Source organism: Buttiauxella massiliensis, from assembly GCF_902500225.1.
Lineage (GTDB): Bacteria > Pseudomonadota > Gammaproteobacteria > Enterobacterales > Enterobacteriaceae > Buttiauxella > Buttiauxella massiliensis.
This window is the reverse complement of the sequence record NZ_LR722664.1, coordinates 1-57,671: the sequence shown is the minus strand read 5'-3', so window position 1 is coordinate 57,671 and position 57,671 is coordinate 1. Positions and strand designations below refer to the sequence as shown.

48 protein-coding genes and 1 pseudogene (1 of these 49 running past the window's edge) are annotated in these 57,671 nt (G+C 49.1%); 27 read left to right on the top strand and 22 right to left on the bottom strand.

Annotated elements, in window-relative coordinates; genetic code table 11:
* The 12 genes in view from gspE to GC128_RS19755 are tightly spaced (at most 24 nt apart) and all read left to right on the top strand, a layout consistent with a single transcriptional unit that may run on beyond the window.
* Positions 1 to 879: the 3' portion of a type II secretion system ATPase GspE gene (gene gspE, locus GC128_RS19810; protein WP_151995738.1), read on the top strand. 600 nt of this gene lie to the left of the window's left edge; the window shows 879 of its 1,479 coding nt (coding positions 601–1,479); its start codon lies off the left edge, out of view; the stop codon is at positions 877 to 879.
* A 2-nt stretch (positions 880 to 881) separates the two neighbouring features.
* The gene (gspF, locus tag GC128_RS19805; protein WP_151995737.1) at positions 882 to 2,102 is read left to right on the top strand and encodes a type II secretion system inner membrane protein GspF; all 1,221 of its coding nucleotides are present in this window, start codon (positions 882 to 884) and stop codon (positions 2,100 to 2,102) included.
* Between the two features lie 12 nt (positions 2,103 to 2,114).
* Positions 2,115 to 2,549, top strand: coding sequence for a type II secretion system major pseudopilin GspG (gspG, locus tag GC128_RS19800; protein WP_151995736.1), 435 nt, complete (start codon positions 2,115 to 2,117; stop codon positions 2,547 to 2,549).
* On the top strand, positions 2,549 to 3,064 hold the full coding sequence (gene gspH, locus GC128_RS19795) for a type II secretion system minor pseudopilin GspH (protein WP_151995735.1): 516 nt from the start codon (positions 2,549 to 2,551) through the stop codon (positions 3,062 to 3,064). The genes gspG and gspH overlap by 1 nt, the downstream gene beginning before the upstream one ends.
* Positions 3,061 to 3,423, top strand: a complete 363-nt coding sequence (gspI, locus tag GC128_RS19790; RefSeq protein ID WP_226812196.1) for a type II secretion system minor pseudopilin GspI — start codon at positions 3,061 to 3,063, stop codon at positions 3,421 to 3,423. Before gspH ends, gspI begins: the two co-directional genes overlap by 4 nt.
* Complete coding sequence (gene gspJ, locus GC128_RS19785; protein ID WP_151995734.1) at positions 3,420 to 4,007, top strand: type II secretion system minor pseudopilin GspJ; 588 nt, start codon at positions 3,420 to 3,422, stop codon at positions 4,005 to 4,007. Before gspI ends, gspJ begins: the two co-directional genes overlap by 4 nt.
* The gene (gene gspK / locus GC128_RS19780; RefSeq protein ID WP_151995733.1) at positions 4,004 to 4,981 is read left to right on the top strand and encodes a type II secretion system minor pseudopilin GspK; all 978 of its coding nucleotides are present in this window, start codon (positions 4,004 to 4,006) and stop codon (positions 4,979 to 4,981) included. Before gspJ ends, gspK begins: the two co-directional genes overlap by 4 nt.
* A complete protein-coding gene (gene gspL, locus GC128_RS19775; protein ID WP_193216287.1) occupies positions 4,978 to 6,426 on the top strand; it encodes a type II secretion system protein GspL in 1,449 nt (482 codons plus the stop codon). The genes gspK and gspL overlap by 4 nt, the downstream gene beginning before the upstream one ends.
* Entirely contained in the window at positions 6,423 to 7,163 is a 741-nt protein-coding gene (locus tag GC128_RS19770) for a type II secretion system protein N (protein WP_151995731.1), read from the top strand. Before gspL ends, GC128_RS19770 begins: the two co-directional genes overlap by 4 nt.
* 24 nt (positions 7,164 to 7,187) lie before the next feature.
* Positions 7,188 to 8,765, top strand: coding sequence for an ExeA family protein (locus tag GC128_RS19765; protein WP_151995730.1), 1,578 nt, complete (start codon positions 7,188 to 7,190; stop codon positions 8,763 to 8,765).
* A complete protein-coding gene (locus GC128_RS19760) occupies positions 8,762 to 9,337 on the top strand; it encodes a general secretion pathway protein GspB (RefSeq protein WP_151995729.1) in 576 nt (191 codons plus the stop codon). Before GC128_RS19765 ends, GC128_RS19760 begins: the two co-directional genes overlap by 4 nt.
* A gap of 5 nt (positions 9,338 to 9,342) precedes the next feature.
* A complete protein-coding gene (locus GC128_RS19755; RefSeq protein WP_151995728.1) occupies positions 9,343 to 10,173 on the top strand; it encodes a prepilin peptidase in 831 nt (276 codons plus the stop codon).
* A 24-nt stretch (positions 10,174 to 10,197) separates the two neighbouring features.
* Here GC128_RS19755 and GC128_RS19750 read toward each other — a convergent pair whose 3' ends face one another.
* The 5 genes from GC128_RS19750 to GC128_RS19730 form a co-directional block, all read right to left on the bottom strand.
* Positions 10,198 to 11,163 carry a transporter substrate-binding domain-containing protein gene (locus GC128_RS19750; protein ID WP_151995727.1) on the bottom strand — a complete coding sequence of 322 codons (966 nt, stop codon included), beginning with the start codon at positions 11,161 to 11,163 and terminating at the stop codon, positions 10,198 to 10,200.
* 202 nt (positions 11,164 to 11,365) lie between these two features.
* A complete protein-coding gene (locus GC128_RS19745; protein ID WP_151995726.1) occupies positions 11,366 to 12,568 on the bottom strand; it encodes a cytochrome c in 1,203 nt (400 codons plus the stop codon).
* A gap of 6 nt (positions 12,569 to 12,574) precedes the next feature.
* A complete protein-coding gene (locus GC128_RS19740; RefSeq protein WP_151995725.1) occupies positions 12,575 to 14,467 on the bottom strand; it encodes an NAD(P)/FAD-dependent oxidoreductase in 1,893 nt (630 codons plus the stop codon).
* Between the two features lie 12 nt (positions 14,468 to 14,479).
* Positions 14,480 to 14,956, bottom strand: a complete 477-nt coding sequence (locus GC128_RS19735) for an ester cyclase (protein WP_064511810.1) — start codon at positions 14,954 to 14,956, stop codon at positions 14,480 to 14,482.
* 15 nt (positions 14,957 to 14,971) lie between these two features.
* A complete protein-coding gene (locus GC128_RS19730) occupies positions 14,972 to 16,402 on the bottom strand; it encodes a gamma-aminobutyraldehyde dehydrogenase (RefSeq protein ID WP_151995724.1) in 1,431 nt (476 codons plus the stop codon).
* A gap of 279 nt (positions 16,403 to 16,681) precedes the next feature.
* On the opposite strand from GC128_RS19730, the gene GC128_RS19725 reads away from it, so the two are divergent.
* Both GC128_RS19725 and GC128_RS19720 read left to right on the top strand, forming a co-directional pair.
* Entirely contained in the window at positions 16,682 to 17,407 is a 726-nt protein-coding gene (locus GC128_RS19725) for a FadR/GntR family transcriptional regulator (protein ID WP_151995723.1), read from the top strand.
* A 24-nt stretch (positions 17,408 to 17,431) separates the two neighbouring features.
* Positions 17,432 to 18,127, top strand: a complete 696-nt coding sequence (locus GC128_RS19720; protein WP_151995722.1) for a cache domain-containing protein — start codon at positions 17,432 to 17,434, stop codon at positions 18,125 to 18,127.
* A gap of 52 nt (positions 18,128 to 18,179) precedes the next feature.
* Here GC128_RS19720 and GC128_RS19715 read toward each other — a convergent pair whose 3' ends face one another.
* The 3 genes from GC128_RS19715 to puuE form a co-directional block, all read right to left on the bottom strand.
* The gene (locus GC128_RS19715) at positions 18,180 to 19,658 is read right to left on the bottom strand and encodes an APC family permease (RefSeq protein ID WP_151995721.1); all 1,479 of its coding nucleotides are present in this window, start codon (positions 19,656 to 19,658) and stop codon (positions 18,180 to 18,182) included.
* A gap of 231 nt (positions 19,659 to 19,889) precedes the next feature.
* Entirely contained in the window at positions 19,890 to 21,338 is a 1,449-nt protein-coding gene (locus GC128_RS19710) for an NAD-dependent succinate-semialdehyde dehydrogenase (RefSeq protein ID WP_151995776.1), read from the bottom strand.
* A gap of 11 nt (positions 21,339 to 21,349) precedes the next feature.
* On the bottom strand, positions 21,350 to 22,615 hold the full coding sequence (puuE, locus tag GC128_RS19705) for a 4-aminobutyrate transaminase (protein ID WP_151995720.1): 1,266 nt from the start codon (positions 22,613 to 22,615) through the stop codon (positions 21,350 to 21,352).
* 110 nt (positions 22,616 to 22,725) lie between these two features.
* Between puuE and pdxR the strand changes: the two genes are divergently transcribed.
* The 3 genes from pdxR (at position 22,726) to GC128_RS19690 (ending at position 26,096) form a co-directional block, all read left to right on the top strand.
* Entirely contained in the window at positions 22,726 to 24,198 is a 1,473-nt protein-coding gene (pdxR, locus tag GC128_RS19700; protein WP_151995719.1) for a MocR-like pyridoxine biosynthesis transcription factor PdxR, read from the top strand.
* A 94-nt stretch (positions 24,199 to 24,292) separates the two neighbouring features.
* Positions 24,293 to 24,940, top strand: coding sequence for a metal-binding protein ZinT (zinT, locus tag GC128_RS19695; protein ID WP_151995718.1), 648 nt, complete (start codon positions 24,293 to 24,295; stop codon positions 24,938 to 24,940).
* A gap of 232 nt (positions 24,941 to 25,172) precedes the next feature.
* Positions 25,173 to 26,096, top strand: coding sequence for a dihydrodipicolinate synthase family protein (locus GC128_RS19690; RefSeq protein WP_151995717.1), 924 nt, complete (start codon positions 25,173 to 25,175; stop codon positions 26,094 to 26,096).
* A 53-nt stretch (positions 26,097 to 26,149) separates the two neighbouring features.
* Here GC128_RS19690 and GC128_RS19685 read toward each other — a convergent pair whose 3' ends face one another.
* The 7 genes from GC128_RS19685 to GC128_RS19655 form a co-directional block, all read right to left on the bottom strand.
* Positions 26,150 to 27,493 (bottom strand): APC family permease, encoded by a 1,344-nt coding sequence (locus GC128_RS19685; protein WP_151995716.1) that lies wholly within the window; start codon positions 27,491 to 27,493, stop codon positions 26,150 to 26,152.
* On the bottom strand, positions 27,490 to 28,395 hold the full coding sequence (locus tag GC128_RS19680) for an acetamidase/formamidase family protein (RefSeq protein ID WP_226812194.1): 906 nt from the start codon (positions 28,393 to 28,395) through the stop codon (positions 27,490 to 27,492). Before GC128_RS19680 ends, GC128_RS19685 begins: the two co-directional genes overlap by 4 nt.
* 648 nt (positions 28,396 to 29,043) lie before the next feature.
* A complete protein-coding gene (gene tnaB, locus GC128_RS19675) occupies positions 29,044 to 30,294 on the bottom strand; it encodes a low affinity tryptophan permease TnaB (RefSeq protein ID WP_151995715.1) in 1,251 nt (416 codons plus the stop codon).
* A 100-nt stretch (positions 30,295 to 30,394) separates the two neighbouring features.
* Positions 30,395 to 31,810, bottom strand: a complete 1,416-nt coding sequence (gene tnaA, locus GC128_RS19670) for a tryptophanase (RefSeq protein ID WP_151995714.1) — start codon at positions 31,808 to 31,810, stop codon at positions 30,395 to 30,397.
* Between the two features lie 272 nt (positions 31,811 to 32,082).
* Positions 32,083 to 32,160, bottom strand: a complete 78-nt coding sequence (locus GC128_RS23320; RefSeq protein WP_134183203.1) for a tryptophanase leader peptide — start codon at positions 32,158 to 32,160, stop codon at positions 32,083 to 32,085.
* A 172-nt stretch (positions 32,161 to 32,332) separates the two neighbouring features.
* The gene (locus GC128_RS19660) at positions 32,333 to 33,046 is read right to left on the bottom strand and encodes an exonuclease domain-containing protein (RefSeq protein ID WP_151995713.1); all 714 of its coding nucleotides are present in this window, start codon (positions 33,044 to 33,046) and stop codon (positions 32,333 to 32,335) included.
* A 2-nt stretch (positions 33,047 to 33,048) separates the two neighbouring features.
* Positions 33,049 to 34,914, bottom strand: a complete 1,866-nt coding sequence (locus GC128_RS19655; protein WP_226812192.1) for a putative nucleotidyltransferase substrate binding domain-containing protein — start codon at positions 34,912 to 34,914, stop codon at positions 33,049 to 33,051.
* Positions 34,915 to 35,208: 294 nt separating this feature from the next.
* Here GC128_RS19655 and GC128_RS19650 point away from each other — a divergent pair, with 294 nt between their 5' ends.
* The 5 genes from GC128_RS19650 to GC128_RS19630 all read left to right on the top strand — a co-directional run bounded on the left by GC128_RS19650 (position 35,209) and on the right by GC128_RS19630 (position 42,471).
* Positions 35,209 to 35,703, top strand: a complete 495-nt coding sequence (locus GC128_RS19650; RefSeq protein ID WP_151995711.1) for an SH3 domain-containing protein — start codon at positions 35,209 to 35,211, stop codon at positions 35,701 to 35,703.
* A 59-nt stretch (positions 35,704 to 35,762) separates the two neighbouring features.
* Positions 35,763 to 36,713 carry a hypothetical protein gene (locus GC128_RS19645; protein WP_151995710.1) on the top strand — a complete coding sequence of 317 codons (951 nt, stop codon included), beginning with the start codon at positions 35,763 to 35,765 and terminating at the stop codon, positions 36,711 to 36,713.
* A 40-nt stretch (positions 36,714 to 36,753) separates the two neighbouring features.
* The gene (locus GC128_RS19640; RefSeq protein ID WP_151995709.1) at positions 36,754 to 38,139 is read left to right on the top strand and encodes a serine/threonine protein kinase; all 1,386 of its coding nucleotides are present in this window, start codon (positions 36,754 to 36,756) and stop codon (positions 38,137 to 38,139) included.
* A 136-nt stretch (positions 38,140 to 38,275) separates the two neighbouring features.
* Positions 38,276 to 39,988 carry an alpha,alpha-trehalase gene (locus GC128_RS19635; RefSeq protein WP_151995708.1) on the top strand — a complete coding sequence of 571 codons (1,713 nt, stop codon included), beginning with the start codon at positions 38,276 to 38,278 and terminating at the stop codon, positions 39,986 to 39,988.
* A gap of 305 nt (positions 39,989 to 40,293) precedes the next feature.
* Positions 40,294 to 42,471, top strand: coding sequence for a TonB-dependent siderophore receptor (locus GC128_RS19630; RefSeq protein WP_151995707.1), 2,178 nt, complete (start codon positions 40,294 to 40,296; stop codon positions 42,469 to 42,471).
* An 82-nt stretch (positions 42,472 to 42,553) separates the two neighbouring features.
* On the opposite strand, the gene GC128_RS19625 is transcribed toward GC128_RS19630, so the two are convergent.
* The 4 genes from GC128_RS19625 to ebgR all read right to left on the bottom strand — a co-directional run bounded on the left by GC128_RS19625 (position 42,554) and on the right by ebgR (position 48,838).
* A complete protein-coding gene (locus tag GC128_RS19625) occupies positions 42,554 to 44,053 on the bottom strand; it encodes an amino acid permease (RefSeq protein WP_151995706.1) in 1,500 nt (499 codons plus the stop codon).
* 92 nt (positions 44,054 to 44,145) lie between these two features.
* Complete coding sequence (locus GC128_RS19620) at positions 44,146 to 44,598, bottom strand: beta-galactosidase subunit beta (protein ID WP_151995705.1); 453 nt, start codon at positions 44,596 to 44,598, stop codon at positions 44,146 to 44,148.
* A 13-nt stretch (positions 44,599 to 44,611) separates the two neighbouring features.
* Entirely contained in the window at positions 44,612 to 47,683 is a 3,072-nt protein-coding gene (gene ebgA, locus GC128_RS19615; protein ID WP_151995704.1) for a beta-galactosidase subunit alpha, read from the bottom strand.
* A gap of 171 nt (positions 47,684 to 47,854) precedes the next feature.
* Positions 47,855 to 48,838, bottom strand: a complete 984-nt coding sequence (gene ebgR / locus GC128_RS19610) for a transcriptional regulator EbgR (protein WP_151995703.1) — start codon at positions 48,836 to 48,838, stop codon at positions 47,855 to 47,857.
* Between the two features lie 212 nt (positions 48,839 to 49,050).
* Between ebgR and ygjJ the strand changes: the two genes are divergently transcribed.
* Together ygjJ and ygjK are read left to right on the top strand one after the other, a co-directional pair.
* The gene (gene ygjJ / locus GC128_RS19605; protein ID WP_407643539.1) at positions 49,051 to 50,091 is read left to right on the top strand and encodes a protein YgjJ; all 1,041 of its coding nucleotides are present in this window, start codon (positions 49,051 to 49,053) and stop codon (positions 50,089 to 50,091) included.
* Between the two features lie 9 nt (positions 50,092 to 50,100).
* The gene (gene ygjK, locus GC128_RS19600; RefSeq protein ID WP_151995702.1) at positions 50,101 to 52,470 is read left to right on the top strand and encodes an alpha-glucosidase; all 2,370 of its coding nucleotides are present in this window, start codon (positions 50,101 to 50,103) and stop codon (positions 52,468 to 52,470) included.
* A 176-nt stretch (positions 52,471 to 52,646) separates the two neighbouring features.
* Here ygjK and GC128_RS19595 read toward each other — a convergent pair whose 3' ends face one another.
* Entirely contained in the window at positions 52,647 to 52,898 is a 252-nt protein-coding gene (locus GC128_RS19595; protein WP_034455252.1) for a GlsB/YeaQ/YmgE family stress response membrane protein, read from the bottom strand.
* 233 nt (positions 52,899 to 53,131) lie between these two features.
* Between GC128_RS19595 and ycgR the strand changes: the two genes are divergently transcribed.
* Positions 53,132 to 53,863, top strand: coding sequence for a flagellar brake protein YcgR (gene ycgR, locus GC128_RS19590; protein ID WP_151995701.1), 732 nt, complete (start codon positions 53,132 to 53,134; stop codon positions 53,861 to 53,863).
* A 105-nt stretch (positions 53,864 to 53,968) separates the two neighbouring features.
* Here the strand turns inward: ycgR and emtA are convergent, their stop codons facing one another.
* A complete protein-coding gene (gene emtA / locus GC128_RS19585; RefSeq protein ID WP_151995700.1) occupies positions 53,969 to 54,577 on the bottom strand; it encodes a membrane-bound lytic murein transglycosylase EmtA in 609 nt (202 codons plus the stop codon).
* Positions 54,578 to 54,711: 134 nt separating this feature from the next.
* On the opposite strand from emtA, the gene ldcA reads away from it, so the two are divergent.
* Entirely contained in the window at positions 54,712 to 55,623 is a 912-nt protein-coding gene (gene ldcA, locus GC128_RS19580; protein ID WP_151995699.1) for a muramoyltetrapeptide carboxypeptidase, read from the top strand.
* 100 nt (positions 55,624 to 55,723) lie between these two features.
* On the top strand, positions 55,724 to 57,454 hold the full coding sequence (locus GC128_RS19575) for a potassium/proton antiporter (RefSeq protein ID WP_151995698.1): 1,731 nt from the start codon (positions 55,724 to 55,726) through the stop codon (positions 57,452 to 57,454).
* On the opposite strand, the pseudogene GC128_RS23400 reads toward GC128_RS19575, so the two are convergent.
* Positions 57,398 to 57,586: pseudogene (locus GC128_RS23400) on the bottom strand (hypothetical protein); the annotation flags it as partial. The gene GC128_RS19575 and the pseudogene GC128_RS23400 sit on opposite strands and share 57 nt — an antisense overlap.
* Between the last annotated feature and the right edge of the window lie 85 nt (positions 57,587 to 57,671).

The following is a 57,671-nucleotide window of genomic DNA, read 5'->3' as shown; positions in this document are numbered from 1 at the left end:
GTCTCAACGCTGCCTTCCAGCCACGGGGAAAGGGTCGTGTTGCGCCTGCTGGATAAAAACACCGTCCATCTGGCGCTCTCTCACTTGGGAATGTCAGCGGGTTTACAGCAGACCATGTCCACACTGGTACGTAAGCCGTATGGCATTATTCTGATCACTGGCCCAACGGGTTCGGGTAAGTCCACCACTCTTTATGCCGCGCTATCTGAAATTAATAACCACGAGCGCAATATTTTGACGGTGGAAGACCCCATCGAATACGACCTCGATGGCATCGGCCAGACACAGGTCAATAACAAAGTCGATATGACTTTTGCCAGGGGGTTGCGCGCAATTCTACGTCAGGACCCGGATGTGGTAATGATCGGCGAAATCCGCGATACCGAAACCGCGAAGATTGCCGTTCAGGCCTCTTTGACCGGGCATTTAGTCTTCTCGACGCTGCATACCAACAGTGCTATTGGTGCCATTGCCCGCCTGCGAGATATGGGCGTGGAGCCGTTTTTGCTCGCCTCTTCACTTACGGCGGTGCTTGCACAACGCCTGGTGCGCACACTCTGCCTGCACTGCAAAACCCCGCAATTGTTGGATGAACAGCAACGCCTGCGTTACGGCCTTGGCAGCGATGTTACCCACCTATGGCAACCGGTCGGCGGTGAATGCTGCAACCACACCGGCTATCGCGGACGCACCGCGCTGCACGAATTGGTCGTTATCGATGAAGCTGTCCGCAAAGCGCTTAACCACGATGCTACGGAGGATGAGCTAGAAGCGCTTATTCGCAACTGTACACCGGCCTTGCGCGATGACGGCCTGGAAAAGGTACGGCAAGGCGTGACGTCGCTCGAAGAAGTGCTCCGCGTGAGCAGGGAAGAATAATCATGGCTGATTTCCGCTGGCAGGCACTGGACAGTAAAGGCAAGTCAAAACAAGGTTCGCTCGAGGCGGATTCCATCCGTCACGCTCGTCAACAACTGCGCGAAAGGCAATTACTGCCTGTCTCAATTAGCGAAGTGGGCACATCAACAAGCGCCTCCCGTCATTTTTCATTCCGCCGCGCGCCGGGAATGCGCAAAAGTGAATTAACCCTGTTTACCCGGCAGCTTGCCACGCTTCTGGGATCGGCGATACCACTGGAGGAAGCCCTGAATGTGGTCTCGCACCAGACGGAAAAAGCCCGCATCCAGAGTGTGATTAACGGCGTGCGTAGTCGCGTCCTTGAAGGGCAAACGCTGGCAAAAAGCATGGCTGCGAGCCCTGCCGCCTTCGATGACCTTTACTGCGCCATGGTGGCGGCCGGTGAAAAGTCTTCCCACCTCGATGATGTATTAATGCGGCTGGCAAATTACACCGAGCAGCGCCAGCAGATGCAAAACAAGCTGCGCCAGGCGATGGTTTACCCCTGTGTTCTTACCGTGGTGGCTGTAGGAGTCATCGCCATCTTACTGGTGACGGTCGTCCCTAATGTGGTGGAGCAGTTTGTCCACATGAAACAGGAACTACCGCTCAGTACCCGCCTGCTGATGGGATGCAGCGAAATGCTGCAACGTTTTGGCGTGCTTTTTCTGGTTGCCATAACCGGTGCGGCACTTTACTGGCGTCGCTGGTTAAAAACCCCGGCAAATCGCCTGCGTTTCCACAATTTAGTGCTGCGTTTGCCAATAGCAGGCAGGCTTAGCCGGGCCACCAATACCGCCCGTTTTGCCAGCACACTCAGCATTCTCAATGCCAGCACCGTACCGCTCCTGGATGCCATGCAGATCAGTGGTGAAGTGCTGCAAAACGCTGAAGCCCGTCTACGTATCAATCTTGCCCAACAACGAGTACGCGAAGGCAGCACCTTGCGCGGAGCCTTAGAACAGACGCGCCTGTTCCCACCGATGATGCTGCATATGATTGCCTCCGGCGAACGAAGCGGCACCCTGGATAGCATGTTGTCTCGTGCAGCTGACAACCAGGATAACGCGTTACAGCAAGAGATGACCCTCGCACTGAGCCTGTTCGAGCCACTGCTGGTGGTCAGTATGGCAAGCGTGGTGCTGTTTATCGTGCTGGCAATTCTCGAACCCATTTTGCAACTAAATAACATGATCAGTCATTGAAAAGGAGTCGTTATGCATAAGTCTCAGCAGCAAGGTTTTACCTTGCTGGAAATTATGGTGGTGATCGTCATCCTCGGGATTCTTGCCAGCATTGTGGTGCCAAATCTGATGGGTAATAAAAATCAGGCCGACCGACAAAAAGCGGTCACCGATATTGTGGCACTCGAAAATGCGCTGGATATGTACACCCTTGATAATGGGCGCTACCCCACCACCGAACAGGGTTTAGATGCGCTACTCAACAAACCGGAAGCCGCACCCGTGCCGAAAAACTACAAACAGAATGGCTATATAAAACGCCTTCCGGAAGATCCATGGCAAAACGCTTATCAACTGGTCAGCCCCGGCGAGCATGGCTCGGTTGATATCATTTCCGCAGGCCCTGATGGGCAAGCGGGCAACGATGACGACATTGGCAACTGGGATATGAGCGGAGCCAAAAGCTAATGAGCAGCGCTACGAGCAACCGGGGATTTACGCTCATCGAAATGATGCTGGTCGTGGCAATCATCGCTACGGCATCAAGTCTGGTTGTGATGGCGCTACCGGCAAACTCCCCCCAAAAACAGGGGCGCGAAATGCTGGCCCGGCTTGCCGATGCCATTCCAGTGCAACGCATGGAAGCGATGGCGCAGGGTTCACTATTTGGCCTGAGCATCAAGGCGCACGGCTATCAATTTATGGTGCAGGATCTCAGCAGCTCTCACGGCTGGCGGGTGATATCAGCCATGGAGCAACTTGATGGCGAAACCATCACATTACAGCTGACGCAACAGGATCTGCTGCTTGACGAATCACCAACAGATGAACGGGAAGATAAGCCGCAGTTGCTGCTGTTTCCCGGTGGTGAAGTCACTCCATTTGAGCTGCGCGCCTTCGCGCAAAAAAAGGCCATTGCGATATTAATCGTCAGCGAAGCCGGTGAAGTGCAGCTGGTTGATGCTACGGACACCACACCATGAAGCAACGCGGAATGACATTACTGGAAGTGATGGTGGCAATGGTCATTTTTGCCGGCGCCAGCCTTGCATTAATGAACAGCCTTAGTATCCAAATGATGGCACTGCAATCTATGGAAGAAAGCTTGTTTGGCAGTTGGGTCGCGGAAAATCAGATGGTCGATCTGCGCCTGGCTGGCGGTTGGCCAGCGCTGGTAAAGGTTTCCGGAAAAGAGCAGTTCGCTGGGCGTAACTGGTACTGGCAACGCCTGGGAGAGACAACAAGAGATCCATTGTTACGCGCCGTTGAAATCCAGGTGCGAAGCACGCCGAACGACGATCCGCGCATTCAACTGCGTAGCTATTTTTTCCGTCAGCCATGAACAGCAATCAGCGGGGTTTTACGCTACTGGAAGTGCTGGTCGCATTGGTGATTTTCGCCCTGCTAACCCTCACGGCTCAGGCGGTATTCCAGGGTGTATTACGTAACAACGCCGTGACCCAGGCGAAAATCTCACGCCTGACCGAGCTCAGTTTTGCCATGCAGCAACTGGAAAATGACTTTATCCAGAGCTTCCCACGCACCGTGCGTGAGGCGGGCGCTCCGGGGAATACGGTGTTTAGCGCAGCCGATGGCGTGATATTTACCCGCAGCGGTTGGTTTAATCCCGATGCCCGCCTGCGCCGTAGCGAGCTGCAAAAGCTAGGCTGGCGTTTACGGGATTCACAGCTTGAACGAGTGACATGGCGTTACCCGGATAACCTACCGGGCACCGAGCCTAACCAAACTGTGGTGCTGAAGTCGGTGCGGCAATTCCGCCTGCGTTATTACCGCGACGGTCACTGGTTAACACAATGGACGGCGGCGCGCGAACTGCCACAAGCGGTGGAGGTCACGCTGGAGTTACCCGATTACGGTCTCATTACGCGGCGCTTTCTGCTGGCCGCAAGTGAGAATGCCCAATGAAATATCAAAGAGGTATGGCTTTGCTTGTCGTCTTACTTTTGCTTTCTGTTATGGCTCTTCTGGCTTCGCAAATGACGGCCCGTTACCGGCAGATGTGGCAGCGCAGCCATACGCTACTGAGCCAATTACAGATGCATGAGTATCTTCTGGGTGGTGAAGCGTTCGTCGCCCGAGTGCTGTATCAGGACATGATGGATAGCCCACAAAAAACCTCCCGCGCGCAGTATTGGGCCACACAGCAAGAGGTCTGGCCGATTAACGAGGTTGCACTGCGTGCTGAGATCCGTGATGAGCAAGCCTGCTTTAATCTCAACAGCCTGCAAAACCATGATGAGAATAACCTGGACAATCTGGCCCAGTATCGCGAACAGGTATTTGTCTCGCTCTTACAGGGGCTTGAGGTAGACAACCTGCGCGCCCGGAAGCTCGCGGCGACCGTCGAAGATTGGTTGGATGCGAATAGTGACCCACAACTATTAGGGGCAGAAGACCATGACTATATGGCGCTTAATCCACCCTATTTGCCCGCTAACCAACCGATGAGACACCTGAGCGAATTACGTGCCGTCAAAGGTATAAGTGGAGAGTTATATCGGACACTCAAGCCACTGGTTTGCGCTCTTCCCGAGCGGTCTCTTGCGGTGAATATCAACACGCTTGAGGAAGCACAGGCGCCGCTGTTGTCAGCACTGTTTTTGAACATCCTGTCCGTTCAGTCAACCCGTGAGCTGATTAAACGCCGCCCGTCGGAAGGCTGGAAAAGTGTCGATGAGTTTTTAGCCCTTATTCCTGGCGGCGATGAGCGGATTGCCGGGCCCGAAATTTCTCGATCTCTTACGGTGAACAGTGACTATTTTGTTTCGTCACTCACCATCGAAAACCAACAACAACACAGTCGAATGATCAGCCATTTTTATCGCGCCAGCGACCGCAAGGTTATTGTTCGCAGCCGTGAGACGGGAGTATGGCCATGAGTGAAACTTTATTAATCCGTCTCGCAAGCCATGCGCATCAACCTATGTTCTGGTGGCTATTCTCCGCAGACGATCAGCTGTTGTTTTCCGGCGAGGTGCCCGATGCAGCAACGCTCGCAAGCTTGCAGGAATACGCCAGTGGCAACCAGGTGATTGCGCTGGTGCCAGCCTGCGATTTGGTGCTGCGCTCCGTCAATTTGCCAGGGAGGCTGACGCATAAAACCCGCAACGCGCTACCTTTTCTACTCGAAGATGAAGTGGTTGAAGACCCGGCCCGATTGCATGTGGCGGTGCTTGCCCACGAATCACCATCAGTTCATCTGGCCGCGGTAGAACACACCTTAATGCAGGAGTGGCTGCGTTGGCTGGATGAGGCAGGTTTGCAAGCCAGCCGGATGCTGCCTGATGTTTTAGCGCTGCCGCAAACTGTAGGTGGGTATCGCTGGTCACTTGATAAACAGCATCTGATTCGAGAATCGCGCTGGCGAGGTATGGTGCTTGAAGATGAATTGATAGCCTGTTTACCCGCAACGCAAGTCTCCGGGTGGCAAACCACAACACAAACCTTGCCGCTGCGCGCGGTCCATCTTCCGCCCGTCACCTTGCTGCAAGGCATATATCGCCCACAGAGGAATATATCCGGCAGCTTTGGTGTGTGGCGCACGCCAGTGTATTTGCTGGTCGCAATCCTGGTTATGGTACTTGCTGCCCGTGAGTTGGAGAGTCTCAGCCTGAGCCACCAGCAATCTGCGCTTCAGGAGCAGATGACCGCTGTCTACCGCCACGCCTTCCCGGGTAGCAAACCGGTGAGTGACCCGTGGTTAGCATTTAAAAAGAAGATGGAGGAGCGAAACAGCCAATTCCTGCCTTTAGCCCGAACACTTGATAGCGTGCTTCCCTCTACTGTTCGCGTGCAAACATTGCAATTTGATGCTGCGCAAAAGGAGCTGCAAGCGCAACTCTCAGGCACATCGGCCATCGCATTACAGGCTATCGAACAGCGAATTCCCGCCGGATTCTCACTGCGCATCGCTGAAGAAAACACCAGATCGGGAACGGTTACGGTTTATCTCAACCGGAAACCAAAACGCCATAAAGAGAATCACCCGGCAATGTCGCGTCTTGAGCAAATGAAGGCACAACTGGCCCAGATGCAAAGTGAGATCGGGCAAAAAATGGCGATTTCGCTGCCAGTCACCAATATGGACGATGTAATGACCCGCACTAGCACCGTTGCACATCTGCCTGCCCCGCCAGTGACGCAGAAAGACAACCAACTGGAGATCAAATACGCCACGCCACTGCCTTTTACCTCGCTGGCAAACTGGCTACAAACTCTTGAACTTCAATATGGCATCGTCCCGCAGCAGGTTGAACTGACCGATAAAGGCCAGGGAAATGTGCAAGTGAACCGTTTAGTGCTATCCGGGCGTAGCCACTCATGAAAAGACGATATCTGCTACTGCCGTTGGTACTGGGTTACCTGCTGGGGCTGATGTTGATGATACCCGCCCGCCTGGTCATCGCGTGGTTGCCTTTGTCCTCGGGAGTCTCATTACAGGGTGCCAGCGGCACGCTCTGGCAAGGTCAGGTGCAGTCCTTAGTGCTGGGCAAGCAACAAGTTGGCCCACTTAGCTGGAACTGGCGTAGCGCGGCATTGTTCGAGGGAAAGATCGCGGCAGATATTGAACTGGCAGATCCTCGCATGATTAACGGGCGGGGGATTGTTGGCTGGAACGGCGAATGGAGCATTCAGGAGGCGACGCTGCGTTTCCCGGCGGCGGTTTTGGGCAATGCCATGGGACTTTCAGCCGAACTCAGTGGCGACATAAACGCTCATCTGACACAGCTTCGTTTTACTCCTCACAACTGTATTGAGGCGGTGGCCGATGTGCGCTGGAGTAATGGGAACCTGGTGGATATTGCCACGACTGTGAATACCGGTGATACCCGGATGCGCATCAAGTGCATGAACCAGCAATGGCTTGCCGACATCACGCAATCATCCGAACAACTCCACAGCAAAGGGCAGCTCTTGTTACAGGGAGCACAACAGTATCGTTTGCAAGGTGAGGTCACGCCCGGCCCTGCTTTCCCTCCTGCGTTATTGATGCTACTGGCGCAAAGTGCCGGTCATGAATCACAAGGCCGTTATACATTCGAAACATCAGGGCGTTGGTAAGCGCCTGTAAGAGGAACATGAACCATGTACCAGGATTTTTTCGCGCTGAATGCGGCACCCTTTACGCTCTCACCCGACCCTGATTATCTCTACCTTAGCCCAGCGCATCGAGAAGCCCTAAACCTGCTGCATCGCACCATTTCCTCAGGCGGTTTTATGACCCTGGTAGGTTCACCCGGCACCGGTAAAACCACCCTGACTCGCCATATTTGCCTGCATGCTGGAGTCGAAACCGAAACGGCATATTTGATTGCCCCGTTAAATTCCCCCACAGCCCTAATGACGCAAATTTGCCGAGCGTTTCATTTGCCCGATGAAACCGATCTGGAGACCTTTTTACGTCATAACCACAGGGGGCGGAAACAGGCGGTATTACTGATTGATGAAGCGCAGCATCTCACCGAGGCCCTGCTTGAAACACTTTGCGCCCTGACCAATATTGAAACTGACGACAGAAAATTGCTGTCGATTGTGCTTATCGGCCAACCAGAACTCGAAGATAAACTTAATGGCCCTCGGCTGGTTCAGGTAAAGCAACGGGTGACAGCACGCTATTTCCTCACACCGCTGTCGGTCGAAGATGTGGACGCGGCAGTGCGGTTTCGCCTGCAAAGAGCGGGCTGCTTACACCCTATCTTTTCGCGCGGTGCGATCAGTGTCATTACGCGCATCAGTAAAGGTATTCCACGCATTATCAATCGGCTTTGCGAGCAAATGTTAGTGGATGCATCGCTGGAAAGGCGTTGGCGCATAACCTCATCACATGCCGCGCAAGCTGCTCACAAGGTCACGGGGCGGGTCGATATTGGCGGAATGCCCGGAGCCATGACCCTCATTGCGGCCTGCATGCTTGTGTTTGTTGTCGGCGGGTTTAGCTGGAAACAGTGGGGATGGCTGCCACAACCGGAAGTACGCACCGTAAAAGTTCCGGTGAGTATTGCTCCCGACCCTAAAACTCAGGCATCGTTTGCGGCGGCTGTAAATAACGCCCGCAATCAGAGTGATGCCTTTTCGTTACTGAACGCAACATGGGGTTATGAGAGTGCGGATGACATATCGCCATGTGAGACAATATCCCCCGCTGGGCTGCGCTGCTTTCGCACTTTTGGCGATTTAAGTGAGTTAGTCTCCCTGAATTATCCCGCTGTCGTGCATCTCAAAGATAAGACTTTTGGCCACTGGTTTGCGGTGCTCAGCCACGTCAACGATGGCAAGGCATCGCTTCTTTTTGCCAACCAGGAATGGGAAGTTTCCCTCGACTGGCTTAATCAGCGCTTTCAAAACGATGCCACGTTAGTCTGGCAAATGCCTGCCAGCGGCGCGACTTATGTGACCAATCATAGTCCGACAGAAGATATTCAATGGGTGGCTCAACGACTCACGACAGCATTGAAAACGCCGGTGAGTGAAAAGAGTGCAAAAATTCAGGCGGGAATCCTCGCATATCAAAAATTGCAGCACCTGCCTGCTGATGGTATTGCAGGAGAGCAAACACTACTGCGCCTGAGCAATCAGCCCGGACAGGAGATTCCCACTCTTGATGGCACGATTCCTGCCCGCGACCAGGCAATCAACAACACGACAGAGCAGGAGAAACCATGAACCTGTCACTTACTCTCAAACCACACTCAAGATTGTCAGCCAAAGGGTTTCTGATTTTAACCTGGTGTTCAGGCTTAACCTTTGCGGCACTCTCCGGTGTTGCTGCCTGCTACGGCTGGTACAGCCTGCATAATCCGCCGACTGTCAAAAGAGTTGAAGTACCACACCAGGTAACTCAACCCTGGCGCATTATCAGCAACACGCTGACGTTTAACACACAGCCTTTGCCTGCTGAACCAGAAGTAGAATCGGAAGCCGTTCCAGAGGAAGAGTCACCAGAGGTCGAAGAACCAGGCAGCGTCGTGTCAGATGAAAAAATGGCGAATGGAGATGCCTATCCAGGTCTCGAGCAGTTATCAGAAGACGCACGGCGGCGAATGCCTTCCATCAAATACAACGCCCACGTCTATTCCAGTGAAACGGGCAAAAGCGTTATCAATCTTAATGGCAATGATTACCACGAGGGAGCCGCAGTCGGTGCGGGAGTAAAGCTTATGAAAATTGAACCTGATGACAGTATTTTCTCGTTTGAAGGGCAAACGTTCCGCGTAACGGCACTGTCGGACTGGTGATGGTGATGATGTTAGTTGAGTTGGCTTCTTTCTACCCCATCACCTGGGGCGCAATGCTGGGTGTTCTGGGGTTACTGATCGGTAGTTTTTTAAATGTTGTCGCCTGGCGTTTACCCAAAATGCTCGCCGACCAATGGCAGGATGAGGCTTTGCTTACGCTGAATATCCCAGTCCCTTCCCGGCCTACCTATAATTTGTGCTGGCCACTCTCAACCTGCTGCTCTTGCCAGCATCCGATATTACGCCGTGATTTGCTACCGGTCGTGAGTTGGTGCCTGTTACGTGGGAAAAGCCGCTGCTGCCAGCAGCGTATTTCCGTGCGCTACCCGCTGGTCGAATTAACCTGCGCTGCGTTATTTATCTGTGCAGGAGTGTTATGGCCACCTGGAATACAGCTCGCGGCGAGTTTGTTTTTTATATCCGTGTTATTAACGCTTGCTGTTATAGATGCGCGGACGATGTTATTACCCGATGCCCTTACCCTACCCTTAACCTGGTGCGGTTTGCTGGTGAATTTTAACGGTTGTTTTGTCACCCTACAGGATGCAGTGGCCGGTGCTATCTGCGGTTATCTGGCGTTTGCGTTGCTGTCAGTCATTTTCACAAAACTGACCGGGAGAGCCGCACTTGGCGGTGGCGATGCTAAATTATTGGCGGCTATAGGTGCTTGGTTAGGCTGGGAAGTTTTGCCACAATTAGTCATGATTGCGGCTATGGGTGGCTTATTGGCGGCGGTTATTATGCATTTATTTAAACGCCAAAAGCTAAACCAGCCAGTAGCCTTTGGCCCCTGGCTTATTCTTTCTGCTGGTTATTTTTTGTACCTTACAGCTTAAGATTTTGGGCAGGGAACCTTACTGCTACTCAGGCGACAATGTACGGTATGCCGCGCCTGGCGCACTTGCTTTCACATAGTGCTGTAATACTTTACTCATTGGCATATGCAAATTTTGCTGCAATGGCGGGACGGGCGACATAAACCATTTGTTATATAATTCGATATACCTTCCACTGTTGATTATTTCGCCTAATGAATTATTAACCAGATCGGTTAATTCAACGGAATCTTTTGCCATCATTAATCCATAAGCATCCGTAGCGCCGAAATCGACATAACTGATGGCATAACTTTCGAGGTCCCCGGCTTTAAATGCAGCGAGTAAAACCTCGTCGTTAGCTAACATTTTGACGGTTTCAGACTTAAGGAGTTCTAAAGCCGATGCAAAATCTGGCGTCGTTACCATCAGAAGCGAATAATCCAGTTTAAGGTTCAATTTGTTAACACGCTCAATGGCGGAACCACCGGAAACAGCCGCTATTGTTTTACCACGTAGTTGACTTGCTTGCTGTACAGATTCACTTTTCTTAGAAAGTAATACAGTCGTAGTAATAAAATAGGGATTAGAGAAATTATAAGTTTTAAGTCGTGCATCTGTACGGGTAATTGCCGAACATGTCATATCAACAGTATGCCCCTTTACTTTTTGTAAAGTTACGTTCTGTTTTTCCCCAACCCAATTAATCTCAATATGAGGGATGTTTAACTCTTTCTCTAACTGTTCAACAACATCCTGGCATATATCAATTGCCATGCCAACTGGCTTGGCATTAGCAACATATGAGAAAGGAAAATCATTATACGAATAGCTTAATGTTATTTTATGATTTTTCTTTATATTCACCAGGCTATCATTAGCATGAGTATAACATGCTGGAAATGCGCACATAATAAAGAACAGAGGTAAATACTTTTTCATTTGAAATGCCAATATAGAACCTATATACCCAATACCTTGAACTTTGCCATCATTGATGATGAGCCACACAACCTTATGCGCGCTGAAGATGACACACAAGCCAGCAAGATTAAAGAATTATCCATAAATAAAACTTTGGGTGATGTAGATGTCAATATCTTCCCTACCATTAGTTAGGGTGAGGAAGGTTATTCGTTAACAGTTGGTTGCCATGGTGATCTGTTTGCCAGAGTGGATAAGCAATGACACCATCCACTCTGGCAATAAATAATTATTTCTGCGCTTCTTTAACTTTCACAACATCATCCTTACTGATAGGCGCTGTACCACTTCCCCAACTCCCTCTCACATAATTAACCACATTAGCCATTTCATCAGCTGACATTGAATCTTTATATGCTGGCATTCTAAAGGAAATATTACCCTTGGTTTGCGGTGTTTGCGCACCTTGATAAATAACCGAGATCAATGACGCTGGATCTTTCGCCGTGACTATTGAGTTATTCACTAAAGAAGGCACGGTAAAATCTTTACCTTTACCGTCATCACCATGGCAGGTCGAACAATACATTGAATAGAGTGTTTTCCCATCCGTCGGTGAATAATTTATTGAACCATCTTTTGCAACAGGCGTTGGATTTTTATGGTTGAAATTCAGCAAATAAAAGGAAATAGCATCTAAATCACCATCGGTAAGATATTGCGTACTTTGCGTAACGACTTCACTCATTGGCCCCGAAATTGCTCCATGCTGGCTTCTTCCCACCCGCAGAAGATCTTTTAATTCCTCCGATGACATCGAGATATTTCGTAGTGATGGCGCATACCAGCCATCAATCGTTGCACCACTAAGATAAATATCGCTGGTCCCATTATAGGCTTTTTCCTGCATTGAGGCGCCTCTTGGGGTATGACAGGCACCGCAATGGCCTGGACCTTCAACCAAATATGCACCTCGGGCCAGTAATTCTTTATCCTGCTCCGTAGTTTTTGGCGCTGTATTATCAGGATGAGCATCCTCAACATATAACCAATTCCAGATATGCAGTGGCCATCTGGCGGAAAACAGCCATGGAATATCATTCTCTTTATTTTTCACGTCTGCAGCGGGAACTTCTTTCATGAAATAGTCGTAGAGATCGTGAATGTCTTTATCGGACATTCTGGCATACGACGGATAAGGCATTGCGGGATAGAGTGGATGACCATCTTTCGCAATCCCCTGCCTTACTGCCTTCTCAAAATCTTCATACGAATACTGACCAATGCCGGAGGTTTTGTCTGGCGTAATGTTGGTGGCGTAAATATTCCCAAGCGGCGTGGAAAATGCTTTCCCTCCCGCCATCGGTTGGCCACCTTCGGCGGTATGGCAAGCCACACAGTCCGAGACCTTTGCCATGTATTCACCCGCAGAGATAGCCGCTGCATGGCCGGTATATAAAATGCATCCGATAGCTAATAAAGTCTGTTTCATGTCAGCTCATCCCATCGCCTTGAGTTCATTGACCGCACGCCACGCCTGGTCAATCGCGGTATGCGCATAGGCGTCCCAGTCTGAATCAGAATTAGCAATCGCGATTCGCCCGATAGGCTTACGCGCCCGCTTAATAATTTCCGGTATCTTATCCATATCATCGAACAACGCGCTGGCGTAATAAGCGTAGCCATGAGCCCACCGGTTCACGGTTATAGCGGTGATATCCCGTTCATGGTCAAACCCGGTTTGCCCCAACATTTCCTGAAGCTGTTCGCGGATCATCTTTTCATGAGCATCAAAAGTGGTGCCAAGCAAATAAGCTCGCCCCTGGCGGAACTGTTCGCGGGCACTCATTTTGCTGCCCGGGTATGTGGGTACATAAACCATGTGCAGGCACATAGGTTCATCCGGATTTTGCGGGTGGTGATAACTTCCCATGCTCACCGGGTAGTCGAGCTTCACGCGGCTGTAAGGGGCCGCAGGAGAATAGAATTCGTGGATACCGAGTTTGGTAAAAGCATGCCAGTTCTTGACCACCACATTGGTGTATACCAGCGGCGCTTTGACGTTCAGGCGCAAGTCAGCCTTTTGCTCTTCCGGGGTTTCAGGCACCAGATACGGGATCATCATGTTGTAGCCCGCCATGATGGCCTTACGCCCTTTGACGCGATGCGCTTTGCCGTCATTAACGTAGGTCACGACTACGCCATCATCGGTATTGGCCGCATTAATCACAATGCTGCTCAGGCGAATGCGGGTGCTGTTCTCTTTGTTGTCGAGTTTTTGATAATTCAGCCTGGAGGTGATGGAGTCTTCCATCGTGTTGCCAGGTAGCGCTTCGGGCACCAGGTGCCTGACTATCAAACGAGCCAGGCCCGCATTACCATCCGGTAAATGATAGACATAAGGCTCTTCCAAATCGGCAAGGGATTCTTCATCGAGAGGAGGCAGGCCCATCTTGTCCATTCCCGGCAATGCGCAAGTGCGCGCATCACCACAACTCACGCCTTCAATGCCGATAGCAAAGAAGTCATTGGTGCGCTGTTGGAAATACAAGATGGCCATTTTGCTCAGACCCACTTTCTCCACCAGGAAATCGCGGTAGCTGTGGGTGTCCATCCATTCGGTTTTCTCGTCTACCGACATCCCTTTCAGGTAATCCTGCGGATTGACGTACAAATCCAGAATGGATTTGCGGTCGTTCTCACTTAATGGGAAATCATTGATAAATGCCTCAAGGCTGCGGCCATTGAGTCTGTCTGGCGGGATATCATCGGCGACTGCGCGCCCAGGATCGCCGCCAACAATTTTGGTTTCACCGAAGTTCTTTTTGTCGAAGAAAACCCCACGGCTCAGATTTAAGTCCGGGTAAAAATTGACCTCAAAGCTCTGCTTCATGCGCGCTACGCTAACGCCAACCTTAGACATCAGGCCATTTACCACCGGGCTAAAGTTACGCGTTGGCGACTGAAAGGCTTCGCTGCCGCCGTAGCCAATAATTTTTTTGCCACCGGCGTTAAACTCATTGCGCTTCGCGTGGCCGCCAAAATCATCATGGTTATCAAGCACCAGCACCTTGCTCTCTTCACCCATCAGGTCTTGCCAAAAACTGGCTGCCGCAAGACCACTTAACCCGCCGCCGACAATAACCAGATCGTACTCTTCTTCAATCGGAAGATGGTCTGTGCTGAATTTTTCATGGTCACGGCCAATTGCGTGCGCCATCTCGAATGAACCGGGATGGTTACCGCGCAACCCGGCAAGTTGGGGCGGATAGTAATCCTCCCCGATAACCGCGCGGGCATTACCGGCAGCTTTGGCAAGGTCCAGAGGTGTTAACCCTGCAGCAATAGTGATGGCAACTCCGTTGAGAAAATCACGTCTGGTTATCGACATAAAAGACCTTACTTATTTAGCCTGTGGTTTTAATTCTTCATCCAGTTTCCTGGAGTCGTAGTAATCGCCTTGCCATGTAATCTTGCCGTTATTGACGGTGATATAGCTGACGCCTTCAAATTTAATCGGGTTATTGGTAGCCGGGCTGCCAGCCCACTCACCGCTATTTTTACCGCTAAACTCCCAGCGGAAGGCGATGGTGTCGTGGTCATAGACTGGCTTGCTGGTCATTTTCCATGTCAGGTCCGGTACGGCTTTAATAAAAGCACCGATAACGTCTTTTTCCGCGTTTGCCTTCCCGTTAACCGGCGTGCCATTTGCTGCATCGTAATAAACCACGTCTGAGGCTAAATATTGTGCAGCTTTTGCTGAATCATGGGCGTTCCATGCGGACATATAATCTTTAACCACCGTCAACGGGGAAACATCCGCCAGCGCCAGATTTGAGAATAGAGCGAAAGAGAGTACGGCAACTTTTATTGCTTTCATTTCATCACCTTAATATTAAGAGTCAGAGGTATCGCACATGATGTGTTTTACACGGGTGTACTCATCCAGCGAGTAGGATGACAAGTCCTTCCCGTAACCGGATTTCTTGAAGCCGCCGTGGGGCATTTCAGCGCACAGTGGTATATGGTTGTTAATCCACACCGTGCCAAAATCGAGACGCATACTGAAGCGTTGGGCGCGGCCGTGATTACTGGTCCAGACACTGGATGCCAGGCCATATTCCACGTCATTCGCCTTATCCAGCGCCTCTTCTTCTGAGGAGAATTTCTGCACGGTCATCACCGGGCCAAAGACTTCGTGCTGAATCGCCTCGTCGTGTTGTTCAAGCCCGGAAATAATCGTCGGTTCAAAATAAAAACCAGGGCCCGCACCAGGCTTACCACCGGTTTCGATTTTGGCGTGCGCCGGTAGTCGGCTAATAAAGCCTTTAACCTGATCTAACTGATTGCGGCTGTTAAGTGCGCCGTACAACGCATCTTTATCTTCCGGCACGCCGAATTTGATTTCGCGGGTTTTGCTTACCAGCTTTTCGAGAAATGATTCATAAATGGAATCTTCAATCAGAATGCGCGTCGCCGAGGTGCAATCCTGGCCTGCGTTGAAGAAGCCCGCGGTGGTGATAATGTCTACCGCTTTATTAATGTCGGCATCGGCAAAAACGATAACCGGTGCTTTGCCGCCAAGTTCGAGGTGAGCTTTGGTGAGGTTTGCAGCAGCAGATGCCGCTACCTGTAAACCCGCACGCACCGAGCCGGTAATTGAAACCAACGACGCTTCTGTGCTCGATACCACCAGGGAGCCGGTTTCGGCCTTGCCAAGCAGCACGTTAAACGCGCCCTGTGGGAAAATTGGCGCGGCAAGTTCCGCCAGAATTAAGGTGCTGATGGGCGTGGTATCGCTAGGTTTAAGCACCACGGTGTTCCCCGCGGCCAATGCCGGGGCAATTTTCCACACCGCCATCATAAACGGGTAGTTCCACGGCGTGACCTGGCCGACAATCCCTAACGGCTCGCGGCGAATAGTTGAAGTTAAACCGGGGGTATATTCATATGAGGCTTTGCCTTCAAGACATCGCGCCGCACCGGCAAAGAAACGCAGTGCATCGCAGGATGCTGCGATCTCTTCCTTTTCGATAAAGTGACGTAACTGCCCTGTTTCCTGACTTTGCGCTTGCGCCAGTCGGTCCACATTGTGTTCAATCGCGTCGGCCAGTTTTAACAGTGCCAGCTGTCTTTGGGACGGGGTGGAATGTTTCCAGACGGCAAACGCGCTTTTCGCTGCGCTATAGGCCTGATCTACCTCGCTACGACCTGCACCTGGCGACAGCGCGTAGGTCTCTCCGTTGACCGGGCTTACCAGTTCAAAGAGATTATCCTCCGAACCTGCTACATATTGCCCATTGATAAAATGCTTCAGGATGTTCATTACGCTCTCCGCTCGTTAAAACATAAACTATATTATGTAATATGTTTTATACGGGAAGACTTCAATAACATTTTACTAACAATATGATATACATCCCATTTCGAAGTGATATTTTAATGTGCAATTGCGCAGCGTTCATCGAGCGCGATGGAAAGGTTCAAAACGAGCGACACATGTTGCATGTGGACCAGCATCAACACTTAAGCATTCCTTCATTAACAAGGGGTTGTATGCTATGTTCAGTGAACTATTTAAAGGATTATCTCACCAGGTAAAATTATGATTACTCATGCGGTGATATTCGCGCCAATAGGCCAGGCCAGCCGTTCCGATCAGATAGTTCAGCGTCTTTCAAATGCCATTATTACCGGGTTGCTTGAAGCAAATGAGCAATTACCGAATGAAGCCGACCTCGCAAAAATGATGGGGGTTTCGCACATCACCATCCGCGAAGCGTTAAATACGCTGCGTGCTAACAACTTAATTCACACTGTTCGTGGGCGTAATGGCGGCAGTTTTGTTTGCGAGCAAGTTTGGGAATTCAGTAATACCCTTAATCCATTTAAGACCCTAAGTACCGATTATTTGTCGGATTTAGGTGAAATGCATTGCGCTATTATTAGCCACAGTACACGTCTGGCATCGCGTCGTATGACGAACGCAGATATCACTCGCCTACGTGAATTTGTTGAAGTACTCAATTTAGCGACATCACCTGAAGCACGCACTCAGGCTGATATGCGTTGTTTGTTAGCCATAGCCGCCTGTTCTCAGTCAGCGCGTCTCGCTAACCAGGAGCTAATTTTGCAGTCCGAATGGTCGTCGCTGGTGGCTATTTTGTTCCGTTCAGAAAATATACACGGTGAGATTGTTGAGCTATACACCACGTTAATTAATACTCTGTCTTCACACAATGAGTCCGAGTCAGTTAACATCGCCAAAAAGCTAATCGATACGTTTACTTTCTATCTGATAGAAAATAAATTGAAATACAGTGCAACCTGACAAACTATAAGAATAGGCATAAATATGCTATTAACAACATCACTCCATGCCCTTACCGAAAAAATTGATAGCATCATTAACTCCACCATTGAATCCACCGGTTTGCTTGCCCGCAACATTGAAACGTCACTGGCAGAAATTGAGGATGTTAATCTGGAGCATTTGCTTGAGCCTTCCGTCAGAAAAACCATTCAGGATCATATTAAAGCCACTTTAAACAGTAATGTTTACTGCTCCGGTGCGGGCTTTGCCAGCCATATCGAAGGCTCAGGAAGTAATAAAGAATTTTGGCTGCTCGAGTGGTGGTATAAGAAAGCTGATGGTGTAAAACAGGTGAATCTTGATTTAGACCAGGCCACGCAACAGCGTCTGGATTTCAGAACCTTTGAGTGGTTTAAGCAAGCTCCAACTGTCGGTAACGCATTTATTCATGGCCCCTACGTCGACTATATCTGTAATACGTCTTACACCATCACTAGCGCTGTACCGGTTTATTTTAATCAGCAATTTTTAGGAGTGGCTGCAATAGATTTATTGGTCAGCCGCGTTGAGGATGAGTTATTACCTTACGCCGCCGATAATAAAGTCATTCTGACCAACAAAGATAGCAGGATTGTTTTTTCAACGCATCCTCGTTTCCGGGTGGGCGATTTGCTGGATATCAGTGTGGCGAAGATTGTCTTTGAGAATGATTACTTTAATTTGTATCAGGCTAAATAAATTTAGGGAGGATTAGCGTTTAGCGCTAATCCTCCCTTTAAATACACATGTATTAGTTCTGTTCAACACTCAGCTTTCGCGCATACTCAATCGCATCATTTTCTGGTGCGTTCGAACGGCCAAACGGCTTAGTGATGAACATGTAAAGCAGTCCTGAGATAATTACAATCGCAAGCCCTACCAATACCGTCCAACGGTCAATAAAGCTTTCACCTGCGGCCGGTTGCGCCAGTAACCAAATACCGCACAGGCCATAGGCTAACGCCAGAACGTTTACGATTAATCCCCATGAACCCACAGTCCACTCACCTGCTGGTTTCCAGCCTTTCAGCCGTTGACGCAGTGCAGCCAGTACGACCATCTGGAATGAAATATAGATTCCAATAACCGCAAAGGCCGTGATACGAGCCAGACTATCCGGCTGGAAGTAGACCCAGACGCAGATAATCACCGGCAATAAACAACTCACAATCATGGCGTTATCCGGCACGCTATGTTTAGAGATCTTAGACATCCACTCGCTACCCGGCAGCATCTTATCGCGAGAGAAGGAGAATATCAGACGGCTCAATGCAGCCTGCAGTGACAGAATACAAGAGAGCATGGCGATAATAGCGACCACAATAAAGATGGTTGCACCTGTTTCACCCAGCGCCTGGTTCAGAATTGTTGGAATTGGGTCGGCAATTTTACCGTTCACAATGTTAATCAAGTCCGGAGACGACAGCAGATAACCCAGAATCGAAATCACCGCGGAAATTGCGCCAAAGACAATACTCAGAATCATGGCGATTGGAATCTTCTTACCTGGGTTTTTAACCTCTTCAGCTACGTTACCGCATGCTTCAAAGCCAAAGAACATAAACAAACCCATCAGCGATGCGGACATAAACGCAGTGGTGTAATTACCATCGGATGCCAGAACACCCATCGAGTCAAATACCACAGAGAATGGCTGGGAACGGTGGAATATTAACAGATAGATACCTAACGCAATGACGCTGACTATTTCACACCAGAAACCTATTTTTGCGACACGGGCTAAATTTTTCGTTCCGGACATATTCACGCCCATCATTATCAGCAGCAGCACGACAGATGTGAGCATCATGTTGCCTGCACTGGTTGCGTAGTGAAATAACGACGCAACAAAGGTGGAGGTGTATTCCGCGATTGAGGTAATGGTGACGACTAAAGCCCACAGGTAAATCCAGGCTGCAATCCACGCATATTTTTTCCCCCATAACCTTCTTGCCCATGGGTACAAACCACCAGTAATTGGGTATTGGGATGCAACTTCACCGAATACCAGCGCCACCAGCAACTGGCCACAGGCAACGATAAGAATCCACCAGATCGCCGGTGGCCCGGCAAGCGTTACCGCCAGCGCAAACAGCGAGTACACCGCTGTCAGTGGTGATAGGTAGGTAAATCCCAGCGCGAAATTAGACATCAGCCCTATCGAGCGGTTGAATTGCTCGCCTTTAACTGGCTGATGTTGCAGATTTTCTTTGTCTGTCGTCTGTTCCATATCTTTTCTCTTTATGTGGCATAAGGGCAGGCAGTGTTCATATTTTATAAAACATAATATGTTATATGTATACGCCTAATGTCACATAATTGTTAAGATCGTGAGCGTGATTGCAACATTCGCAGATGGGCAGTGTTTTGGGGCAATCTGGGGTGAAAAGATCAGCGGAAAAGTCGGATGTCGCTTGCGCTAATCCGACCTATGGTGCTGCGGCGCGAAGTATTGAAGGGTTTAGAGTTTCACGCAGACATATTTCATTTCTAAGTACTCATCAATGCCAAAGCGGGACCCCTCACGGCCGAGACCTGATTGTTTAATCCCACCAAATGGCGCCACTTCATTGGAAATCAACCCGGTATTCACTCCCACCATGCCATATTCCAGTGCTTCCGGAATTTGCCATTGGCGTTTCGCATCACGGGTAAAGATATAAGCAGCCAGGCCAAACTCCGTGTCATTGGCGTAATTCACTGCTTCATCATCAGTTTCAAATTTAAATAGTGGCGCAACCGGGCCGAATGTCTCTTCTCTGGCAAAACGCATCTCTTGCGTGACATTGGCCACGACCGTTGGCGAGAAGAAATTCCCACCTGATGTATGTTTTTGCCCGCCCGTTAACAAGGTGGCCCCTTTATCCAGAGCATCGCTAAGATGAAGCTCAACCTTCTCAATCGCTTTAGCGTTGATCAGTGGCCCCTGAGTGACCCCGTCATCCATGCCGTTACCGACTTTCAGAGCCTCAACCGCTTTGACCAACTCAACGCTCAGCGCCTGATAAATTCCGCTCTGAACGTAGATGCGGTTAGCGCAAACACAGGTCTGGCCGCTATTGCGGAACTTGGACGCCATGATGCCCTTAACGGCAAGATCGATATCAGCATCATCGAAAATGATAACCGGCGCGTTCCCACCCAGTTCCAGCGACAATTTCTTAATCGTTGGTGCACATTGCGCCATCAATAAGCGCCCTGTCTCGGTTGAACCCGTGAAGCTAAGTTTACGAACCGTAGCGTTGCGACAAAGTTCGCCACCAATCTCTTTTGCATCACCCGTGATGACCTGCAGCAGCCCTGCCGGAAGCCCCGCTGTTTCTGCCAGTTTTGCCAGTGCCAGTGCGGTTAGCGGTGTTTGCTCGGCCGGTTTGACGATAATGGCACAACCCGCCGCGAGTGCCGGTGCTACTTTGCGGGTAATCATCGCCGCCGGGAAGTTCCATGGCGTAATGGCTGCACAAACGCCAATCGGCTGTTTGGAGACGATAAAACGCTGATCGGCACTGGTAGGTTGCAACAAGACGCCATCCACTCTTTTCGCTTCTTCAGCAAACCAGGTAATAAACGAAGCAGCATAGTTAATTTCACCCCGCGCTTCAGCAAGCGGTTTGCCACCTTCAAGGGTAATCAATCGGGCTAGATCTTCGCTATTTTCGTGAATCAGGCTTACCCAGCAGTGCAGGATTTTAGCCCGACTTGCCGCAGTCTGTTTTTTCCACTCTTTTTGCACGACTTCAGCCGCAGTAATTGCCTGCACAGTCTCGGCCTGCCCCATAAAAGGAACCTCTGCGATTTTCTCGCCTGTCGCAGCATTCAAAACTGGAGCTGTTTTACCAGACAGTGCATTACTCCACTCACCATCAACCGGACAGGTAGTTAGCAGCAAGTCTGCATTGTTTAATTCAATCATCTGTAGTCTCACAATTGCGTCGCGTTCTTAATAATATTTAATGCCTGGTCAAACTGAGCATCCGGAATAGTCAGCGGATAGAGGAAACGAATTACGTTGCCATTTTGGCCGCAGGTCAGGAGCAGTAGCCCCTGCTCTAATGCTCGTTTTTGAATCTGCTGGGCAATAGCGGCAGATGGCTCACCTGTTGATGGCTCATAAAACTCAGCGGCGATCATCGAACCCAACCCGCGAATTTCAGCTAATGCTGGGCAATTCTCTTTAATATCAAGCAGCGTTTTTGTCAGCCGCTCACCTAATGTATCAGCACGTTGGCACAGTTTTTCTTCCGCAATCACATCCAGCACCGCATGAGCTGAAGCAACCGCCAGCGGGTTACCTGCGTAAGTTCCCCCCAGGCCGCCAGGTGCTGGTGCGTCCATGATTTCCGCTCTACCCACCACACCTGATAGTGGCATCCCACCTGCCAGGCTTTTCGCCATGGTCATGAGATCGGCTTGATGCGCGTAATGGTCCATGGCAAACATTTTACCGGTACGGGCAAATCCGCTTTGCACTTCATCGGCAATCATCACGATGCCGTGGGTATTACAAATCTGGCGAATCGCAGCCACAAATTCAGGCGGTGCTACATTAAAACCACCTTCGCCCTGTACTGGCTCAAAGATAATCGCGGCAACCTGGGTGGCTTCGATATCGGACTTGAACAGTCGCTCAATGGCTTTCACCGCATCATCAGTCGAAGTACCGTTCAACTGCGACGGATACGGCACGTGATAAATGGAGCCAGGGAATGGCCCGAAGCCGATTTTATAGGGAGCCACTTTGCCGGTTAACGCCATAGTCATATAGGTACGACCGTGGAACCCACCGCTAAAGGCAATCACGCCAGGGCGGCCAGTATGGGCACGGGCGATCTTCACGGCGTTCTCAACAGCTTCAGCGCCAGTGGTGAAAAATGTCGTTTTCTTAGGCCCAAAAATCGGAGCCACTTTGTTAATTTTTTCCGCCAGTGACACATAACTTTCGTAAGGGACTATCTGATAAGCGGTATGTGTAAATGAATGGAGTTGCTGCTCAATGGCCTGTACCAGGCGTGGGTGACGATGGCCGGTGTTCAATACGGCGATGCCCGCTGCAAAATCGATATATTGCTTCCCTTCTACATCCGTGATGGTGCTATTTTCTGCCGTCTGGGCAAAGAAATTACACATCACACCTACCCCGCGCGGAGTAGCAGCCAGACGACGTTGATGGAGTTCGTTATTGCTCATTTTTTTATCCCTCGCACACAAAACAGATTTACAGGTTGAATTACGAGATCCATTTAGACAGTATCTGGTACCTGAATCGAGTGCCAAATCGTTTTATTATTAGGATCCAAATGCGTTCACTTGCCGTAGATGTGATTAAGCAGGCATTTAGCCAGACACCTGCCGAGAAACTTCATAAGAAACTTTATGTTGCGATATGTAATTGCATTCTCGAGGGGAGTTTACGCCCGGCCACACGGATGCCTCCTTCCCGCGATTTGGCCAGCGAATTGGTGCTGTCGCGTAATACGGTTTTGCGGGTCTACGAGCAGTTGCAGGCTGAAGGCTATATCTCGACGCGCACCAGCAGCGGCACGTTTGTCACCGAAAGTGTGCTTGATAACCTCAACACACAAGTTGCTAAAACACTCCAGACCTCCCAGCCTGAAGACCGCTCGAGCCTGTCGCTACGCGGCCTTGAACTGCTTGAGAACGCCAGTGCCAGCCCTGCACAATGGGGGGATTTTATTCCCGGCGTGCCTGATGTAAACAGCTTCCCGCATCGGACTTTTAAGAAGATTTATGATCGTATTTCCCGGCGCTTAAACCCCGAATATCTCACTTATGATGCGGTTGGTGGGCTGGAGGATTTAAAGGCTGCGCTATCAGATTATCTGCGTACCGCGCGCGGTGTGAAATGCTCAACCGATCAAATATTGATAACCGAAGGTATTCATCAGGCGCTGGATTTAGTCACTCGTACGTTGTGCAACCCTGGTGACCATGCCTGGATTGAAGAACCCGGATATTGGGGAATTAAAAATATCTTACGCATGAACGCCGTGAATATTTCAGCACTTGAAGTCGATGACCAGGGGCTGGTTCCGCAAGCATCGCCTGCTGAAAAGCCGAAATTGATTTTCGTCACCCCTTCGCATCAATATCCGCTGGGTTCAGTAATGAGTTTACCGCGCCGTCAGTTATTACTTTCTCAGGCTCGGGAGTTCCACAGCTGGATTGTAGAAGATGATTATGACAGCGAATTTCGTTTCTCAGGCCAGCCCATTCCTTCACTTCAGGGTCTTGAAGAAGATAGCCCAGTTATTTACATCGGCACCTTCAGTAAAACACTGTATCCCGCGCTACGACTGGGTTACGTGGTGCTTCCTAAACCCTTAGCCGCCCCGTTGAAAAAGGTGCATAACGAGCTATACCGTAGTGGCCATCAGGTCATTCAGGCCGCCCTTGCTGAATTTATCAAAGAAGGATATTACGCCGCGCACATTCGCAAAATGCGCCAGTTATATAGCAAACGCCGTAACCAACTGGTTGAGCTAATAAAGCAGCAGTTGGGTGAAGAGTATCTGGGCTATTTCAACAGCAATGCCGGGCTGCATCTGATTATTCAACTTCCACCTGACGCAGATGATATGCAGATTGCAAAACAGGCGAATGCAGAAGGCATTTTAGTCAGGCCGTTGTCGCGCTATTACTTTAATCAACAGAAATCCAAAGGGTTATTAGTTGGATTTGCCAGTATCAACGATAGCGATATGCTCCCGTCATTTGTACGTCTGGCAAATATCATTAAGCAAAAGTACTGACCTGCCACTCCGGTTTTATGTGCAAAGATATTGAATCTCGATATTGTTATGTTATAACATTAATTCATTATCTGAAACACCAACGGAGAGACTGATGACCGCACGGATTACCACCATGGTTCTTGGCATGGGCATGTTACTGAGTAGCGCGAACGCACTTGCACACAGCCATACACATGGCGCCCCCCTATCTGAAGCAGAGCGCAAAGCCAGCGAAGGCGTATTTGAAAATAAACAGGTGAAGGATCGCGCATTAAGCGATTGGGATGGGGTATGGCAGTCAGTCAATCCTTATCTGTTAAACGGCGACTTAGATGTGGTGATGGAGAAAAAAGCGCGCAACAATAGCAGCAAAACTGCGGCGCAATATAAAGAGTATTACAAGAAAGGCTATGCCACTGATATTGATATGATTGGCATCGAGAATAACGTCATCGAATTCCATCGCGGTGACACGGTAAATACCTGCCAGTACACGTACGCCGGTCATAAAATCCTGACTTACACTTCAGGGAAAAAAGGCGTGCGCTATCTGTTTGAATGCAAAGACAGTCAATCAAAAGCACCTAAATACGTGCAGTTTAGCGACCATATTATCTCCCCACGTAAATCCGAACATTTCCATATATTCGTGGGTAATGATTCACAGCAATCCTTACTCAATGAGATGGATAACTGGCCGACGTTTTACCAATACAATTTGTCCAAAGAACAAGTTGTCCATGAGATGCTTGAGCACTGATTGTTTATCAATTTCACACCACCACGTATATTGATTTACCTGCGGCCATCATCCCCAGATGGTCGCAAACCCTTTCCCCGAACGATTAATGTACGTAATTAAAACAACAGTTCAGTAATGCGACATAATCGGCTTTCACAATCTCACCTTCCGCTACAATTAATACCATTCACAGATTCAAGCAATGAGCTTTTCACGGACAATAAACTCAAAAAACCTGCAGGAGTAGCTAATGAAGCAACCTCGTTTTAGTGGTGTTATCCCCCCGGTTCCTACATTGTTTGATGCGCATGGTGAATTCGATGGTGTCGCACAGGCAATGTTAATTGAACACCTGGTCTCATCGCCTGTTAATGGCTTGTTCTTTCTCGGCAGCGCCGGAGAATTTGCCCATATGTCTGAAGCACAGCGGGCACAGGTTGCAGAGTTTTGTATAAAGAAGGTTGCAGGTAGAAAGCCCGTTTTGATAGGGATTGCCCACTGTGGCACGCAACAGACCATTGATGCCGGGCTTCATGCCCAAAAACTGGGTGCTAGTGGCGTGGTAGTGGTCAACCCGTGGTACAACCCGTTAAGTAATGCAAATCTGCTGAGTCATTACAAAGCCATCGCCAGCGCACTTGAGTTGCCGATTCTTCTGTATAACTTCCCCGCCCTGACAGGTCAGGCTATCCCGGTGCCAGTTATTCGTGAGCTGGCGCTAAGCTGCCCAAATATTGTCGGGTTGAAAGATACCGTTGATACCTTGTCCCATATTCGTGAAACCATCCACGCGGTGAAACCTGACAGACCCGATTTTGCGATCTTCGCCGGTTATGATGAATACCTGCTGGGAACATTGATCCTCGGTGGTGATGGCTGCATCCCCGCCAGCGCGAACTTCGCCCCGCAACTGACCTGTGGGATCCTTGATGCATGGCGCAAACAAGATCTTTCACGGGCCATTGAATTACAACAATCGCTGTCCTGGATACCGCCGCTTTATAGTATGGACTTGCCGTTTTACAACGCGGTGAAATATGCCCTGCGCCTGGTAGGCCTGAATATCCCGGTTTATTCATTGCCACCGGCCACGCCGTTAACGGAAGAGATGAAGGTTGAGATAGAAAATATTCTTAATCGTGCGGGAGTCATTAACACTCAGGAAAAGCGCTGAAGTCGCGCTAATAACTGCGGTCACCAGTGGGCTGACCGCAGTTACACAATATATCAGGTAAGAGCCACCGGCTTCGGTAAACGCTTATAGAATCGAGTTTTCACCATTCCAATCACGATACCAATCACAAGCCAGGTAAAGCCTATCTTCATGGTGGCTGAGTCGAAATTCACCCAGACATACATCAAAATGGCAGTCCCTATCAGCGGGAATAACAGGTTGGAGAGAATTTCACGCACACTATTGCGGCGTTTCTCTTTGATAAAGAACATCCAGATTACGCTGATATTTAAAATGATAAACGAACTCATCGCGCCGAAGTTAATCAACTTCGCCAGGAAGTCTATCGACAGCGATAACCCGAGAACCAAAGACAGCGCACCAATCGCAATGGTACTGATCCATGGCGTACGGTAGGTTGGATGGATTTTGGCAAACATAGAAGGCAGGAAGTGGTCACGCGCCATGCCAAAGACAATACGTGAAGCCGCAGCCTGTGCCGCTAATGTGTTGGCAATGCCCACCGCAAGGATGTTAACGACCAGCAGGAAAATCTTCAGCGGTGCGCCACCTGCAAGGAATGCTGCATCAAAGAAGGCACTATCCGCATCCATCTTCATAAAGTCAGGCTGGATAAGCGTTGCGATATAACACTGCAGAATGAACAACCCACCGACGATAAATAGCGCGGCAATAATCGCTTTACCAATATCTTTAGTCGGATTTTTAGCCTCTTCAGCAAGCGTACTAATTCCGTCAAAACCAAGGAAAGAGAGCGCTGCAATTGTGACGGCCGTACCAATGAATTGCGGGTTAATGACATTCGGTTGATAGAACGGTGTCAGGGTAAACTCGCCCACACCACCGCCATGCGCAATATAGTTGATGCCGACTACCAGGAACACAATTAGCGCCAGAGCAGAAATACTGAAAATGAAAATATCGGCCTTCGCCGTATTTTCAATACCGCGAATATTCACCCAGCAGTTTGTCAGCATAAAGAATGCAATCCACACCCAGCCAGGAATAAACGGCAGCAAGTCAGTACACCAGGTCGCAGTCATTGCGTATAGCAATGCCGGTGCAAAGAGGTAATCCATCATAATCAGCCAGCCTGCAAGGAAACCGATGTGCGGGTTAGTGGCTTTATTGACGTAGGCATAGACAGAACCCGCAATCGGGTAGCGGCGGGACATTTTGCGATAGCTCAACGCGGTAAAAATCATACACGCGACGCCCACTACATACACCAGCGGTGCCATGCCGTGACTTTCTTTACTGACAAAACCAAAAATGGACATTGGCGCAATGATGACCATAAAGACAAGGCCGTAGATAACCAAATCTTTATAACTCAGAGTGACTTTCAATGTTGGTTCAGCGGATGCGTTCTTCATGCTTCACTCCGGGAAATTAACGGCTTATCGATTCTTTTTGGTGTGCCAATACGCACAATCAAATCAACCAGACACGGTTTGCATGCCTGGCAAATTTCAGTGTCACTTTGCAAACTCATGTACAGATAAGCGTCGGTCAGATCCCAGCCGTACGCCTTGCAGATAAGCGACTGCATTTGCTCAGCGGCAAGTTTCAGCGCATCGGGATAGTGTGCAGCACTGGCGATGGTGTACCATTTTTCTGGCGTTTCCAGCACCGGCCATTGAATAGACTGCCCCCTTAGAACCGTTAGGCGTACGTCCACTTCCCCGCAGATTTCCAGCCCCGTACCGCATAACTCCCCATCACCCATCACCGCATGGAGATCGCCAAGAGCAAATAACGCACCTTCTACCTGAATCGGTAAATAGAGCACCGCACCTTTATTAATCTGTTTGCAGTCCATATTCCCGCCGTGATTTCCCGGGAATCCGCAACGGACTTCGCCATGCGCCGGGGCAACACCAATCACACCAACCATTGGGTCGATAGGAATTTGCAGGTCATTGAACAGCGCTTTACCGTCAATGATTTCAACAGGCTTAGTGCGAATTTCCTGGGTATCACTAAGCGGGCCACAGCCTGGTAAAGTGGTGACTACACCACGTGCCGCCACACGGATATCGAGAATTTCGACCACCAGAATATCGCCTGGCTGTGCGCTTTCGACGAACACCGGCCCGGTTGCAGGGTTTGCCGTATCGTAGTTAAAGGAGGTGGTTAAATCAGACTGGTCAACAATTCGTCCTGAAAAGCAGTCTTGTGTTTTGAAGGTTAACGTATCCCCGTCGACCGCCCGAGCAACGGGTTCATTCGTCGCTGCAAACTGATAAGAAAATTGAGTAATGATTGTCTTGCCCATAAAAGCCTTCATATTGTGTTGCGCGGTCTATTTCCGCTTATGTTTTGCATTTATCGCCTACCTGTTGCGGTAGAACTTGTTATTTGATGTTAATTATTAAAACAAATAAACCCGCCATTATGTCAGTAAACACAACCTTCTCGTTACACACTTCAAAATATCAGCAAGGTATGTTGTATGAATGATGAGTTAATTAACAATGGCTAATACTGTGTCGAAAGCGGTAGCTTTTAACGCCTGGGAACAATATTCGTCGATTGTTATAGCAGATATGCTTAACTGTTTCTGCCTAAAATCAACATGGCTCAGGAATAATAAAGAACATTAATTAGCGATATATAACTGAGACAAACCCATCTCAAGAATATTCTACTAGTCTGTGGCTGGATATATTGGGTGATATATCGGATTGAGGAGCAGATGCAGTGCTGATGTAATATTTATCATTTAAGTTTGTAGCAGGTAAAGAGCACTCTTGCCCCTCCTGCTGGCGGTGAACCGTGAGGTGCTAGCCGCAGGCTGTACAACTTAATCACCCCAGAGGCCCAAGTGCATGATAGGCAACAACAGGCAATGACATCAGTGTGGGTAGAGATGCCGGACGAGTCGAGTCTGGAAGACAATGATTTCTATCCGGCATAGTTTTTATTATCCAAGTTTGGGTAAGATATTTAACATATTTCCAAACCAACAAAAAATCACAACCACCCCAAAAACAATAACTACAGCGGGAATTATTCGGCCACCCCAAACTGTAAAAATCTGCTCAGGAAACTTTTTCCTTGATTTTAATGCAAGAATGGCAGGAATGATGACCGCCCAGATTGTTGCACAGAGTCCGGCACCGCCTATACCATAAATAAAACCATTAGGGAAAATCAGATATAACAGTACCGGGGGTAGAAAAGTGAGCAATGTTGTTTTAAGCCGACCGAGATGTGAGTTATTAAATTTAAATAAGTCCGCCAGAAAATCGAACAACCCTAACGTGACACCAAAAAAGGAGCTTGCTACAGCCAGGTTAGAAAAAAGAAGTAAACAAAACTCAATCATACTGCTTTGGTTTGTTCCGAGGAATGAACCTACCAAAGAGTCAACATTCCCACCCGAGGCAATAATCCCTTTGAAATTATCACGTGAGATGTTACCCATCGTACAGTACAACCAAAACAGATAGACAATCAGAGCAAGTAAAGAACCAAAGACAATACTTTTTATTAATTTATCTTTTTTCTTCCCATAACAGATGATGAGGCTAGGAATATTGCCGTGAAAACCGAAGGAGGCTAGACATACTGGTAGTGCCATAAAAACATAAGGGAAGTATGATTGCATAACCTCACCACCCTCACCTGCGCCACTTAATATCGAATAATCCACCTGAAAGAAAAGCGAACCAAAGACAATAACAAAAGCAATTATTTTTATGCCTAGAAATAGAGAGGTAATCCTGCTGGCCGCAAGCGAGCTAAACCATAAAACACAAGCAACAAAAACAGCCGTAGAAACCCCTACAACCCTCGGGTTCAGGTTTACCCCTGAATTCATTCTAATGGTTTCACTAATAATCGCGCCATTTGCCGAAATATAAGCATAAGTTAATATATACAAAACAAAGGCAACAGTGATTCCACTTACAATATTCCATTTATTACCAATTAGATCTTTTGTAATAGTGTTAAAGCTGGAGCCTACGGGATAGTTTAAGTTAGCCTCTAACAGCAACAGACCGGAATGCAGCATTGAAAACCAAGATATTATTAATATAAATGCGCCCCAAAAAAACCAAGCTCCGGCGAGATCAACCGGCAAAGCAAACATTCCTCCACCAATTACGGTCCCTGCAATAACCATAATTCCCCAAAAAGATGAATGCTTGGCACTGGAGTTATCTTCCATATGGCCTCCTATTTAATATTGTTTTTCTTTAGCTATATACCTTCGCGCAGAAAAGGAATGGCCACGGGGAACATGGCCACTCCAGGTAGATTATAATTAATTAAACTTCTTTGAGCTTAGCGGTAAAGTGGCGTAATACTTTGGGTTCGTATGTAAAAGTTAATCCCTTAATATTAACAGCATTTTCTTTTACATGACTGAAGGCTTCAATAATGAAGTCCATATGTGATTGGGTATAGGTTGCCCGCGGAATGGTTAAACGGAGCAGTTCTGCCGGACATGGTAATTGCTCGCCTGTTTTAGGATCTCTGCCCAGTAAGAATGAGCCAATTTCAACAGCACGAATTCCTGCAACCTTGTATAGCTCACAGGCAAGTGCCTGAGCCGGGAACTGTTCTGCAGGAATATGCGGCAGTAATTTACCCGCATCAACAAACGCTGCATGGCCACCTGCCTGCTGGCAGGTCACACCGATGGCTTCAAGGCCGTCTACCAAATATTGAATCTGCGCGATGCGATAAGCCAGCCAGTCTTGATTCATGCCATCATGGAGCCCTACTGCAAGCCGCTCCATTGCACCACCTTCTAAACCGCCATACGTTGGGAAGCCTTCCTGGACAACACAAAGCGTTCTGCACTCGGTATAAACATCAAAATAATTATCGTCTTTTATACAGAGTAATCCACCCATCGGAACCATGGCGTCTTTCTTCGCAGACATGGCTAACATATCGGCATATTTATATGTTTCCCGGGTAATTTCCTCTATGCTCCAGTCCTTATAACCAGCTTCCCTTTGTTGAATGAAATAGGCATTTTCAGCAAAACGTGCTGAGTCCATGACTACCGGAATGTCATATTTTTTAGCAAGTTGATACATCGCCTTCAGGTTTGCCATTGAGACAGGTTGCCCACCAGCAGAATTACAGGTGATTGTAGCAACAATATAAGGAACATTACTGGCCCCGACTTCATCAATCCCTTTTTCTAACCCTTCGAGATCAAAATCACCTTTAAAGTCATAGCGAGTAGAGGTATCAAATGCCTCTTTGATATAAACATTACGCACGGTACAACCGTTTATTTGACTGTGCCCTTGAGTGGTGTCGAAGAAATAGTTTGAGAACGCAACCATTTTGCTTCTGTCCAGGCCTTTTTCCTGCTCGCGCTTTTTGATTAATACAGGAATATAAATTTGCTCTGCACCACGCCCCTGGTGAGTAGGAATAGTGTGCTGGTAGCCAAAAATATTTTTAACCGCATCGGCTAAGGTATAATAACTTCGGCTTCCACTGTAGGCTTCATCACCACGCATCATTGCAGCTTGCATATTCTGGGTAATAGCACCCGTACCACTGTCTGTCAGTAAATCAATAAAAACATCTTCACTGTCGAGCAAAAATGGATTCATGCCTGATTTGATAATGGCATTTTCACGGTGTTCACGCGTAGTGCGTTTAACAGGCTCGATGACACGAATACGGAATGGCTCTGGCAAATGTTTGAAATTATTCATTGTGAAATCCTTAATCATATTTATATATAGCAGGACCCGCAGTCATTCATCTATTATGAATGACTGTCATAAGCTGTATGCATCCCTTAATGGTATTATGTCGAACAAGCATAGGCAGAATTACCGCCATAACCCTAAACTTTGCCAGATAAAGGCAAATAGGAAATCAGGCGTGAGTATTTCGCCAACAGGACATAATCATTTGGAGTATGCGAAACAAAAAGATGACACTGCATCTGCACTTGTTTATATCGCATTAATCAGGAAGGGTACTAGGGGCGATGGTTGACGATAATGGTGTCAATATTGAACCACTTAGAGATTGCATATGAATTAATTACGATAATCATAATAAATCAACTCTCGTTAAACATAATAATACATTATTCCAATGGATATATTTGTCTAATAGTAGTGAGCTTATCTGTGAGTTAAATCACCATAAATTAAACTTATTGAGGTTTAAATTATAACTGCACCGCAGTCTCAGCAATTAACTCAAACCTCAGCCAAGATTTTACTTCAATCGCATAGAAACGCATTCAACGGCAAATCATGGGCGTGCGAGCGCGCACGGATCTGTGCCAGTAGTACTTCTGCTGTCGCCACCGCGTCGCACAATGCATGATGCGCCGGGTAATCAGGAAGATGGTAATCACGTCGAATACTCGATAGCCGCAAGTCGTTCTGCATGCGTCTTGCCGCCTGTTGATGACGTCGCTCAAGCTCCAGCGTATCAATCCACAATAAGGGCAGCCCTTCCCGCCCGTAACGCGTAAACAGCCAGGCGTTAATAAACGCCCGTTCAACCATTCGACCATGAACCACTGCCACTCGCCCCGTCAGGCTCGCGAACAAAGCCTCCATGGCTTCATCCAGAGAAACGCCCTCACGCAGCATTTCCGGGGTGATGTGATTGATGATCGCGCTACGCGCATTCACCGGATTACCGGTGGAAATATAGTGGTGCTGCGCGCTCGCAAGCCCGATTTGCCCATTTCGGGCAACCACACTGCCAATCGACAAAATACAATCCGTAGTGGCATCAAGGCCGCTGGTTTCAAAATCAAACACCAACCAGGGAACATCAGTTACGGTCGCGTTGAAATCCGGCAATGGGGCTTCTAATAGCTGTTTTAATGCATGACTCAAGCCAGGCACACGCAGCCACTGCTCGCGCTCGGTCTGCAAACGGGTTTCTCGTGAAGGTGGAAAAATACGCGATAGAAAACTCATTATTACCCCTTCACAAACAGCATCCGGGCCAGCTCTTGTTGGCGGGCAATAATCCGGAAGGCATCTTTCAGATGCTTGCGCTCAAAGCTGCCAAACTCACGCGGGTCAATCTGGTTATCGGGGGTAATCCCTTTACGCAGCTGCGACAACTGGTGGTTAAAACGCAGTCGGGTTAAAAAATGAAAAGCATCAATGATGTCAGTACAACCACCAGGTGACATTAATCCTTTATCGCGTGCAGCATGGAAACGCGCTTCAGTGCTGGTTTCACTGCACCCTGCTGCCAGCGCGTAAATCCGTGACAAGTCGATAATAAGCGTTAGTGCAAAGCGTTTGATGTTAAGTGTCTTACTGTCGTTGCCACTTTTTTCCAGCACCAAATTGTTAAAGATACCAAGAGGTGGCGAAGTATTGGCCGAATCACGGGTAAGTGAACGTAAGAAGCCAGGATGAGCGGCTATATCGTTCAGCAAGGATTGCTGGAATGCATCATGCAGCCAGGTGTTGCCGTAAAATGCGCGCGTTTCCAGAAATACTGTGGCATTCAATAGCTGCGTATATTCCGGGTTAGTGACCCATTTGCGAATACAGGCTTGCCATACCGACAGCGGCTGGCACCAACGGCTCTCAGAAGCCATAAAATGGCCAGTGCATAATGGATAGCCACACTCATCAAGCCCCAGGCAAACAAATCGGGCAAAGCGTAAAAACCACATTTGCTCTTCAATGCCTGCACTGTCGGGCAAAATAATCGCGCTATCCTGGTCGGAATGAACATGAACTTCATTTCGGGCGTGCGAGCCTGCAACTATCCATGAGAATTCACAAGGTGGCTCGCCAAACTCGCTAAGGGCAAGTTCAATTAACCTGCGGGTGAAGGCATCCATCAGCATCGACATCACCATTTCAACCGCGCCACTGCGCAAATTCCCCTCCACTAACGCTTCGAATATTGCCTGTCGTTCAACTTTAAGAACGGCTAGTTCAGCGACAGATTGGCAGTGGTTAATACGCTCGATCAGGAAAATGGCCTGCACGCGATGATGCTGCACCAGATGCGAAGCCGTCAGTAGGCCAACTGGTTTTTGGCAATCAACTACCGGCAAGCTACTGACACCGTGGCGCATCATCAGCGCCACCGCATGCATCACCAGATCACCCGATGAAACAGTTATCGGTGCAGCAGTCATTACTTCCCTAACCGGGCGCGAGATATCAAAACCTTCCGCCACTACGCGTCGCGTCATATCCCGGTCACTGATAATGCCAATAATTTTGTCATCATCCATTATTACTGCCGTTGAGCAGCGATCGACCCAGCGCATTTGCCTGGCCGTTTCTTGTATGGACGTTGTTGATTCAACAACGGAAATCGTGCTGCTCGCCAGATCCGCAACCTTACGCACAAACATACCTTTGTCTTCATCGCTCCAGACAATGTCCATCGCGCCATTCAGGCGTTCATGAGCGTTAATCGAAAAGTGTGTCGCGTATTGAGGATATTTTTGCAGCATCGATTTCAGCACGCTGTGCGGGATTTGGTATAGCAGCGTATTTTCGATAGCAGTGACGTTGTAACAATCTTCAGGATTACCCGGAATCCCTTCAAGGAAGGTGAAACCAAACAAGTCTTCTGGTCCCAGACGGGCACGTAGCACCCCATCACTCCAGCGTTGCTCAAGCGAACCGGTACGTACGATGTAGAGATAGCGCTCAACAGCCGCAATATCGAAAGGCAGCGTCTCGCCAACCGCCAGATAGCTAATGCTGATGGAGCGCGCGATTTCATTTTGCGCCTCTACCGGGAGCGTGCTAAGTGGCGAAACATGTGCAATAAAATCGCAGATATTAGGCAATAACGGTTCCATCGTCATACTCCGTCCTAAAATTGAAATGATGTTTTATAATATATGCTACTGCTAACCTGTAAGGATATAACATTCAACCTGTGAATCATCACTCTTGCCCCTGTTCTTGACCCACTTAACACTTAATGATGTCAATCAGTTACATCGCCATTGAATTGTGAATCAAGCGATGTAAAATTAAAGTTACTATGTATAAGCAGTGTGAATAATCCTTCAGATTCCTGGATTTCTTCTTCGCCATTTTTACCTCCTCCCGGCGACCAGGTTTGAATCATATTTTCAGGGAAAGTTACGATGAAATTGCGAAGCCTGTTGATCATTGCTGTTGTTGCCACTGTAGTAGGTTGTAAAGCACCGCCGCCAAAAATGACGGACGATACTATCGTGACTAGTGAAATCAATGGCGTCACCCTCACACACCGTTACGCTGTAGCCGCACCACAAGAGTTCACCCCAGTTAACGCCAGTTATCGGGCACTCTATCCGGGCTCTATTTTGAGCAAGCCGGATTTTGGTGGGAAAGTGATAAGTACCCTTGAAAACGGACAAAGTTATACCGTGCTTGGCGAGGTCGAGAACAAATGGCTCGCGATTGCAGAGCAAGATAAACAAGAAATGTTGGGCTATGTTCCTGCGCGCGCTCTGGTCAAAAGTGAACTTTACGCCCAGACGCTAAAAAAAGATCGCCCACGTCCGCGTAAGGCTTCTAAGAAAACGACTTGTGTTGCCGTCGATGACGCCAGCAAAGCCTGTCAGAACGCTAATAGCGGCACCTGGATTATTGATTAATCAAAGGCGTTTTGTGTCATAGCCTTTTATTTAATATTGCTCGGCTAACAAGGATTTCTATGAAACTCTGGCTTTCGGGTCTGGCGCTGTTGCTGGCATCTACAACCGTATGGGCTGGGAACTACCGTATCGTTCAGTCTCCTTCGCAAAAGCTGGATGTCTGGATAGATGATGTGCAAAACAACACGCCACAGAGCTGGTGTGCTGCTGAACTCCCCTTACGAATCGTAGCCAATGGCGATAAAAATCCGTCTGTGCTCAACGTTTTTATGCCGCGTCTTGGCACCTTGCTGGAAAGCCAGTGTAGCTCTGTTCAACTGGTGAACTGGAAACTGGAAGATCCACAAGGCCAGACGCTTGCCGTTGGCACCGCGACCAAAAACAGTGATTGGGCAGTCATTGTTGCGCCGGTAGTTTCAGCTGAACCAAACACACTGCCGCTTTCCAATGAGAGCTCGCCGTTAGCTGACCGCACCCCATGGCAGGAGTTTACGTTGCAGGATGGCTGCCATCTGCGCACCTTCTGGCAAGGAGACGCCAACGCTTCGGCAATGTTTATCCCCAACGGGAAATGTGAAAACGGCGGTTGGCTAAATGGGCGTAGTGAAATCATTCAAAGCGGTATTCACGGTGAAAAACGCAATGAGATGACCTTCGTACATGGTTTCCCGGTCAGTGGGCTGAGCGCCGATGCGGGTTCTGACAGCCTGCTTATCACCAGCCTGAACAATGAACGCATGGTCGTCAGTAATGAACACGCGCCGCAGAGCTGGATGATTTTGCCCTATAACTCCGAGCTAAATGGCTGGCAAGCCACCGGAACCGTGGCTGTTGAAGTTCCACGTGAAATGACGGTTGATGAGGCTGGAATTCAGGCGCGTTTAAACCAAGTACGCAAAGTATGGTCGGCATGGCTTGCGCCAGATACACCTATTACCTTGCTGTTGATTGACTCCCTGCGTCCGCAATTGCGTGATCCGGCGGTGGGCGCATGGCGCGCCCAGAAATAACCTGTGAACATTCGTCGATTTCGTGCAGAGAAAGGCCATCATGACTGATAAAGATTACGAACAAGAACTTCCCGAAGCTCTGCCGCCAGGTTTCCGTTTCGACGAGTTTGAAATTCAGCAAGTGACTGAGTCCACCAATACCAACGTGGTTTATAAAGCGTGGGATCATCAACTCGAACGACAGGTAACTATCAATGAGTTTATGCCGCGTGCGCTGACCATTCGTAGCGATAATATGCAGCTGGTTTTGCGCAGTAAACAAGACAGCCAGGCGTTCAGCTTGGGCATGAATCGTTTTGTGCAGTCGGCTCGTCAGCTTGCGCAATTCAACCACCCTAACCTGCTTCAGGTTTTAAGCTTCTGGACGCAAAACGAAACCGCCTATGCGGCAACACGTTACTTCAGCGGCATGACGCTTGCCGAGCTGCATCAGCAACATCCCGAAATCATCAACGATGCCTGGTTACGCAGCATATTACCGATGCTGTGCGGGGCGCTGGCAACATTGCACGACGAAGGATTTATTCATCGTGATTTGTCCCTGCGTAGTATTCAGATTCAGGACAATGGAGCGCCGCTGCTACTTAATGCAGGTGCTCCACTGCGCGCCAATTCAGAAAACAGCGACGAGATTAAAACACCGCTTAATCCTGGTTTTGCCCCGTTGGAACAGTACGCTGACGATCTCGAAAACCAACTAGGGCCGTGGACTGATATCTACGCACTCGGCGCCATTCTTTATACTTTGATAACAGGCACTTGCCCCCCAGCCAGTGTTACCCGCACAATTCAGGACCCTTGCGTTAAGCTCGCGAAGAATCGCCCTGAAGGCTATTCCCACAGTTTGTTGCAGGCCGTCGATCACGCCCTGGCGCTAAAACCTGAAGACCGCCCGCAATCTATTGCTGAATTTGCGGCCCTTGCCGAGATTCCGATGAGCGGCATCAATGGCCTCACATCGCTAAAACAACCAGGCACCATGTTGGTTGCTCTTGAAGATGCCGAGATTACCCCGCTGTCTCCGTTGCGCAAACGCTACAAATTGCCACTACAGATAGCGGCCAGTTTGTTAGTCGGCGTGGCTGTAGGTGCGGTTATTTTTGGTGGTCATTTCTCGACAACACCGACTTCTGAGACTGCGAAACTTGAGACATCCGCGGTACAAAAAGTCCAGGCGGTGGCAACTCAAACTCCGCTACCCGCCACTGACGGTATGCTGGCGCGCGTTTATGTCCGCATGAATGACGGTGAAGAGTTGGAAGTGAATGGCAAAACAGAAAAAATCACGCCGGGGGCCAATGGTTATGGTTTCCTGCAACTGCCTGCCGGAAAATATCAGATTACCCTGCGTGATAATAACCAGACGCGAAACATGACGTTGTCTGTGGAAAAAGCAGGAACATGGTTGATTAATCCGCAAGGGTAAGAGCCCGTGCCAGCGGTAAATTATCTGCTTTCCTTTAATATGCGACATGGCACCTGGTACTGCCCGCAAATTCGTCTAAGGTTTTCATAGGGTTGATCGCTAAAACTTCACGCGATCATGAAAAGGAGAACAATAGATGATAAATCCTGCTTTGCGCCGTCCACGTAGTTTATTGCTTGCGATTCAAATAGCTATCGGTTGTGCGTTCGTCGCTTTTACCTTGCCCGCTTCGGCGGCTGGCGAACAACAACCGCAGCCCCAGCCACCAGATGTGCTCCTTGGCCCGTTATTTACCGATGTCCAGACTGCAAAATTATTCCCTGACCAAAAGACATTTGCAGATGCGGTTCCTAATAACGATCCGTTAATGATCCTTGCGGACTACCGCATGCAGCGCAATCAATCTGGCTTCGATTTACGTCATTTTGTGAATGTGAACTTCACCTTGCCGCGCGAGGGTGAAAAATATGTTCCACCTGAAGGACAGACATTGCGTGAACATATCGATAGCCTGTGGCCGGTGCTGACGCGCACCACAGACAGCGTTGATAAATGGGACTCGTTGCTGCCGTTACCTAAGCCGTATGTCGTACCCGGCGGGCGTTTTCGCGAAGTCTATTATTGGGACAGCTATTTCACCATGCTCGGGCTTGCAGAAAGCGGTCACTGGGACAAAGTGCAGGATATGGTGGACAACTTTGCCCATGAAATTGATGCCTGGGGGCATATTCCCAATGGCAACCGCAGTTATTATCTAAGCCGTTCGCAACCACCGTTCTTTGCCTTTATGGTCAAACTGTTGGCCAGCCATAACGGTGATGAAACCTACACCACTTACCTGCCGCAATTGAAAAAAGAGTACGCCTACTGGATGCAGGGCAGCGATACGCTGCAACCGGGCACTGAAAACCTGCGCGTGGTGAAACTTAAAGATGGTTCTGTCCTGAACCGCTATTGGGATGACCGAGATACGCCACGTACTGAATCTTATCTGGATGATGTGACAACCGCGAAGAACAACCCGAATCGCCCGGCAACTGAAATCTACCGTGATTTGCGTGCCGCTGCCGCCTCGGGCTGGGATTTCAGCTCTCGTTGGATGGATAACCCAGAACAACTAGGTTCGATTCGCACCACCTCAATCGTGCCGGTGGATTTAAACGCCCTGTTATTCCAGATGGAAAAAACGCTGGCGCACGCCAGCACTGTAGCGAAAGACACCAGTGCAGCAACGCAATACCAGCAACTGGCTGATGCTCGCCAGAAAGCTATGGAAGCGCATTTGTGGAATAGCAAACAGGGCTGGTATGCCGATTACGATCTCAAAACTAAAGCTGTTCGTTCTCAGTTGACCGCCGCCGCACTGTTCCCGCTTTATGTGCATGTGGCCTCGAAAGAGCGTGCGGACAAAATGGCAACCATCACCCGTGCACAACTGCTTAAAGCCGGTGGACTTGCGACAACCAATCTGAAAACGGGCCAGCAATGGGATGCACCAAATGGCTGGGCTCCGCTGCAATGGGTAGCCACCGAAGGGCTACAGAACTATGGGCATAAAGATTTAGCCATGGAAGTCACCTGGCGCTTCCTCACCAATGTGCAGCATACCTACAACCGCGAGCAGAAACTGGTTGAAAAGTATGATGTATCCAGCACGGGTACGGGCGGTGGTGGCGGAGAATATCCTCTCCAGGATGGTTTTGGCTGGACCAACGGCGTGACGCTGAAAATGCTCGATTTGTTATGCGGTAAAGAGAAGCCCTGCGATTCCACACCGGATAAATTGCCTTCAGCAACACCGGGACCTGTGACTGAAACTACAAAACCTACGGCGGCTTCAACCCAGTAAAGTCGTTCCAATGGCCTCATCCCCTCCTTCTCCTTCTCTCAAGGAGAAGGAGTAAAAATTCTCCCACCACCGACTCTCGTTAGACCTTCTCCCATGGAGAGGGTCGTACTCCTCTGTAAAAACACTAATATTTTCATGGGTTTTAATTCTCTACCTGCCAATATTTGCACTTGCTTACACAAACAATAACAATAATAATTCGCATTCCTATTCGTTATAAGATCGCCTGAATTTATACCAACCTCTCCGACACAGATCGGCCCTTCAGGTGATAACAAAAAAGACATTCTCGGGAAAATAATTAAATGAAACTGGCATTTACCGTAAAGCGTTCCGCTTTACTCTGCGCGCTTGCTCTTGCTGCTCCAACCTACGCGATGGCGGAAGATACCGTTATTGTGACCGATACACTGACAGAAACCTCCACCAGCCCAACTCAAGGTTACAGCGCGACGGTTAGCCGTGGTGCTACCAAAACTGATGAGCCGTTAATCACTACCGGTCAGTCGGTGTCTGTCGTGACTCGTCAACAAATTGATGATCAGGGCGCATTATCTGTAAACAGCGCGCTCAACTACACACCGGGTGCTTTCACTGGTTTTGCTGGTGGTGCAACCCGTTATGACACCGTCGCTCTGCGCGGTTTCCACGGCGGTGATGTGAATAACACGTTCCTTGACGGCTTGCGCCTGATGAGTGACGGCGGCAGCTACAACGTGGTGCAGGTTGATCCATGGTTCCTTGAGCGTATTGACGTTATCAAAGGGCCTTCTTCCGCACTTTACGGACAAACCATTCCTGGCGGACTGGTAATGGAGACCTCAAAGCGACCGCAGTTCATTGAGGAAGGCCACGTCCGAGCCATGTACGGTAACAACAATACCACTGGCACCGCATTCGACTATACCAATGCGATTAACGATGAATGGGCCTGGCGCCTCATCGGTATGACAAAAAATACTGATACCCAGTATGAGAAAACCCGTGAAGAACGCTACGCCATCTCCCCGTCTGTGTTGTGGCAGCCGAGCGAAAATACCTCATTGGTGATGCGTGCATACCTGGAAAAAGATCCTTCAGGTGGCTTCCACGGATCGGTTCCGGCTGATGGCAGCCTCTACTCTTCTACTGGCCGTAAACTCAGCACCGGTTTCTCTGATGTAGAACCGGGTAATGACGAATTCAAACGCCACCAGCAGATTTACAGTTACGAGTTCGCTCATAACTTTAATGACACTTGGGCGTTCCGCTCTAACGCCAGCTACACCCACTCAAACGTGGGCCTCAAGCAGGCATACCAGATTGGTTGGGCAGATGCCGCACACGACGAATTGATGCGTTATTACAGCGGTGAAACCTCGTCTCTCGATGCTTACGCCATCGATAACCAACTGGAAGCCGATTTCGCAACCGGCGAACTGGACCACAAAGTGGTGCTTGGCGGGGAATTCCATAAATACACCAATAACCTGTCTGACGATTCTGCTTATACCACCAACCTAAATCCATGGACGGGCGAGTCCGGTGGACCTGGCGGTTTCTACTATTACGATCCGCGTGACCCGACTTACGCCACTATCAACCAGGGTCTGTTGACCAAAGCAGGTAAACGCCAGTACGAACAAACTGGCGTCTATTTACAAGATGATATGAAGTGGAATCAGTGGCATATGACGCTGTCTGGTCGTTACGACCATATGGTGACCAAAAGCCATATCGTGGCTGAAGCCATTGACAGTGACGTGACTGATAACCGCACCGATGATCATTTCAGCGGACGTGCCTCCCTGCTGTATGCGTTCAACAACGGGGTTTCTCCTTACGTCAGTTACAGCCAGGCAATTACACCGCAAGTTCTGCCTGATGCTGAAGGCAAATTGCTGAAGCCGACCACTGCCGAGCAGTACGAAGCGGGTGTGAAATATCAGCCAGCTGGCACAGTAGATATGTATACCGTTGCGCTGTACGACCTGACACAAAAAGATGTCGGTAACCGTGTAGTTCAGGGCAGCTACTTTGAGCCAGCAGGTAAAGTTCACTCGCAGGGCGTTGAGCTGGAAGCGCGTTCGCAGTGGAATCAGCGTTTCTCAACCATCGCTGGATACACATACAACAAAGTACGCTTTAAGGATGCAATCGACGGTAACGACGGTAACACGCCGTATGTGACGCCTGACCAAATGGCAAGCTTGTGGGGAATGTTCAAAGCTGACTTAGGTATCAGTCTGGGTGCTGGCGTACGCTACATTGGCAAGCAATGGGCGGATAACGAAAATACCCTGCGTGTACCTTCTGTCACTCTGCTTGATGCGATGGTACGTGCCGATATGGGTGCGTGGACGCCATCTTTGAAAGGGGCTTTCGTGCAAGTTAATGCCACCAACCTGACAGGCCGTGATTATGTTGCGGGCTGTTACGGTACCGGCTATTGCTACTGGGGTGCAGAGCGTTCTGTTATTGCAACCGTGGGATATGATTTCTAAGTTTTGTTAACGCTAGTGTCGGATGTCGCTTCGCTAATCCGACCTGCGAAACATAGATACGGCCCCGTTTGGGGCCGTTTTTCTATGGCTGACGTGTTATCGCTACCTCACCTGCGAGCGGTGAAGCTGGCTTTCCCTGCTGTTGTTCCAGCGCAATTTGTGCAAGCGGTGTATCCGCTTCGTAACGCGCCCTGGCATCCAGCCCTTTCTCATATTTGTTGTATTTCCACCAGGCGTAGCCCAGGAAGATGACCAATCCACCGACGTTATAAAACACGATAGTCATAATGCTGGCACCGGTCGGGAATGTGGAGGCAATAAACCCGACGGTGAAAATGACGATCAACACGCTCACAATGGTGATCCCCTGCATCCGTGTGCCCATACGGAAATCGCGATTAACCTCATCGTATTTCATACGCAAGTTCAGATAGGCAAGCATGATAAACAGCGGCGGTAACATTGACGCGGCAGCGGTCATGTTAATAAGCGTGTTCATCAACTCCTGTACGCTACCCGAACCCACTGTTGGGATAAGCATCAATGGGATAACAATCAGGAACTGAATCCACGCCGCACGAGTCGGTACGCCATGCTGGTTAAGACGCACGGTTTTCTCACCAAAAATACCTTTTGGAATTTCGGTAAAGAAGATTTTCACAGGAGCTGCAGTCCACATCAGCAGTGAGCCAAACATCGCAGTAAATGAGACAATCCCGACAAAGCGGTTCATCAGCGACGTTGGCAAGCCAAAGTGATTCGCCAGCCCTTCAAATACCTGCACCGTACCGCCGGTGTAATGCAAATCAGCTTTATGAACAAAGACGTTAATCAGCAGTGAGGAGACGGTATAAAGGCCACCGATGAATAAACCAGACAAAATGATCACTTTAACAAAGGCTTTACTGCCGCCTTTTACGTCATTGACGTACACCGCAACCGACTCAGCACCACCCGCGGCCTGGAAAATCCACGCGATAATCCCGAGGAATGCCCAGCTAAACTGCGGTGTAATCGCCTGCACGTTGATTGGGTCAGCCGGTTCGACGCCACCCATCACGGCAGCCCCTGCAAGAATGATGTAGGAGAACGTAAGGAGAAGCATCAGCGTGGAGGTGACGGAGGTCATCGGCCCCAACAATTTTGCCCCGTGGTTTGAAATCCAGGTGGAGAAAGCAAACAGGCAAATGCTGATTATTGCCGTCGTTAACGGCGTGAAAATATAGTCATAGCCAAGAAACGCATATGAGGCGTAGGCAATAACTCGCGGTAGTAACGAGGTAAAGAAAAACAGGTTAACAAACCAGTAGGTATAGGCGGTGATAAATGCCCAGCGGCCACCTAACGCACTCTTCACCCAGGCATAAACTCCCGCTTCGGAATTACGGTTCAGTGAGACGAATTCCGCGATGATTAAACAGAACGGAATAAAATAAATGAGTGTCGCCACCAGGAAAACCGGTGCCGATGCGATACCTAACTGAATATTGTTATTAATGACGTTATTGAAGCTAAACACCGCCGCAAATGTCATCGCTAATAACCCGAACTTGCCAATAGTATTTCTGTTTGTTGAAGCCATACGAACTCCACACTGTAGGGTAAATTTTAATAATTTTTTTCGTAGGTCGGATGGCGATTTAGCCATCCGACACCAGTCAGGCGTTTAACACCCTATTTATTTAGAAAATACGTTTCTTCAATCGTGACTTTTAAAATCACTTTTTTGACGTCTTTCCCCTGCGAGAACCGGTGTGCTTCGTGGTTTTCGCAGATGATGACATTTCCTGCTTTAAGCTGATGTTTAACACCCTGCCCGCGCAAAAACTCACGGTCAGTTTCATCGCTGTAAGCAATTTCTGGGGTTAACTCGTTTTTCGCTGCAACCTCAACGGTTTCTTGTCCCGCAAGGTAATAATGAACATCGAAATAACGGCGATTCCCTTCAAATAAATCCATGTTATTTACTGGGTCTTCTGCAAGGCGATAAACCAAGGAATCACCAATTGAATAAAAAATATTAGGCTTAATATTTTCGAGGTTATTAATGGCTTCGATACAACGTTGCCATTTTTTCCCCGCACGATAAATCTGCTTAAAATCTTCTAAGGTATTTAAAATAATCATTACGTTTGCCTTATCAAGAAAGTGCGCGGTTGGTTTGCGGTTGGAAATCGTATTTCGCGAGATCAACCGTCTCCACCTGCGCTTTACTGAACGGCACCATAGTGAAACCGTAGTGGAATGGTTTGAGGTAAACGCGGAATGAATCCAGCACTTCGGAACCCCATGAGTTGGAGCCAAGTCCGAGGATTTGATCATCGAGGTTTAATGTCAGGTAATCGCCCTTTTCCAGCTCATTAATGTGCTGCGCCTGTTGCAACATTTCTGCGCTATATGGCCATAGGCTGAAGTTAATCGGCTTAGATGGCTGGATGAAAATACCGTTACCCTTTTCATCTTCAACACTCAACCAACGCACATCCTGGCGGTTGCCGTTATCCTGCGGGAACGGGTAGTTTTCAAAAAGGGTTTCAACTGGCTGGCGGTAATGGCCAATCAGATTGCTTTGGCAGCTATCAGCGTAGTTTTCACCTGGCCCACGTCCATAATATTCCACCTGTTTGAAGCGTATGCTGATGCCGAAATCGAGGCCGATTTTTGGAACAATGGCCTGATAATTTCCATATGGCGTTCCTGACAAATCGAGGCTGACATGGCCTGCCGGAGTTATGCGCCACTGATAAGTACAGCGCATACCGAAATCAAATACTGGTGGTGCAATCGTGCTGGTAATCTCAACAACAGTATCTTCACCTTGCGAGAAATGACGCATGGTGCGGAAATTATGCTGCATCAGGTGCACGTGATACGGCTGCCACAAACCTTCAAATTCCTGTTTGTGGTTATCGATAGTCGGTTTAAAGAAGGTCAGATGCGGCGCACGCCCAACAATTTCTTCACCATTGACCAACCATGAAACCAGCTCTCCACTCAGGCGACAGAAAGTCAGAGCAAATTCATTGCCGCTGATAACCAGGCTGTTTTGCTGCGTGTCACAGCGTAATGCGCTGTGCTGATTGAGTGGCAATAGCTCACGAGAAACCGCCTGCTGGCGCAAGATCTGGAACTGACCAAGCGAGTGCATCGCATCACTCCAGCTTGTCGTACTGCGCTTAACAATTTCAATATTGATAAACACTTCACCTGCTGGCAGCGCAGGCGCGGTCAGTTGCAGCTCTTCGGCTTCACCTGGCAGCAAGTGCGGCAGTGACAATGTTTGCTGTGCGATGGTTTTACCATCGACCTGATATGCAACTTTGAACTCGATGTCACCAAGTGTGCTGAACCAGTAACGGTTCTCCACCAGCAACACATCATCCTGTTGCGTCGGGCGAATATTGACCGGGCACAGTACCTGCTTGTATTCACGCAAGCCTGGGCCTGGACGTTGATCCGGATAGATAAGCCCATCCATGCAGAAGTTATAGTTGTTTGGGTAGTCGCCGTAATCACCGCCGTACTGATAGCGTTCACGCCCCTGCTCGTCATGCACCAGCAGGCCATGGTCGCACCACTCCCAGACGTAATGCCCTTGCAAACTTTTATGCTGATTAAATACGGCCTGGTATTGCGCTAACCCACCCGGCCCGTTGCCCATGGCATGGGCGTATTCGCAGATAATGCGTGGTTTCGGATGCGGGTATTCACCAAAGGCATTCATCATTGATACGCGGGAATACATAGTGCTAATCACGTCCACGACTTCGGCGTCACGATCTTCTTCGTAATGCACCAGACGAGTGGGATCAAGTTGCTTACAGCGTGCTGCCATCGCACGTATATTGCAGCCATAGCCTGACTCGTTACCCAGAGACCAGATGATGATAGAAGGATGGTTTTTCTGCGCCAGAACGTGGCGTTCTATACGCTCGACGTAGGCTTGTTCCCACGCTGGATCGTCGGTGATACGGCTAATATTGCCGACGTTTGCAAAACCGTGACTCTCGACATCAGTTTCCGCCATCACAAACAGGCCGTACTGGTCGCACAATGCATAGAAACGCGGGTCGTTCGGGTAATGGGCTGTGCGTACTGAGTTGATGTTGTGTTGCTTCATCAGGATGATGTCACGCTCAACTCGCGCCATATCGACTGCACGACCTTTCAGGCAATCGTGATCGTGGCGGTTCACACCATGCAATTTCAGGTAACGACCATTAACGTAAAATAGGCCGTCGCGCACTTTGATGTCGCGGAACCCGACTTGCTGCGGCACTACTTCGATGATTTCATCGTGGTTATTGCGCAGCGTCAGCAGCAGTAAATAAAGATTGGGGTGCTCAGCATTCCACTGCTTCGGTTGTTTTACCGGTATCAGGAACTGACAGGTGGCACTGTTCTGTACGCTAAGTGCATCAAGGCTTTGCTCAGCGATACATTTTTCACCATCAAACAATTGTGCATGCAGCTGTAAACCCGCGACAGGTGTGGCCGATATATTGTTTAAGTCGCACGATACCTGAAGCTCTGCATCACAGTAGTTTTCATCAAATTCCGTCACCACGGTTAAGTCATGTACGTGAACTTGCGGCTGACCAATAAGATAAACATCACGGAAAATACCGGCCATCCACCACATATCCTGATCTTCGATATAGGTGGAGTCAGCCCATTGCATCACGCGCACGCTCAGCAAGTTCTCTCCGGCCTTCACATACGGGCTGAGATCAAACTCGGCGCTCAGACGGCTGCCTTTGCTAAAGCCTACATAGTGGCCATTTACATAAACTTCAAAGTAGGTTTCTACGCCGTCGAATTTAATAATGACCTGGCGTTGTAACCAATCTGACGGTAGCGAAAACTGGCGCTGATAGGCACCGGTTGGATTGTTGGTGGGAACAAATGGCACATCGATAGGGAAAGGATAACCTTCATCGGTATATTGCAGTTTACCGTGGCCTTCCATTTGCCACATTCCCGGAACAGTGATTTCACCCCATTCAGCCATAGGCTGGTGGTAAAACTCGGCAGGGACTTTTTGTGGATGGTCGAAATAGTTAAATGCCCATTTCCCGCTTAGCAACGAAAAGCCCAGGCTTTGCTCGCGGTTTAGCTCTTTTGCCTTTTCAACACTGTCATAACCGTGGAACCAGGCGCGCGGTGGCAGTCGATTCTCAGATTGTTTTTCTATGTTTTCCCAATTGTTCACGCCAACATCCTCATTACGTGGGTATGGGCAAACAATAGTAAATATTTAGTAAAACTAAAAATTAAAGTTTACTAAATGCCGTGGCGATCACAATAAATCAGCACGCTGTATAAAACAAAAAGCCCTGCTGATGTAAGAAACCAGCAGGGCTTATAGGATGAGTTGTTGATTTTATTCAGATGTTGTCGAGTCACGCAATTGCAAAGAGCTGGGGACAAATACCGACAGCGGGATAGTGCGATCGTCACGCAGCCGTTCCATCAGCAGGTTAACGCCCTGCGCACCGATGGTTTCAGAGTGAATTCTTACCGTTGAAAGCGCCGGGTAAACAAAGCGCGCGGTAGGGATATCGTTGACGCTTATCAGAGCCAGTTGCTCTGGTACTTTAATACCGTGTTCGTGCAGAGCACGTAGAACACCAATCGCAATAGAGTCGGTCGCCACAAACAAGGCTGGTGGGTAATCGCTTGATGATGCAAGCATTTTCATCGCGCACTGGTATCCGGCCTGGCTACTAAAATCCCCATAGTAAACATCCTGCGGCTGAACGACTTTTTTACTACGCCCATAATCAACAAACGCCTGTTCGCGTTGATCGGCATATTCCGGGTCGTCCCGGCCACCGATAAAACCGATACGCAGGTAGCCACGTGAAATAAAGAAGTCGATCACTTTCTGGCTGATTTTCGCTAAATCAACGCTTACGCAGTCAAACCGTGGATCGTTAGTTACCCCATCGAGATACACCAACGGCAAATCCTGCTGCTCAAGCACCGCCTGTGTTGCAGGCTGGGGTTTACCAATTACCAGTAAACCGTCGGCTGCCACCAATGGGCGATCGCCTTTGAAGTCGTAACAAGAAACTAGCGTAATACCTAGTTTTTCACATTGAGTTTCAATGCCATAACGCATAGCCAGGTAATAGGGATCGTTGATTTCCAGCTCTTGCCCATGAGTATAAAGAGCCGCAAAGGTAAGACGCTGACCGACCTGACGTTTGGCGCTGGGGACTTTGTATTCCAGCCGCTCTGCCGCTTCGAGGATTTTCTGACGTGTCTGACTCTTCACGCTCAGTGTGGGATCGTCATTCAGGACCCGTGAAACCGTAGCCACAGATACCTGAGCCGCATGAGCGATTTCCTTCAATGTAGCCATAAGATCCCAATAATCAAGAGGTGAAAACAATAGCTTAATGGCATTGCGACTACGTGTATAGCCCTACTCGCATTGTGATCCACTTATCGCTTTACCGATTTAAGTATATATTTTAGTAAATATTTAACTAGTATGAACGGCATTCCACGGATCGATAACCGCAATAACAACAAGGAATGGATTACATGGTTAAGATTTTCTCTATGGTAACGCTGCTATTACTGTTCACGCCTGCAGGGGCATTGCTGGCAGCGGAAAGCGTTGTTCCGGCAGAACGCCAGACTCCGCAACCACCTTCGCTTACAGCAGATACAAGTAAAACCGCCTTTCGTTTTTATGGCGAGATGGGCCTGGGTGGCAGCGTTTACCTTAATGGCGACGACAAGCATAAATACAGCGACGGGACTTATATCGAAGGCGGCCTTGAGGTCAAACACGGTAACTGGTTTGGTCTGCTATATGGGGAAGGCTGGACGGTTCAGGCAGACAATAACGGTAATGCCTGGGTGCCGGATCACAGTTGGGGCGGTTTCGAAGGTGGAATTAACCGTTTTTATGGTGGCTATCGTACCGATAAAGGCACCGAGTTTATTTTAAGTGCCCGTAACGATTCATCGCTGGATGATTTGCAATGGTGGGGAGATTTCACACCTGAGTATGGTTATGTCATCCCCAATACCCGAGATTTAACCTACGCCGCTAAGATACAAAACCTGACTGGAAAGCTGCGTTACAGTGTCACAGCAGCTTCAGAGAGCCGTGTCGACGAGAGCAAAGCGTGGTTGCACTTCGGTAAATATGACCGCTATTCAGATAAATATACCTATCAGGCGATGATAAACGGCTACCTCCAGTACGACATTCTTGATGATTTAACCATGCTGAGTGGGTTGGAAGTAACCGACGGCAACGGGCAGATGTATCTGCTGGGTTTACAGGGTAAACATCTCGCCGGACGAGTCTGGCACCATACCGGCAAAGGCGATGGTTATAACCCTGGTAGTGAGAGCGGGATGATGGTCAGCGGCATGATTGAGCCTGCCAAAGGTTTTTATCTTTCTACCGCATACAGTTACGCAAAACATGAACTGGATAATGAGGAGAATCAAACAACCTCTTATGCACAGTTTGGTATCTGGTATGAGTATTTTGGCGGGAAGTTCGCCACCGCGTTGGACAGCCGTTTTTATCTTGATAACGACACCACCGAGGCCAGCAATTCGGTCTTCGTGATGCAATATTTCTACTGGTAAGGATACTTCATGAAAACAATTTTCCGTCTTGCCCCGATTGCGATGCTGCTTGTGCTCGCGGGTTGCCATTCAACAAAGCACGACACCACCACATTAAAGGCCAATGATTTCCAGAACGTTATCGACCGCACCGGCGCACCGCACGCGATGCTTGATTACGATTTCGACGAACATCAACGATTTAATCCGCTTTTTGATGATGGTGCCTGGCATGGGCATTTGCTGCCAGCAAGTAGCGAAGGGATGGGTGGTTTCCCAGGCCCAGCTTTGCTGACCGAAGAGTACATCAACTTTATGGCGAATAATTTCGACCGTCTGAGCGTGTACCAGAACGGTAAGAAAATCGCATTTACAATGAAGGCATACAGCATTCCTGGGGCATTGATACAGACACTCACCTCCCCTGGTGTCACAGTGAAAATGACGCTGCGCTTTGTAACATCACGCACTTCCTTGCTGGAAACAGAAATCACTACCGATGCGCCGCTGGAGCTGGTTTGGGATGGCGAGTTACTGGAGAAGTATCATCTTCAGGAGCAAAAACCTCAGTCTGATGAAACCATTGAGCAGGCGTTTCCGGGCTACACCCGCACGCTGCATGCCACACCAGATGGGCTGAATGTCACTTTTGGCAAAGTGCGTGCCGACTCAAACCTGATGACATCAGGCCAATCACAGTACCAAATCCATAAAACGCTGCCGATGCGCACCCAAATTGACGGTCACCGCTTTATTGCAAAAGCCAACATTGAAGGCTCGACCACCCTCTACACCACTTATTCTCATTTGTTGACGGCTGCTGAAGTACAAAAAGAACAAAGTAAAATCGCCGATATTCTCAAGCATCCCCAACCCTACCAGACAGCATCCGAGCAGCGCTGGGAAGGTTATTTGAAATCAGGGCTAAAAAACCCTGCCGCGACGGCGGCACAAACCCGTGTGGCAGTAAAAGCGATCGAAACGCTGAATGGAAACTGGCGTGGCGTGGCAGGTGCGATGAAATTTGACTCCGTTACACCCTCTGTAACTGGACGCTGGTTTTCCGGTAACCAGACCTGGCCGTGGGATACCTGGAAGCAGGCTTACGCTATGGCACATTTCAATCCTGACGTGGCAAAAGATAACATTCGCGCAGTCTTCGCCTGGCAGATTCCAACCGATGACCCGTTACGCCCATGGGATGCAGGCTTTGTTCCAGATTTGATTGCCTATAACACAAGCCCTGAGCGTGGCGGTGATGGTAGCAACTGGAATGAACGCAATACCAAGCCAAGCCTTGCCGCATGGTCTGTGATGGAAGTCTACAAAGCCACGGGGGATAAAACCTGGCTTGAGGAAATGTATCCGCATCTGGTGGCTTATCATGACTGGTGGTTACGTAACCGTGACCACAACAGAAATGGTGTACCTGAGTATGGTGCCACTCGTGACAAAGCCCATAACACCGCAAAGGGTGAAATGATCTTTACCGTCAAACGCGGCAGCAAAGAGCAAAAAATGGTAGGGCTTGAGAACTACAACCAGGTCTTGCGTAGCGGAAAATATGACAGCATTGATATTCCGGCTCAGGTTGCTGCTTCGTGGGAGTCCGGGCGTGATGATGCTGCCGTATTTGGCTTTATCGACCCTGACCAGCTGCAACGTTATCTGGATAAAGGCGGAAAACGCGAAGACTGGCAGGTGCTGTTTGCTGAAAACCGCGACTCAAATGGGCGCCTTGTCGGTTTTTCACTTTTGCAGGAGTCAGTTGATCAGGCCAGTTACATGTACAGCGACAGCAGCTACCTGGCTGAGATGGCGAAAATTCTCGGCAAACCGCAAGATGAACAACGGTTTAGCCAGCACGCTAAGAAACTGGCCAACTATATCAACACCTGTATGTTTGACGATGCCACCGGCTTCTATTACGACATTCGGATTGAAGATAAACCTTTGGCCAATGGCTGTGCAGGCAAACCTATAGTTGCGCGTGGCAAGGGACCGGAAGGATGGTCACCGTTATTTAATGGTGCCGCCACTCAATCCCATGCTGATGCCGTCGTGAAGGTCATGAAAGATCCGAAAGAGTTTAATACTTACGTGCCATTAGGGACTGCAGCACTGACGAATCCAGCATTTGGCGCTGATATTTATTGGCGTGGGCGCGTGTGGGTGGATCAGTTTTACTTCGGTCTGAAAGGAATGGAACGTTATGGCTATCGCGCCGATGCCGTGGAGATGGCGAACCGGTTCTTTGCTCACGCCAATGGCCTGACCAGCGACGGTCCGATTCGTGAGAACTATAATCCGCTCAATGGCGCGCAACAGGGGGCACCGAATTTCTCCTGGAGCGCCGCGCATCTCTACATGTTGTACAACGATTTCTTCACGCAAAAGTAGCAAACGTAAAACGGCCCCAAATTGGGCCGTTACAAAATAGGTAAAGACCTATGCTCTAAATAATTGGAGTTGCATCAAGGCGGCAAACTCAGTCACCCCAGGAGCTTACTCAAGTAAGCGATTGGGGTGACTGAGTGCAGCCAACGCCGAGGCGACTTCAAGTATGACGAGGATAGTTACCGGCGAACCATGCGATAAATAACCAAAACAATAATCGCACCTGCTACTGCGACAAGGAAACTTGGCAAGTTAAAGCCCGTGACGCTGCCGCCGATATGAAGAAATGTTGCAATCCATCCACCAACGACAGCACCAATAATCCCTAAAATACAGGTCACGATAAAACCGCCGCCGTCTTTACCAGGCATAATTAGTTTTGCGATAACACCAGCTATCAAACCGAAAATAATCCAGGCCAGAATACCCATGTTGAACATCCTCTTCATTATTGTGTGTGGTAACAAGCCAGAATCCACATCAGTTTCGCAGTGGGTTCTGTCTGTCGGTACGCTAAGTATAATCAAATGTTAGGAAAATGTGACTGACATCACTAAGTTATTGAATTTATCCGCATAGCGCCTTGAGATTTATCTTAAGTTTTTTACATTAATGCCGATAAGTTTGCTTACCGCTTTCAAAACACCACAACATGGACCTGGCCTTGAGTAACTATAACGAGCAGTTTCTGAAACAAAGTCCTCTGGCAGTATTAGGCGTGTTACGTGATCTCCATAAAAACCAAGTACCGGTTCGTCTGAGCTGGCCATCGGGGCAATTTATCAGCAAAATCCTTGAGGTTACGGCGACTGGTTTGATAGTGGATTTTGGAAGCCAGGGGCACGAAAATCAGGCGGCGCAAAAAGCGACCAACATACAGTTCATCGCTGAGACGGAAGGTGCAAAGGTAGAATTTATGATGCCTAAGATGCAGGTTATAAATTACCTGAACTTACCGGCATTCCACACCCCGCTACCTCCCGCTTTGTGGTTCGTACAACGCCGGGAATACTTTCGTATCAGTGCCCCACTTCAACCCTATTACCTCTGCAATACCACACTCTCTAATGGCTCACCTTTCCAGTTCAGGCTATGTGATTTGTCATTAGGGGGAATGGGCGCACTGCTTGACGGGCCTCTGCCAGAAGGGTTGAGCGCAGGAATGCGTTTCTCACAGGTGGAAATAGATTTAGTGCAGTGGGGTAAATTTCACTTTGATATGCAGTTGATAACGCTTTCGGAACGAAAAGTCATCGACGGTAAAAATCAGACTATCAGCACCCCTCGCCTGAGTTTCCGCTTCCTGAATGTAAACCCGGCCGTTGAGCGCGAACTACAGCGCATTATCTTCTCGCTGGAACGATCGGCGCGTGAAAAAACAGAACGAGTGAAGTAAACAGTTTAGACAGACACTAAAAAATTCGAGTTGCATAAAGGCGACAACGCCGCAAACCCCAGACGCATAGAAAACGATGCGACTGGGACGTGCGGCTGGGCTCTGTTACATAGCGTTTAAAGCACGCGACACCTTATACAGATAGCGCGGTGCCTGAGGTGCTGGGTGATTCTTCGCGATGTAATCGTAAAACTCGTCAGGGCTCAGGTCATTAATCTCGTTAATGGCCTTTTTGCGATCCGATGAGAAGGTTCTGAGCAGAGCCCCTGCACCGTTGGCATAAGAGGCCAGCAACGCATATTGCATAGTTTGCGGATCTTTAATACCAGCCAGAGTGCCATGTTCCAGGATATTTAAATAAGCCGTGCCAATCGAAATATTACGCGCCGGATCTTTGAGCTCGCTGGTTGACGGCTCGCCGCCCCATCCCAGATGGCGATACACATCACGTCCAGCTGTTGAGGCTTTAATCTGCATCAAACCAACCGCGTTAGACTTACTGACAAGCGTAGGATTACCGCCTGATTCCACAGCAATAATCGCCGTAATCACACGCGGGCTAACGCCCCACTCTTTTGCAGCCTGATCGGTTATTGGCATCCAGGTTAATGCGCGTTGCACCGGTTTTGTAGGGTCCCACTCGGGCTGTTTGGTGGTATGGCTTGAACAACCTGCTAAAAACAAAACCAATACAATGAGCCATCTGATATTCACGCATCTATCCTTATAAAATTACCCGGAATATTGAAATTTGTGGGGTAAACAACATTGATTCATCGCCGCCTGGCGGATGACAACCACCTTTGATAACGGCATGATAACCAATTCACTTTCAGCAAGGAAATACCATGTCCACGATTCGTTTGATTGCCCCTTCAGGTTTCTGTGTTAATCAGGCTGCTGCTGCGCGCGGTATAGAACGCCTGAAAGCCGCGGGCCATCGAGTGGAAAACCAATCCGTCGTGACCCGGCGCTTTCAGCGTTTCGCCGGAACTGACAACCAACGACTTGCTGACATTCAGGATTTATCCGCACTCCCGAAGGAATGCGATATCGTTCTGGCGGTGCGCGGTGGTTATGGTGCATCCCGTTTGCTTGAAAATATTGACTATTCAAGCTTGGGGCACGCGTTCCACGAACGTACACCGATTATTTGCGGGCATAGCGATTTTACCGCAATCCAGTTAGCCCTCTTATCCCAGACAGGTGCCATTACCTTTAGCGGGCCGATGCTTGCAGGTAATTTTGGTGCCGATGAGTTAAACAGCTTCACCTGGCAGCATTTCTGGCAGGCGATTACTGAGCCGCAATTTACCCTCACCTGGCAAAGCCCAACGCCTGCATGTTCGGTAAGTGGGACGCTTTGGGGTGGCAACCTCGCGATGCTGGTTTCAATGCTGGGGTCGCCGTGGCTCAACGTGATTGATGGTGGCATTTTAGTGGTCGAAGATATTAACGAGCATCCTTTCCGCGTGGAGCGCCTGTTATTGCAACTCCACCACGCCGGAATTTTAGCGCGCCAGAAAGCTCTGATTCTCGGTAGCTTCAACGGGGCAACGTTAAGTGACTACGACGGCGGTTATGATTTCGATGAAATGTGTCGCATGTTAGAGCAGCGGTTATCCATTCCCGTGCTGCGCGGTTTACCGTTTGGTCATGAACCAGAAACCGTCACTCTGCCATTGGGAGCTTTTGGTGAACTACAGCATGACGGGCAAACCGCCAGCCTCACCGTCAGTGGCCATCCGGTAATCAGGTAAAAAAAGTCGTTTCAGCCTCTCAGATAGCACGATGAATCAATAGTTTCCGTGTTAATATTTTCCACACGAATAGATACAGGCGCAAAGGAGAAAGATAATTTTGGACGCAGGGGCAATAGTCAGTCTGTTTATTTTAGGTTCCGTACTGGTAACTTGTAGCATCTTATTGAGTTCCTTTTCCTCGCGTCTTGGTATCCCCATTCTGGTTATATTCCTCGCTATTGGTATGTTGGCGGGGATCGATGGTATTGGCGGCATTCCGTTTGATAATTATCCTTTCGCTTATTTAATCAGTAACCTGGCGCTGGCGGTGATTCTGCTTGATGGCGGCATGCGCACCCAGGCAAGCTCCTTTCGCGTAGCCCTTGGCCCCGCACTATCACTTGCCACAGTTGGTGTTCTCATCACCTCAGGCTTGACTGGCATGGCTGCAGCCTGGCTGTTTAATCTCAATTTAATTGAAGGCTTGCTGATTGGTGCCATCGTCGGCTCAACCGATGCGGCAGCCGTGTTCTCATTGCTCGGCGGCAAAGGGCTGAACGAACGTGTCGGCGCAACGCTCGAAATTGAGTCCGGCAGTAACGACCCAATGGCGGTGTTTTTAACCATCACGCTTATCGAGATGATTCAGCATGGGCAAACCGGCCTGAGCTGGATGTTCCTGGTGGATATTATTCAGCAGTTTGGTCTGGGCATTGTGCTTGGCCTTGGCGGCGGTTATTTGCTGTTACAAATGATCAACCGTATTACCCTGCCGCAGGGTTTGTATCCACTGCTCGCATTAAGCGGTGGGATTATGGTGTTTGGCATCACCACCGCATTAAACGGTAGCGGTATTCTGGCGGTCTATTTGTGTGGTTTCGTGCTCGGTAACCGCCCTATTCGCAGTCGTTTTGGTATCTTGCAAAACTTTGATGGACTGGCGTGGTTTGCGCAAATTGGCATGTTCCTGGTGCTGGGCTTGCTGGTCAATCCAACCGATCTGCTGCCGATTGCCATTCCGGCACTACTGCTGTCTGTCTGGATGATTTTCTTTGCTCGTCCATTGTCTGTGTTCCTCGGCTTGTTGCCGTTCCGTGGATTTAACCTGCGCGAGCGTGTGTTTATCAGTTGGGTCGGCCTGCGTGGCGCGGTGCCAATCATCCTTGCTGTATTCCCGATGATGGCAGGCCTTGAAAATGCGCGCCTGTTCTTTAATGTCGCCTTCTTCGTGGTCCTCGTGTCGCTGTTATTACAAGGCACGTCGCTTGGTTGGGCGGCGAAAAAAGCCAAAGTTGTGGTTCCGCCTGTCGGCTGGCCTGTATCCCGTGTTGGCCTGGATATTCATCCGGAAAACCCTTGGGAGCAGTTCGTTTATCAGCTTAGCGAAGACAAATGGTGCATCGGTGCCTCTTTGCGGGATCTGAAAATGCCGAAAGACACACGAATTGCCGCCCTGTTCCGTGACAATGTTCTGATGCAACCAGGCGACCGCACACGTTTGCAAGTGGGTGACGTTCTCTGTGTTATTGGACGTGAGCGCGACTTACCGGCTCTGGGTAAGATGTTTAGCCAGTCGCCACCAGTGGCACTCGACCAACGCTTCTTCGGTGATTTTATTCTCGAAGCCAGCGCCCAGTTTGGCGATGTCGCGACCATTTACGGACTGGAGCTTGATGACAACGTCAATACTCAACAAACATTGGGTGAGTTTGTGGTGGGCATGTTAGGCGGTGCGCCGGTGGTGGGTGACCAGGTAGAGTTCGCGGGCATGATTTGGACAGTGGCCGAGAAAGAAGATAACCAGGTGCGCAAAATCGGTGTGCGCGTGGAAAGCGAAGAAGCTGAGTAATAAAACAATATGGCGGGGAATGGAAATTACCCCCCCCACCAAAAACCATGTGCTAAAAAGCGGTAATGTCAAAAAAATCAAGATGTTGTAACTACTGGGACGCGCGGCGCTAGAGCTGTCTCTTTTAAACATCTCCCAGCCCACCCGACCGCACTAGAAGTCGGATTCCGGCTTCTTCTTGGAAAAAAAAAAAAAAAAAAAGCAAACACACTATTAT

Coding starts and splice junctions, on each gene's coding strand:
- gspF (WP_151995737.1), top strand. CDS start 882: ATGGCTGATTTCCGCTGGCAGGCACTGGACAGTAAAGGCAAGTCAAAA.
- gspG (WP_151995736.1), top strand. CDS start 2,115: ATGCATAAGTCTCAGCAGCAAGGTTTTACCTTGCTGGAAATTATGGTG.
- gspH (WP_151995735.1), top strand. CDS start 2,549: ATGAGCAGCGCTACGAGCAACCGGGGATTTACGCTCATCGAAATGATG.
- gspI (WP_226812196.1), top strand. CDS start 3,061: ATGAAGCAACGCGGAATGACATTACTGGAAGTGATGGTGGCAATGGTC.
- gspJ (WP_151995734.1), top strand. CDS start 3,420: ATGAACAGCAATCAGCGGGGTTTTACGCTACTGGAAGTGCTGGTCGCA.
- gspK (WP_151995733.1), top strand. CDS start 4,004: ATGAAATATCAAAGAGGTATGGCTTTGCTTGTCGTCTTACTTTTGCTT.
- gspL (WP_193216287.1), top strand. CDS start 4,978: ATGAGTGAAACTTTATTAATCCGTCTCGCAAGCCATGCGCATCAACCT.
- GC128_RS19770 (WP_151995731.1), top strand. CDS start 6,423: ATGAAAAGACGATATCTGCTACTGCCGTTGGTACTGGGTTACCTGCTG.
- GC128_RS19765 (WP_151995730.1), top strand. CDS start 7,188: ATGTACCAGGATTTTTTCGCGCTGAATGCGGCACCCTTTACGCTCTCA.
- GC128_RS19760 (WP_151995729.1), top strand. CDS start 8,762: ATGAACCTGTCACTTACTCTCAAACCACACTCAAGATTGTCAGCCAAA.
- GC128_RS19755 (WP_151995728.1), top strand. CDS start 9,343: ATGATGTTAGTTGAGTTGGCTTCTTTCTACCCCATCACCTGGGGCGCA.
- GC128_RS19745 (WP_151995726.1), bottom strand. CDS start 12,568: ATGAAACAGACTTTATTAGCTATCGGATGCATTTTATATACCGGCCAT.
- GC128_RS19740 (WP_151995725.1), bottom strand. CDS start 14,467: ATGTCGATAACCAGACGTGATTTTCTCAACGGAGTTGCCATCACTATT.
- GC128_RS19735 (WP_064511810.1), bottom strand. CDS start 14,956: ATGAAAGCAATAAAAGTTGCCGTACTCTCTTTCGCTCTATTCTCAAAT.
- GC128_RS19730 (WP_151995724.1), bottom strand. CDS start 16,402: ATGAACATCCTGAAGCATTTTATCAATGGGCAATATGTAGCAGGTTCG.
- GC128_RS19725 (WP_151995723.1), top strand. CDS start 16,682: ATGATTACTCATGCGGTGATATTCGCGCCAATAGGCCAGGCCAGCCGT.
- GC128_RS19720 (WP_151995722.1), top strand. CDS start 17,432: ATGCTATTAACAACATCACTCCATGCCCTTACCGAAAAAATTGATAGC.
- GC128_RS19715 (WP_151995721.1), bottom strand. CDS start 19,658: ATGGAACAGACGACAGACAAAGAAAATCTGCAACATCAGCCAGTTAAA.
- puuE (WP_151995720.1), bottom strand. CDS start 22,615: ATGAGCAATAACGAACTCCATCAACGTCGTCTGGCTGCTACTCCGCGC.
- pdxR (WP_151995719.1), top strand. CDS start 22,726: ATGCGTTCACTTGCCGTAGATGTGATTAAGCAGGCATTTAGCCAGACA.
- zinT (WP_151995718.1), top strand. CDS start 24,293: ATGACCGCACGGATTACCACCATGGTTCTTGGCATGGGCATGTTACTG.
- GC128_RS19690 (WP_151995717.1), top strand. CDS start 25,173: ATGAAGCAACCTCGTTTTAGTGGTGTTATCCCCCCGGTTCCTACATTG.
- GC128_RS19685 (WP_151995716.1), bottom strand. CDS start 27,493: ATGAAGAACGCATCCGCTGAACCAACATTGAAAGTCACTCTGAGTTAT.
- GC128_RS19680 (WP_226812194.1), bottom strand. CDS start 28,395: ATGGGCAAGACAATCATTACTCAATTTTCTTATCAGTTTGCAGCGACG.
- tnaB (WP_151995715.1), bottom strand. CDS start 30,294: ATGGAAGATAACTCCAGTGCCAAGCATTCATCTTTTTGGGGAATTATG.
- tnaA (WP_151995714.1), bottom strand. CDS start 31,810: ATGAATAATTTCAAACATTTGCCAGAGCCATTCCGTATTCGTGTCATC.
- GC128_RS23320 (WP_134183203.1), bottom strand. CDS start 32,160: ATGATTATCGTAATTAATTCATATGCAATCTCTAAGTGGTTCAATATT.
- GC128_RS19660 (WP_151995713.1), bottom strand. CDS start 33,046: ATGAGTTTTCTATCGCGTATTTTTCCACCTTCACGAGAAACCCGTTTG.
- GC128_RS19655 (WP_226812192.1), bottom strand. CDS start 34,914: ATGGAACCGTTATTGCCTAATATCTGCGATTTTATTGCACATGTTTCG.
- GC128_RS19650 (WP_151995711.1), top strand. CDS start 35,209: ATGAAATTGCGAAGCCTGTTGATCATTGCTGTTGTTGCCACTGTAGTA.
- GC128_RS19645 (WP_151995710.1), top strand. CDS start 35,763: ATGAAACTCTGGCTTTCGGGTCTGGCGCTGTTGCTGGCATCTACAACC.
- GC128_RS19640 (WP_151995709.1), top strand. CDS start 36,754: ATGACTGATAAAGATTACGAACAAGAACTTCCCGAAGCTCTGCCGCCA.
- GC128_RS19635 (WP_151995708.1), top strand. CDS start 38,276: ATGATAAATCCTGCTTTGCGCCGTCCACGTAGTTTATTGCTTGCGATT.
- GC128_RS19630 (WP_151995707.1), top strand. CDS start 40,294: ATGAAACTGGCATTTACCGTAAAGCGTTCCGCTTTACTCTGCGCGCTT.
- GC128_RS19625 (WP_151995706.1), bottom strand. CDS start 44,053: ATGGCTTCAACAAACAGAAATACTATTGGCAAGTTCGGGTTATTAGCG.
- GC128_RS19620 (WP_151995705.1), bottom strand. CDS start 44,598: ATGATTATTTTAAATACCTTAGAAGATTTTAAGCAGATTTATCGTGCG.
- ebgR (WP_151995703.1), bottom strand. CDS start 48,838: ATGGCTACATTGAAGGAAATCGCTCATGCGGCTCAGGTATCTGTGGCT.
- ygjK (WP_151995702.1), top strand. CDS start 50,101: ATGAAAACAATTTTCCGTCTTGCCCCGATTGCGATGCTGCTTGTGCTC.
- GC128_RS19595 (WP_034455252.1), bottom strand. CDS start 52,898: ATGGGTATTCTGGCCTGGATTATTTTCGGTTTGATAGCTGGTGTTATC.
- ldcA (WP_151995699.1), top strand. CDS start 54,712: ATGTCCACGATTCGTTTGATTGCCCCTTCAGGTTTCTGTGTTAATCAG.